The sequence below is a fragment of the Hamadaea tsunoensis DSM 44101 genome (assembly GCF_000428945.1).
Taxonomy (GTDB): domain Bacteria; phylum Actinomycetota; class Actinomycetes; order Mycobacteriales; family Micromonosporaceae; genus Hamadaea; species Hamadaea tsunoensis.
In genome coordinates this window covers 1-56,517 of the sequence record NZ_AUAX01000025.1, presented here as the reverse complement: position 1 = coordinate 56,517, position 56,517 = coordinate 1, and the positions used below count along the sequence as shown (strand labels likewise).

At 70.1% G+C, this 56,517-nt stretch carries 51 protein-coding genes, 1 tRNA gene and 1 other RNA gene; 26 read left to right on the top strand and 27 right to left on the bottom strand.

Features of this window, described 5'->3' with window-relative positions:
* Positions 1-58 precede the first annotated feature (58 nt).
* Genes G401_RS0130090 through G401_RS0130065 form a run of 6 tightly spaced genes read left to right on the top strand, consistent with a single transcriptional unit; the run spans position 59 to position 4,619 of the window.
* Complete coding sequence (locus G401_RS0130090; protein ID WP_157546569.1) at positions 59-766, top strand: hypothetical protein; 708 nt, start codon at positions 59-61, stop codon at positions 764-766.
* Entirely contained in the window at positions 763-1,131 is a 369-nt protein-coding gene (locus tag G401_RS0130085; RefSeq protein ID WP_027345408.1) for a hypothetical protein, read from the top strand. The genes G401_RS0130090 and G401_RS0130085 overlap by 4 nt, the downstream gene beginning before the upstream one ends.
* Entirely contained in the window at positions 1,128-1,385 is a 258-nt protein-coding gene (locus tag G401_RS49410; protein WP_034593594.1) for a hypothetical protein, read from the top strand. The genes G401_RS0130085 and G401_RS49410 overlap by 4 nt, the downstream gene beginning before the upstream one ends.
* The gene (locus G401_RS0130075; RefSeq protein ID WP_322787766.1) at positions 1,382-3,229 is read left to right on the top strand and encodes a replication initiator; all 1,848 of its coding nucleotides are present in this window, start codon (positions 1,382-1,384) and stop codon (positions 3,227-3,229) included. The genes G401_RS49410 and G401_RS0130075 overlap by 4 nt, the downstream gene beginning before the upstream one ends.
* The gene (locus G401_RS0130070) at positions 3,226-3,450 is read left to right on the top strand and encodes a helix-turn-helix domain-containing protein (RefSeq protein WP_027345406.1); all 225 of its coding nucleotides are present in this window, start codon (positions 3,226-3,228) and stop codon (positions 3,448-3,450) included. The genes G401_RS0130075 and G401_RS0130070 overlap by 4 nt, the downstream gene beginning before the upstream one ends.
* Positions 3,450-4,619 carry a tyrosine-type recombinase/integrase gene (locus tag G401_RS0130065; protein ID WP_027345405.1) on the top strand — a complete coding sequence of 390 codons (1,170 nt, stop codon included), beginning with the start codon at positions 3,450-3,452 and terminating at the stop codon, positions 4,617-4,619. The genes G401_RS0130070 and G401_RS0130065 overlap by 1 nt, the downstream gene beginning before the upstream one ends.
* A 90-nt stretch (positions 4,620-4,709) precedes the next feature.
* Here the strand turns inward: G401_RS0130065 and G401_RS0130060 are convergent.
* The 4 genes from G401_RS0130060 to G401_RS0130045 form a co-directional block, all read right to left on the bottom strand.
* A tRNA-Gly gene (locus G401_RS0130060) sits at positions 4,710-4,783 on the bottom strand.
* A 30-nt stretch (positions 4,784-4,813) separates the two neighbouring features.
* Positions 4,814-5,629: a hypothetical protein gene (locus G401_RS0130055; protein ID WP_027345404.1), complete on the bottom strand. Its 816-nt coding sequence runs from the start codon at positions 5,627-5,629 to the stop codon at positions 4,814-4,816.
* 83 nt (positions 5,630-5,712) lie between these two features.
* Entirely contained in the window at positions 5,713-6,921 is a 1,209-nt protein-coding gene (locus G401_RS0130050; RefSeq protein WP_027345403.1) for a DUF1015 family protein, read from the bottom strand.
* A 23-nt stretch (positions 6,922-6,944) separates the two neighbouring features.
* The gene (locus G401_RS0130045; protein WP_027345402.1) at positions 6,945-7,229 is read right to left on the bottom strand and encodes a hypothetical protein; all 285 of its coding nucleotides are present in this window, start codon (positions 7,227-7,229) and stop codon (positions 6,945-6,947) included.
* A 195-nt stretch (positions 7,230-7,424) separates the two neighbouring features.
* On the opposite strand from G401_RS0130045, the gene pepN reads away from it, so the two are divergent.
* On the top strand, positions 7,425-9,971 hold the full coding sequence (gene pepN, locus G401_RS0130040; RefSeq protein ID WP_027345401.1) for an aminopeptidase N: 2,547 nt from the start codon (positions 7,425-7,427) through the stop codon (positions 9,969-9,971).
* Between the two features lie 69 nt (positions 9,972-10,040).
* Here the strand turns inward: pepN and G401_RS0130035 are convergent, their stop codons facing one another.
* The gene (locus tag G401_RS0130035) at positions 10,041-10,433 is read right to left on the bottom strand and encodes a DUF5130 family protein (RefSeq protein ID WP_027345400.1); all 393 of its coding nucleotides are present in this window, start codon (positions 10,431-10,433) and stop codon (positions 10,041-10,043) included.
* Entirely contained in the window at positions 10,420-10,707 is a 288-nt protein-coding gene (ctaJ, locus tag G401_RS0130030) for an aa3-type cytochrome oxidase subunit CtaJ (RefSeq protein ID WP_027345399.1), read from the bottom strand. The genes G401_RS0130035 and ctaJ overlap by 14 nt, the downstream gene beginning before the upstream one ends.
* A gap of 158 nt (positions 10,708-10,865) precedes the next feature.
* Here ctaJ and G401_RS0130025 point away from each other — a divergent pair, with 158 nt between their 5' ends.
* Positions 10,866-11,402, top strand: coding sequence for a hypothetical protein (locus G401_RS0130025; RefSeq protein ID WP_027345398.1), 537 nt, complete (start codon positions 10,866-10,868; stop codon positions 11,400-11,402).
* A gap of 6 nt (positions 11,403-11,408) precedes the next feature.
* The gene (locus G401_RS49405) at positions 11,409-12,041 is read left to right on the top strand and encodes a class F sortase (protein ID WP_051367350.1); all 633 of its coding nucleotides are present in this window, start codon (positions 11,409-11,411) and stop codon (positions 12,039-12,041) included.
* A gap of 161 nt (positions 12,042-12,202) precedes the next feature.
* Here the strand turns inward: G401_RS49405 and G401_RS0130015 are convergent, their stop codons facing one another.
* On the bottom strand, positions 12,203-12,721 hold the full coding sequence (locus tag G401_RS0130015; protein ID WP_027345397.1) for an HNH endonuclease: 519 nt from the start codon (positions 12,719-12,721) through the stop codon (positions 12,203-12,205).
* A gap of 195 nt (positions 12,722-12,916) precedes the next feature.
* Here G401_RS0130015 and G401_RS49400 point away from each other — a divergent pair, with 195 nt between their 5' ends.
* The 4 genes from G401_RS49400 to G401_RS0129995 all read left to right on the top strand — a co-directional run bounded on the left by G401_RS49400 (position 12,917) and on the right by G401_RS0129995 (position 17,229).
* The gene (locus tag G401_RS49400) at positions 12,917-13,966 is read left to right on the top strand and encodes a mechanosensitive ion channel family protein (RefSeq protein WP_245601890.1); all 1,050 of its coding nucleotides are present in this window, start codon (positions 12,917-12,919) and stop codon (positions 13,964-13,966) included.
* A gap of 210 nt (positions 13,967-14,176) precedes the next feature.
* Complete coding sequence (locus G401_RS49395) at positions 14,177-15,529, top strand: MFS transporter (protein WP_169734271.1); 1,353 nt, start codon at positions 14,177-14,179, stop codon at positions 15,527-15,529.
* A 49-nt stretch (positions 15,530-15,578) separates the two neighbouring features.
* Positions 15,579-15,965, top strand: coding sequence for a globin (locus G401_RS0130000; protein WP_027345396.1), 387 nt, complete (start codon positions 15,579-15,581; stop codon positions 15,963-15,965).
* A 19-nt stretch (positions 15,966-15,984) separates the two neighbouring features.
* Positions 15,985-17,229 (top strand): WD40 repeat domain-containing protein, encoded by a 1,245-nt coding sequence (locus G401_RS0129995; protein ID WP_027345395.1) that lies wholly within the window; start codon positions 15,985-15,987, stop codon positions 17,227-17,229.
* A gap of 20 nt (positions 17,230-17,249) precedes the next feature.
* Here G401_RS0129995 and G401_RS55120 read toward each other — a convergent pair whose 3' ends face one another.
* The 5 genes from G401_RS55120 to ettA form a co-directional block, all read right to left on the bottom strand.
* Entirely contained in the window at positions 17,250-19,589 is a 2,340-nt protein-coding gene (locus tag G401_RS55120; RefSeq protein ID WP_084557775.1) for a CBM35 domain-containing protein, read from the bottom strand.
* A 346-nt stretch (positions 19,590-19,935) separates the two neighbouring features.
* Complete coding sequence (locus G401_RS0129985) at positions 19,936-20,517, bottom strand: type III secretion system chaperone family protein (protein WP_084557774.1); 582 nt, start codon at positions 20,515-20,517, stop codon at positions 19,936-19,938.
* A 172-nt stretch (positions 20,518-20,689) separates the two neighbouring features.
* Complete coding sequence (locus tag G401_RS0129980) at positions 20,690-21,289, bottom strand: hypothetical protein (RefSeq protein WP_027345392.1); 600 nt, start codon at positions 21,287-21,289, stop codon at positions 20,690-20,692.
* A complete protein-coding gene (locus G401_RS0129975; RefSeq protein ID WP_034593592.1) occupies positions 21,271-21,705 on the bottom strand; it encodes an acyl-CoA thioesterase in 435 nt (144 codons plus the stop codon). Before G401_RS0129975 ends, G401_RS0129980 begins: the two co-directional genes overlap by 19 nt.
* Positions 21,698-23,374, bottom strand: coding sequence for an energy-dependent translational throttle protein EttA (gene ettA / locus G401_RS0129970; RefSeq protein ID WP_027345390.1), 1,677 nt, complete (start codon positions 23,372-23,374; stop codon positions 21,698-21,700). Before ettA ends, G401_RS0129975 begins: the two co-directional genes overlap by 8 nt.
* 204 nt (positions 23,375-23,578) lie before the next feature.
* On the opposite strand from ettA, the gene panB reads away from it, so the two are divergent.
* The gene (gene panB / locus G401_RS0129965; protein ID WP_027345389.1) at positions 23,579-24,412 is read left to right on the top strand and encodes a 3-methyl-2-oxobutanoate hydroxymethyltransferase; all 834 of its coding nucleotides are present in this window, start codon (positions 23,579-23,581) and stop codon (positions 24,410-24,412) included.
* Between the two features lie 111 nt (positions 24,413-24,523).
* On the opposite strand, the gene npdG is transcribed toward panB, so the two are convergent.
* The 3 genes from npdG to G401_RS49390 all read right to left on the bottom strand — a co-directional run bounded on the left by npdG (position 24,524) and on the right by G401_RS49390 (position 27,372).
* The gene (npdG, locus tag G401_RS0129960; RefSeq protein WP_027345388.1) at positions 24,524-25,198 is read right to left on the bottom strand and encodes an NADPH-dependent F420 reductase; all 675 of its coding nucleotides are present in this window, start codon (positions 25,196-25,198) and stop codon (positions 24,524-24,526) included.
* Positions 25,199-25,233: 35 nt separating this feature from the next.
* Positions 25,234-26,619, bottom strand: coding sequence for an RNB domain-containing ribonuclease (locus G401_RS0129955; RefSeq protein WP_027345387.1), 1,386 nt, complete (start codon positions 26,617-26,619; stop codon positions 25,234-25,236).
* A gap of 66 nt (positions 26,620-26,685) precedes the next feature.
* Positions 26,686-27,372 (bottom strand): histone H1-like repetitive region-containing protein, encoded by a 687-nt coding sequence (locus G401_RS49390; RefSeq protein WP_034593590.1) that lies wholly within the window; start codon positions 27,370-27,372, stop codon positions 26,686-26,688.
* A 263-nt stretch (positions 27,373-27,635) separates the two neighbouring features.
* On the opposite strand from G401_RS49390, the gene G401_RS0129945 reads away from it, so the two are divergent.
* On the top strand, positions 27,636-27,986 hold the full coding sequence (locus tag G401_RS0129945; protein WP_027345386.1) for a YciI family protein: 351 nt from the start codon (positions 27,636-27,638) through the stop codon (positions 27,984-27,986).
* Positions 27,987-28,018: 32 nt separating this feature from the next.
* Here the strand turns inward: G401_RS0129945 and G401_RS0129940 are convergent, their stop codons facing one another.
* A complete protein-coding gene (locus G401_RS0129940) occupies positions 28,019-29,215 on the bottom strand; it encodes an RNA polymerase sigma factor (RefSeq protein WP_051367348.1) in 1,197 nt (398 codons plus the stop codon).
* Entirely contained in the window at positions 29,212-30,255 is a 1,044-nt protein-coding gene (locus G401_RS0129935) for a hypothetical protein (RefSeq protein ID WP_157546567.1), read from the bottom strand. The genes G401_RS0129940 and G401_RS0129935 overlap by 4 nt, the downstream gene beginning before the upstream one ends.
* A 229-nt stretch (positions 30,256-30,484) precedes the next feature.
* On the opposite strand from G401_RS0129935, the gene rnpB reads away from it, so the two are divergent.
* Positions 30,485-30,865, top strand: an RNA gene (rnpB, locus tag G401_RS53545) — RNase P RNA component class A.
* 709 nt (positions 30,866-31,574) lie between these two features.
* Positions 31,575-32,831: a glycoside hydrolase family 16 protein gene (locus G401_RS0129925; protein WP_157546564.1), complete on the top strand. Its 1,257-nt coding sequence runs from the start codon at positions 31,575-31,577 to the stop codon at positions 32,829-32,831.
* Positions 32,832-32,874: 43 nt separating this feature from the next.
* On the opposite strand, the gene G401_RS0129920 is transcribed toward G401_RS0129925, so the two are convergent.
* Together G401_RS0129920 and G401_RS0129915 are read right to left on the bottom strand one after the other, a co-directional pair.
* The gene (locus G401_RS0129920; RefSeq protein ID WP_157546561.1) at positions 32,875-34,080 is read right to left on the bottom strand and encodes a hypothetical protein; all 1,206 of its coding nucleotides are present in this window, start codon (positions 34,078-34,080) and stop codon (positions 32,875-32,877) included.
* A 168-nt stretch (positions 34,081-34,248) separates the two neighbouring features.
* The gene (locus G401_RS0129915; protein ID WP_034593589.1) at positions 34,249-36,900 is read right to left on the bottom strand and encodes a discoidin domain-containing protein; all 2,652 of its coding nucleotides are present in this window, start codon (positions 36,898-36,900) and stop codon (positions 34,249-34,251) included.
* 518 nt (positions 36,901-37,418) lie between these two features.
* On the opposite strand from G401_RS0129915, the gene G401_RS0129910 reads away from it, so the two are divergent.
* Complete coding sequence (locus tag G401_RS0129910; protein WP_027345380.1) at positions 37,419-37,925, top strand: GNAT family N-acetyltransferase; 507 nt, start codon at positions 37,419-37,421, stop codon at positions 37,923-37,925.
* Here the strand turns inward: G401_RS0129910 and G401_RS0129905 are convergent.
* Positions 37,917-38,855, bottom strand: a complete 939-nt coding sequence (locus tag G401_RS0129905; RefSeq protein ID WP_027345379.1) for a LysR family transcriptional regulator — start codon at positions 38,853-38,855, stop codon at positions 37,917-37,919. The two genes, G401_RS0129910 and G401_RS0129905, sit on opposite strands and share 9 nt — an antisense overlap.
* A 90-nt stretch (positions 38,856-38,945) precedes the next feature.
* Between G401_RS0129905 and G401_RS49380 the strand changes: the two genes are divergently transcribed.
* Together G401_RS49380 and G401_RS0129895 are read left to right on the top strand one after the other, a co-directional pair.
* A complete protein-coding gene (locus tag G401_RS49380) occupies positions 38,946-39,908 on the top strand; it encodes a DMT family transporter (protein ID WP_051367347.1) in 963 nt (320 codons plus the stop codon).
* 10 nt (positions 39,909-39,918) lie between these two features.
* The gene (locus G401_RS0129895; protein WP_034593587.1) at positions 39,919-40,314 is read left to right on the top strand and encodes a nuclear transport factor 2 family protein; all 396 of its coding nucleotides are present in this window, start codon (positions 39,919-39,921) and stop codon (positions 40,312-40,314) included.
* A gap of 160 nt (positions 40,315-40,474) precedes the next feature.
* Here G401_RS0129895 and G401_RS0129890 read toward each other — a convergent pair whose 3' ends face one another.
* Positions 40,475-44,614 (bottom strand): S8 family serine peptidase, encoded by a 4,140-nt coding sequence (locus G401_RS0129890; RefSeq protein WP_157546558.1) that lies wholly within the window; start codon positions 44,612-44,614, stop codon positions 40,475-40,477.
* A 92-nt stretch (positions 44,615-44,706) separates the two neighbouring features.
* On the opposite strand from G401_RS0129890, the gene G401_RS0129885 reads away from it, so the two are divergent.
* The 3 genes from G401_RS0129885 to G401_RS0129875 all read left to right on the top strand — a co-directional run bounded on the left by G401_RS0129885 (position 44,707) and on the right by G401_RS0129875 (position 46,752).
* Positions 44,707-45,660: a helix-turn-helix domain-containing protein gene (locus G401_RS0129885; RefSeq protein WP_027345376.1), complete on the top strand. Its 954-nt coding sequence runs from the start codon at positions 44,707-44,709 to the stop codon at positions 45,658-45,660.
* Positions 45,661-45,813: 153 nt separating this feature from the next.
* Complete coding sequence (locus G401_RS0129880) at positions 45,814-46,122, top strand: hypothetical protein (RefSeq protein ID WP_027345375.1); 309 nt, start codon at positions 45,814-45,816, stop codon at positions 46,120-46,122.
* Positions 46,123-46,146: 24 nt separating this feature from the next.
* Positions 46,147-46,752 carry an HAD family hydrolase gene (locus G401_RS0129875; protein WP_027345374.1) on the top strand — a complete coding sequence of 202 codons (606 nt, stop codon included), beginning with the start codon at positions 46,147-46,149 and terminating at the stop codon, positions 46,750-46,752.
* Between the two features lie 88 nt (positions 46,753-46,840).
* Here the strand turns inward: G401_RS0129875 and G401_RS49375 are convergent, their stop codons facing one another.
* The 3 genes from G401_RS49375 to G401_RS0129860 are packed head-to-tail and all read right to left on the bottom strand — an operon-like array spanning position 46,841 to position 49,216.
* A complete protein-coding gene (locus G401_RS49375) occupies positions 46,841-48,040 on the bottom strand; it encodes a low temperature requirement protein A (protein WP_051367346.1) in 1,200 nt (399 codons plus the stop codon).
* 20 nt (positions 48,041-48,060) lie between these two features.
* Positions 48,061-48,465 carry a hypothetical protein gene (locus tag G401_RS0129865; protein WP_051367345.1) on the bottom strand — a complete coding sequence of 135 codons (405 nt, stop codon included), beginning with the start codon at positions 48,463-48,465 and terminating at the stop codon, positions 48,061-48,063.
* A gap of 1 nt (position 48,466) precedes the next feature.
* Complete coding sequence (locus G401_RS0129860; RefSeq protein WP_027345372.1) at positions 48,467-49,216, bottom strand: TerC family protein; 750 nt, start codon at positions 49,214-49,216, stop codon at positions 48,467-48,469.
* Between the two features lie 158 nt (positions 49,217-49,374).
* On the opposite strand from G401_RS0129860, the gene G401_RS0129855 reads away from it, so the two are divergent.
* Positions 49,375-49,557 (top strand): hypothetical protein, encoded by a 183-nt coding sequence (locus G401_RS0129855; RefSeq protein WP_027345371.1) that lies wholly within the window; start codon positions 49,375-49,377, stop codon positions 49,555-49,557.
* Between the two features lie 49 nt (positions 49,558-49,606).
* Complete coding sequence (locus tag G401_RS0129850) at positions 49,607-50,140, top strand: methylated-DNA--[protein]-cysteine S-methyltransferase (RefSeq protein WP_027345370.1); 534 nt, start codon at positions 49,607-49,609, stop codon at positions 50,138-50,140.
* A 51-nt stretch (positions 50,141-50,191) separates the two neighbouring features.
* Here G401_RS0129850 and G401_RS49370 read toward each other — a convergent pair whose 3' ends face one another.
* From G401_RS49370 to G401_RS0129835, 3 genes are read right to left on the bottom strand one after another with little or no spacing between them, the layout of a single operon-like run.
* On the bottom strand, positions 50,192-51,412 hold the full coding sequence (locus G401_RS49370) for a sugar ABC transporter permease (protein WP_084557772.1): 1,221 nt from the start codon (positions 51,410-51,412) through the stop codon (positions 50,192-50,194).
* Positions 51,409-52,221, bottom strand: a complete 813-nt coding sequence (locus tag G401_RS0129840; protein WP_027345369.1) for an ATP-binding cassette domain-containing protein — start codon at positions 52,219-52,221, stop codon at positions 51,409-51,411. Before G401_RS0129840 ends, G401_RS49370 begins: the two co-directional genes overlap by 4 nt.
* On the bottom strand, positions 52,218-53,348 hold the full coding sequence (locus tag G401_RS0129835) for a sugar ABC transporter substrate-binding protein (RefSeq protein ID WP_027345368.1): 1,131 nt from the start codon (positions 53,346-53,348) through the stop codon (positions 52,218-52,220). Before G401_RS0129835 ends, G401_RS0129840 begins: the two co-directional genes overlap by 4 nt.
* Before the next feature lie 215 nt (positions 53,349-53,563).
* Here G401_RS0129835 and G401_RS0129830 point away from each other — a divergent pair, with 215 nt between their 5' ends.
* Positions 53,564-55,933, top strand: coding sequence for a SpoIIE family protein phosphatase (locus G401_RS0129830; protein WP_027345367.1), 2,370 nt, complete (start codon positions 53,564-53,566; stop codon positions 55,931-55,933).
* Positions 55,934-56,517 lie beyond the last annotated feature (584 nt).

The window sequence follows — 56,517 nt, the reverse complement described above, 5'->3', positions numbered from 1 at the left end:
GACGGGCGGCTACCCGTCGAGGCCAGGTGCATCGCAACCCTGTTGGAAGGAAACGACGATGCCTGTTCAGAGTACGCGTAAGCCTGCCCGTCGCACTGCTGCGCGGTCGATCGCCCATCAGACTCCGGCGGCCGGCACAGTCGTCGCTCCGCCCCGGTTGAACTTCGCCGGGTTCTGCTCGTACTGCGACACCCGGTGGTGTACCTCGACGAAGTGCGTCGAGCGCTACAACACGTCGTTCTGGGTGGTGTGCGGGGAGTGCAGTGGGACGGGTCTGGGTGAGTGGGGTGTGTGCTGCACCTTCGGGATGACCGAGGCGAAGTCGACCACCCCGGGCGCGGTCGGGGCGTTCGAGCCGCTGCCGGGCGACCTCGCGCCGGTCATCGCCTTGCCGACCCGCACCACTTCGGTGTCGACGTCGGGGCCGTTGGATCTGGCGTCGGTGTCGTTCGACGAGTGGTGGGCGGCGCTGTACGCGTCGGACAGTCCGCAGTCGGCGTGGGCGCCGATGACGGCGGAGGCGTTGACGGACCTGGCGGTGCAGACCATCACCCGCCTGGGCTACGACGTGATCTCCCAGACCGCCCTGCAGATCCGCGACGCGATCACCAACGGCCGGTGGGGGGCATGGGAAGCGCTGATGCCCTCGCGTGAGCGCCGCAACTCCGCCGACTTCCACGCCGATACCATCGCCCGGCTGATCGCCCAGGCCAGCAACGCATCCGGTCGGGCGTCGCTGGTGTGGGCGCAGGCGGTGGCCGCATGACCACCACCCCGACCCCGACCGTGACGGCCGACCTGACCCACGTCCTGGAGGACGGCGACGACATGCCGGGCTGTCTGCCCGACCTGTGGTGGGCGGCCCTGTACGCCTCGGACACCGACAACGCCGACTGGCCCACGATGACCCTCGACGAACTGATCATCGCCGTCGCCCGGACCATCGAACGGCACAGCGTGGAAACCCTCGCGTACCTCGCCGCTGACGCCCGGGAGGCGTTCGCCGGCGGCCGCTGGTTCGGCCAGACCGGCCCCAACCCACTCCGCGACCGCTGCCGCGAGGCCGTCGTCTACGGGCTGAGCATCTCCACGGCGGTCGCCCTGCGCCGCACGAAGGCGGTGCCCGCATGAGCCGCCTGGTCATGACCAACCCGTGCACCTACCGGCAAGCGCGCCTCGCGCGTGGCTGGGACCTCGAACACCTCGCCCTGCGGATGAAGTTCGTCGCGACCCTGCACGGCACGATCGTGCCCCCGGTCGGCCTGCTGGCGGTGTGGCTGTTCCTGTGGGAACACCAGCGCACCGAACTGCCCGCCTTCTACGACGACCTCCTCACCGCCACGTTCAAGCTCTACCGCCGACCCACTCCCCGGGTGGTCGCGTGACCCTGACCGCGACCCGCACACCCCCGGCCGCCGTCATCGCCCCGGCCGGGGGCACCACCCCACCCACCGACCCCACCCCGCCCACGCCTGGCCAGCGTCAAGGAATCCTTGACACTCCCGACGCGCCCCGGCCCGGATCACGGGCGGACCGGATGCGGCAGCCGCGTGCGCGTAAGGCGCTGCAGGACGTCGCCGAGCACTACGGCGTCTGTGTACGCCCGCTCGCCCTGCGCCGGACCGACAAGGTCACCGGTCTGACGGAGATCGTGGATATCCCTTGTGGGGCGCGGCTTTCGTCGAAGTGCAAGCCGTGCGCGGAGAAGAACCGGAAGCTGCGTCAGCGGCAGATCCGCGAAGGCTGGCACCTCACCGACGACCCCGAACCCCCCGTAGAGGCCCCAACCGATGAGGTGCGGGCGCTGCTGGAACTGCGGTGCGCGCTGGTCTTCGAGCGCCACGAGGCCGAGCGGATCTCGGACTGGAAGCAGGTCGCCGACCTCGACGCCGGGATCGTCGACCTCGACGAAGAACTGTCCACCCATCGGGTCCGGGGGAAGCTGCCCCGGCCGGCGGAGGAGGGCAAGTCGCGGAAGGCGCGTTCTACCCGCCGCCGCGAGGACGCCCCGGAGCTACCGCGGCTGCCGGTGTCGACGCGCACGACCGGGAAGGTGTACACGGGCAAGGACGGCCGCACCTACCAGCCGTCCACTCTGCTGACGATCACGCTCGGGTCGTACGGGCCGGTGCACACCGGTGCCCGGACCCGACGCGGCCACACCGTCCCCTGCACGTGCGGTGTGCTGCACGCCGACTGGGACGGACTCCTCGGTACGCCGATAGACCCGAACTCGTATGACTACCGGCGGGCGGCTGCTGATGCGGTGTTCTTCGCGGCCGGGCTGGATCGGCTGTGGCAGAACCTGCGCCGGGCGGCCGGGTACTCGGTCCAGTACGCCGGAGCCGTCGAACTCCAACGCCGCCTCACCCCGCATGCCCACTTCGCCATGCGCGGCACCATCCCCCGAGCCCTGCTGAAGCAGGTCGCAGCGGCCACGTACCACCAGGTGTGGTGGCCGCAGTTCGACACCGCCGTGTACAGCCTGCGCAAGCCACCCGTCTGGGACAGCGCGAGCGGCCGGTTCGTCGACCCCGTCACCCGCGAACCGCTCCAGACCTGGGCCGATGCCGTCGACGCGCTCGACGACGAGGGGGCGGAACCGGCGTACGTGCTGCGGCTCGGGACCGTCGACGCCCGGGGCATCCAGCACGGGACCAAGGACGCCGAGAAGGCCATCCGCTACGTGACGAAGTACGTGACGAAGGACCTGACCGAGCAGGCGGCCCCGTCGTCGGAACCGCAACGGGATCACTTCGACCGGCTGCACGCCGAGCTCGCGCTCATCCCGTGCTCGCCCAAGTGCGCGAACTGGCTGCTCTACGGCGTCGAACCCGAAGACCCGAAAGCCGGACTCGTCCCCGGACGCTGTTCCGGCAAGGTCCACCAGCGCAAAACCCTCGGCTTCACCGGACGCCGCGTCCTTATCTCCCGCCGGTGGTCGGGCAAGACCCTCGCCGACCTCCGCGCCGACAACCGCGCCTGGGTCCGTGAAGTCCTGGCCGGCGCCCTAGCCGACGACGAACAACCCGACACCCCGGCGACGGCGGGCCGGTACATGTTCGAGATCGCCCGGCCCACCGACCGCGACGTCGGCTCCCTGGAAAACCGGATCATGCGATCGATCTACCTCCGCCACACCTGGAAAGACCAGCTTGAGCAGGCACTACGACCACCGGGACCTGTTCCGGCAACCGAGATCAACAACGGGGAGAAAGGAACCCAGTGACCGACGACCACCTCATGACCAGCAAGGAACTCGCCACCTACCTCCGCCAAACGGAGCGGTTCGTCCGCCGCCTCGTCGCCGGACGCAAGATCGAGTACGTGAAGTCCGGCCGCGCCGTCCGCTTCACCCGCCAAGCCGTCGCCGACTACATCGAACGCAACCGCGTCCAGCCCACCAGCCGCGCCGAGCTTCGCCGCGCGATCCTGGAAGGGCTGGTCTGATGGCGAACAAGAAGGGCAAGCGCCAGTTTGGCAGCATCCGTCGTCGTGCGAGCGGCCGGTTTCAGGCTCGATACGTTGGGCCAGACGGGATTCAGCGTTCTGCGCCGCATACCTTCGCGACCGAGGCGCAGGCGCGAAAGTGGCTGACCCTCATGGAGTCGGAGATCATCAAGCAGACGTGGGAGGCGCCTGAGAAGACCGAGATCACCTTGTCCGTCTACGGGACGAGGTGGATCGCTGAGCGCAAGCTCGCGCCCCGGACTCGGGAGAACTATCAAGATCTGTTCCGGCTGTACATCAATCCGCACCTGGGGCACCTCACGCTCGATGGGGTACGTCCGTCGACGATCAGGACGTGGCGTCAGAAGCTCCTCGCGGCTGGGACGCCTGAGCCGCAAGCGGTTAAGGCGTATGTGCTGCTGCGCGCGATCTTCAATACAGCCATCAAGCCGGACAAGATCCTGCGCGAGAACCCTTGCCAGATCGACGGATACGACCGATACGAGACGCCGGAGCGTGTTCCGGCAACGCTTGATCAAGTCTTGGAGCTGGCCGAGCGGATGCCGTCGCGCTATCGGGCGCTGGTTCTGGTGGCGGCGTTCAGCAGCCTGCGTTGGGGCGAGTTGGCGGCGCTCCGTCGTCGGGACGTGGACCTGGCGGACGGCACGCTCCGGGTTCAGCGCAAGCTCGCCGCTCTGCGTACGGGTCCGGTGTTCGGGCCGCCGAAGTCCAAGGCCGGCAACCGGGTCGTCACGATCCCCACGATCGCGGTGGAACCGTTGCGGGAGCACATGGCGGAGTTCGTCGGGGCCGAGCTGGACGCGATCATCTTCACCGGTGACAAGGGCGCATATCTGCGGAGCGGCAACTTCCTGCGCACGGTGAAGTGGGCGAAGCTCCGGGCTGATCTCGGCTTGCCGGCCAACTTCACGTTCCACGATCTCCGGCACACGGGCAACGGCATGGCGTCGGCGTCCGGCGCCAACCTCCGGGAGTTGATGCGCCGGATGGGGCACTCGTCGACCCGGGCGGCGTTGATCTACCTTCACGGCTCGCCGGAGCGGGACCGGGAGATCGCTGAGGAGATGGATCGCAAAGCTCGTGAGGCCGAGGAGAGGAAGCGGCGGAAGGACGCCACCGAGGACGACGACGAGCCCGAGGCCAGCTAATGGCCCGCGAATGGCCCACGGGACCGCTTGAAGATCAGAATGAGAAAGGCCCAGGCTCGCGATCTTGCCGCTGGCCTGGGCTTTTCTTCGTGGAGCGGGCGATGAGAATCGAACTCACGTAATCAGTTTGGAAGACTGAGGCTCTACCATTGAGCTACGCCCGCGTACGCGCCCAACCCTCGGGCACGTGAGCGCTAGCTTACACGACGCCCCCGCCCTCGGAGCGAACCCTTAACCTCCTCGGCGAACCCCGCCGCGTCGTACCGGAGCCGGTCTTCGGTCACCTCGTGCAGGATCCATGGCTCCCCCACCGACTCCGGCACGGCTCCGGCCAGGGTGACGCCTACGCTCTCCTCCGGCCACGCCAGGGGTACGTCGTCGAACAGGCCGCAGAAGGGCCGGGGTACGCCGTGCGTCATGAGCGAGACGCGTACGCGTGATTCGAACTGCGTACGCGCCGCGGAGTCGCAGTATTCGGCCGCCGTGAGCAGTTTGCGCCAGCCGCGGTCGGGTTCGTGGTGCAGCGCGTACCGCTCGATGTCCGTGAGGCTCACCACACCGGTGCGGATCAGCGCGTCGAGGAGTGGGACGGACGCGGTGAGCGGGAACCAGAGTGCGAGGTCCCGGCAGGTACGCCCGATCGCCGTGTACGCGAGCCCGTCCGCGCTGGTGAGCACCTCGTCCGAGGGTGGCATCCCGAGGTGGACGTGTACGCCGTGGATCGGCCCGAACCGCCGGTCCGCCACGAGATCGATGTCGTCCCACGCCCCGGCCGGTACGCCGTGCAGGAAGGCGGCGGAGCGGCCGGCGAGGACGCAGCCGGGCGGCAGGATGTGGCGGTCGAGGGCGGCAAGGCGCAGCCCGTAGGTCACCTCGACGTCCGGGCCGGCCCAGATGCCGCGGTAGAGCCGCTGGTAGCCGGCCCGGCGCAGGCCGGATCGGCTGACCAGGCCGGCGCGGACGGCGTCGGGGCTGCGAAAGACGGTGTCGGAAAAGGGAATGCCGGCCATGCGGGAGAGGGTCCCAGCCGACCGGCATCGCCTTCACGTCATCAACTATCCGGAACTGTGGACAGCCGAGTTTTGTGGATAAGTCAGAGCTGCACCGCGACCAGGCCGGCCCGCGCCTTCGGGGTGAACCAGGTCGACTTGCGCGGGAGCTTCTGGCGGCCGAGGTTGACGGCCACGAAGTCGTCGACGGTCACCGGGGCGATGAGGATCGCCAGGGCGGCGCGGCCGGCGTCGACCTCGCCCGCGAGCCACTCGGCGGGATAGTCGCCGCCGACGTAGGTGATCTTCTTGTCGCCCGGTTCGAGGGCGAGGGCCTCGCCGAAGACCAGCCGCTCGACGAGTGCGTGGTCGAGATTCTCCACGTCCGGGACTCCGCTGGACGGCGGGAGCTTCACCAGCCAGTGAGCGCCCTGGCCCGCGTACACGTGGATGGTGCCGCGCGTGGCGGGGACGGTGACCGGGCCGTCGAGCGGGGTGACCACGGCGCCGGTCTTCTCCAGCGCGGCGACCAGGTCGCCGGCGGTCATCGGCAGGGTGTGGACCAGGCGGTTGTAGGGCTGGATCGCCACGGACGCGGGCGTGGTCACGACCGCGAGGAACCGCGGCAGGGCGCCGACCTGCGCCGCGAGCGACCGGTGGTTGCCGTCCGCGACGACCAGCTCGCCGCCGCCCGCCAGCTCCGCGAGGCTCGCGGCGAGCGGGGAGGTCGCGCTGATCGGCCAGATCTCATGGGTACGCCCAGCCGGGTCCACGTCGCTCGCGAACGCCTCGCCCAGCGTGGCGGTCGCGTCGGCGAGGGCCGCGTGCAGTTCGGCGCCGCGGGCGGTCTGCAGCAGCAGGACCGGGGAGAGCAGGTGGCCGATGGCCTGGAAGAGGGCGACGCGCTCGCGGACCTTGGCGAGGAAGACGTCCTCGTTGCGGATGACGAGGCCGGGCTCGTCGGCGCTGGTGGAGATCTGGTCGGTGTCGACCATCGACCACAGCCCGTACGCCGTGTCCCCGTCCGGCCCGGTGATCCTGTACGCGACCAGCACGTCCTGCGCCGAGGCGAGGGCACCGGCGGTCTGCAGGCCGGTCAGGCGCTCCGCGGCGGCGGGGAGCGCGTCGGCGAAGGGGGTGCCCACCGAGCCGGGCGCCAGGTGCGGCATCTCGATCGACAGGGCGCTGGCCGGGTTGGCCTCGATGATCGCGGTGATCTCCGCGTCGTCGGCGAACTCGTCGTAGTTCTGCGCGCCGGTGCGGCCGGCGGGCGTCGCGAGCCAGGCGTGAGGAATCGGGTGCACAACCGTCATGACGGAAACGTACCGGCGCCGGGTCAGGCCGGCGCGAGCGCCCCGGCGAGGTCTCGCCACGTGGGCAAACGCTCGGCCACGGGGATGGGCGCCGGCACCGGTACGGGGAACGGCGCGAGGGCCAGGCGGTGGCGGCCGGGGGCGCGTACGCCGGCCGCCGACACGGTCACCGGCGGCGCCACCAGGGCGGCCAGCTCGGGATCGGCCCACTGCCCGGCGGTCACGCCGACGCCGACGGCGCCGCTGCACGCGGCCACGTCGTCGGGATGGCTGGCAAGCGTCCAGGGCGTGGCGGTCGACTCGGCCATTTCCGGTTCCTCCTCGGCTCGGCCCGCGGGGGTGCGAGGGTTGATACGAGGGGTGCAACGAGTGGCGGAACGCGGGGAAATGGCCGACTAATAGACAGGTGACCCGGTGCTAAGGTCCAGTCACATCCCGGCACCTTACGGAATTATCGACATCAGTCAACTGAGCCATATCAAGGAGTGACCACCGTGGCAGGAGTGCGTAACCTCACCCAGACGGAGGCGGTCGAGAGGGCCCGCCTGCTGAAGGTGGGCTCGTACGACATCAGCATCGATCTCACCGACGGCTCCGGCAACCCCGGCGACGGCACCTTCCATTCGGTCACGCGAGTCACCTTCGACTGCTCCGAACCGGGCGCGCAGACCTTCATCGAGGTCGCCGCCCGCGCGATCCGCGGCGCGACGCTGAACGGCGCGCCGGTCGACGTCTCCGGCTGGGCCGACACGACGGGGCTGCCGCTCACCGGCCTGGCCGCGCACAACGTCCTGGTCGTCGACGCCGACTACGACTACTCCACGTCCGGCCAGGGCCTGCACCGCGCGGTCGACCCGGTCGACAAGGAGGTCTACCTCTACAGCCAGTTCGAGACGCAGGACGCCCAGAAGGTCTACGCCTGTTTCGACCAGCCCGACCTCAAGGCCACCTACACGTGGCACGTGACGGCGCCGCGGCACTGGAAGGTCGTCTCGAACTCCCCGGTCGCCTCGGTCGAGCAGGGTGAGCCGGGCGCGCAGATCGTCCACTTCGCGGAGTCGGCGACGATGAGCACGTACGTGACCGCGCTGTGCGCCGGGGCGTACCACGAGGTCCGCGACTCGCACGACGGCATCGACCTCGGCATCTTCTGCCGGGCGAGCATGGCGCAGTACCTGGACCCCGAGGAGATCTTCCTCATCACCAAGCAGGGCTTCGACTTCTTCCACGCGAAGTTCGGCGTGCGGTACCCGCTGCCCAAGTACGACCAGCTGATCGTGCCCGAGTTCAACGCCGGCGCGATGGAGAACTTCGGCTGCATCACCAACGCCGAGCAGTGGTTCATCTTCCGCTCCGCGGTCACCGACTACGAGTACGAGCAGCGGGCCAACACGATCCTGCACGAGATGGCCCACATGTGGTTCGGCGACCTGGTCACCATGCGCTGGTGGGACGACCTGTGGCTGAACGAGTCGTTCGCCGAGTGGGCGTCGCACTGGGCCAACACCGAGGGCACCCGGTTCACCGACGCCTGGACGACCTTCCTGTCGATCCGCAAGAACTGGGGCTACCGCCAGGACCAGATGTCCAGCACCCACCCCGTCTACAGCGAGATGCCCGACGTCGCGGCCGTGGAGGTCAACTTCGACGGCATCACGTACGCGAAGGGCGCGTCCGTCATCAAGCAGCTGGTGGCGTACGTCGGGATCGAACCGTTCACGCAGGGCCTGCGCAGCTACTTCGCCAAGCACGCGTGGGGCAACGCGACCTTCACCGACCTGCTGACCGAGCTCGAGGCGGCGTCCGGCCGGGAACTGACCGACTTCGCCGACCAGTGGCTGAAGACGGCCCAGGTCAACACCCTGACCCCGGTCGTCGAGATCGGCGAGGACGGCGCGTACGCGTCGGTCAAGGTGCTCCAGTCCGCCCCCGACAGCCACCCCGTGCTGCGTACGCACCGGATCGGGGTCGGCCTGTTCGACCTCGACGGCGACCGGCTGGTCCGCCGGGACGTGATCGAGGTGGACGTCACCGGTCCGGAGACCGAGATCACGGCGCTGGCCGGGGTCAAGGCGGCCGACGCCCTGGTGCTCAACGAGGGCGACCACTCCTACCTGAAGCTGCGTCTCGACGACCGTTCCATGGCGACGGTCGTACGCCACATCGGCGGCTTCGCCTCGTCGCTGACCCGGGCACTGTGCTGGGCCGCGGCCTGGGACATGGTGCGCGACGCCGAACTGGCCACCCGCGACTACCTCACCCAGGTGGTGTCGGGCCTGCCGACCGAGGACGACGTCAACCTCGTCACGGCGACGCTCAACCAGCTGCGCTCGGCCCTCACCTTCTACGCCGACCCGCAGTGGGCGCCGACCGGCTGGGCCCGGCTCGCGTCGACCGCCCGCGAGACGATGATCGCCGCCGAGCCGGGCAGCGGCTTCCAGCTGCTGTGGGCCCGGGCGTTCATCGGAGCCGCGCGCAGCGCCGACGAACTCGCCGAACTGCGCGGCTGGCTGGACGGCAAGGGCGTACCGGCCGGGCTGACGATCGCGGGCGAACTGCGCTGGCAGCTCGTGCAGGCGCTGGCGGCCAACGGCGTACTGAGCCGGGACGAGGTCGAGGACGAGCACGCGGCGGACCAGACGGCCAGCGGCGACAAGGAAGCCGCCACGGCGGTCACGCTGCTGCCCGATCCCGAGGCGAAGGCGGCCGCGTGGGCGGAGCTCACCGGTGACGAGGAGCCGGCCAACTGGCGGTCGCGCGCGCTGCTGCTGGGCTTCCAGCACCCGACGCAGGTCGAGCTGACCCAGCCGTACGCGCAGAAGTTCCTCGACGTCGCCGCCGAGATCTGGGCCAAGCGGGACAGCGAGCCGGCGCAGGAGTTCCTCGTGCTCGGCTACCCCGCGCTGCAGGTCAGTGACGAGATGGTGGCCGCCACCGAGGCGTGGCTCGCGCAGGACGGCCACCCGGCCCCGCTGCGCCGGCTCGTCGGCGAGGGCGTGGACTCCGTGGCCCGGGCGCTCAAGGCCCGCGCCTGCGACGCCGCCGCCTGATCGCGTACACGAGAAGGCCGCCCCGATCCGTCGGGGCGGCCTTCGTCGTCTGCGTCCGGTGCCCGCGGGTCAGGCGCGGCCGGCCAGGTTGACCAGCATGGCGATCCCGCTGATGAAACCGCCAGCCAGGTCGCCGCCGCCGAAGGCCGCCACCATCGAGAAGGCGGCGAGCTTGCAGTCGCGGTCGTGCAGGCGCTTGCGGGCCTGCTCACCGGTGACGATCTCCAGCTGACGCTGCTCGGGCGAGGCCGCGAGCAGCACGGAGTTGGCCGGGTCGACCAGCTCGCCGTGCAGCTTCTCGGCCGCTTCGCGGGCGGGCTCGGTGAGCTCGCCGCAGTAGATGCTGAAGTTCAGCCCGGTCGTCTGGTCGGCGAGCCGGAGGGCCTCGTCCAGGCGGAGCAGCTGACGCGTCGTGAAAGGACCGTCGTTGGCCTGCTCCACCTTCGCTTCACCAGCGGTCACTTGCGCCTCCCGTCACGCCCGGGGCGGAGACCGCCGCAGGCAGCGCCGCCTGCGGGGAACGGTGCTCGATCGCCGCACCGTGGGCGTCCTCCGCGTGGGTCCCCGCGGTTTCCCCGGACGCGGTGAACCAGACCGGGGCGAAGTCGTACGGCCGACCCGGCCGGTAGCGCCGGGTACGGCTCTTGCCACCGCTCGCGAAGACAATGCCCGCGATGATCGCGATCACCGCGAGGGGTGCCGCGACGTAAACAAGTACCGTCTCAGGAATAGACAAGATCAACGCCCCCAAGGCGTCGTTCCGACGTGGACCAGCTAACGCTAACGCTAACGACGATCCGCACAGGTCGCGGGGTCGATCCGAGTTTTCGCAATCACCTCATTGCCCGTGTTTCTCTGAGAGGATGACGACACGGACATAAGAGAGGAAATGCCATGAGGACTGCTCTGTCCCGGAGGGCCTGGTCGCGGGTCGCCGCCGTCGGCGCCGCCCTGCTCGCGGGGAGCGCGACGCTGCTGATCGGGCCCGCGCCCGCGCACGCCGAAACCGTCTTCATCGAAGTGAATCCCTCCACGATCCTCGCTGGATTCTCCGTCAGCCTGCGTGCGAGCTGCGGTTCCACGGTCAACCCGGCGAAGGCGACGTCGAGCGCCTTCGGCAGCGCCGCCGGATCGGTGATCCTCACGCCGGAGAACGGCTTCCTCATCGGCACCGGCACCATCCCCGCCAACACGGCGCCGCACGGGTACCCGGTCAAGCTCACCTGCGCGACGGGCGGCACCGCGACCACCACACTGTGGGTGATCAGCGCCACGTCGAAGCCGACCAAGGGCCCCAACACCGGCGGCGGCTACTTCGCGGACCACGGCAAGGGCGGCGGTACCGCGATGCTGGCCGGCGGCCTCGCCGCGGTCGGCGCGGGCGGCGTCCTCGCGGTCTGGGCGGCCCGCCGGCGCCGCGCCGTGGAGTAGACCGGCGTGCGGCCGAGGGCCGGGCGGTGGCCGGGTACGCTCGCCGCCGTCCTCGTCGTCGGTGGCATCTTCTGCGCCGGGCTGGGACTCGGCCAGGCCACCGGCAACATCCACCTGTCGTCCCTGTTCTCCGGATCCGGGAGCAAGCCGCCGCCCGGCAGGTTTCCGGTCCTCGGGCCCAGCCAGCCGACGCGGATCGTCATTCCCTCGATCGGCCTGCGCGCACCGGTGCACGGGGTCGGCCGGGATACCGACGGCTCGATCGCGGTGCCGGCGCTGGCCCTGCGCAACGAGGCCGGCTGGTTCCGGGAGGGGCCGACGCCGGGCCAGTACGGGCCGGCGATCCTGGTCGGGCACGTCGACACGAAGGACCATCCGGCCGTCTTCGCGCACATCGACGATCTCAAGGCGGGCGCCCGGATCGAGATCACGCGGCGGGACCGGCAGGTCGCGATCTTCGAGGTGAACTCGGTGGAGACCTTCTCGAAGGCGCAGCTGCCGGTCAAACGGGTGTACGACGACTACAGCCGCCCGGGGCTGCGGCTGATCACCTGCGGCGGGACGTGGGTCGGCGGTGAGCTCGGCTACGCCAGCAATGTGATCGTCTTCGCGTCGCTGGTCACGGTGCACAAGGCCTAGGGCCTGTCTCCCGGATCTCGTGGTCCGGTGGCGAGTCTCAGGCGGCGATTCGGCAAGCTTGATCTTCGTCGTCAGGCTGGTGGCCTGTCGGCGAAGACTCAAGCGCCGCCGATCGTCGTCTGAGGCCGCCAACGGGCCGCGAATGATCCGGGAGACAGGCCCTAGAGCGCGGGTGCGAGCCACTCCGCCCAGCGCGGGTCCGGTACGCGATGCCCCAGCACGCGCCACACGGCGCCCTTCGGGATCGAGGGCTGCACCGGCAGGCGCCAACCGAGCTCGTTCAGCGTCTTGTCGCCCTTGGTGTGGTTGCAGCGGGCGCAGGCCGCGACGACGTTCTCCCAGTGGTGGCCGCCGCCCTTGGACTTCGGCATCACGTGGTCGATCGTCTCGGCCGGGCCGGCGCAGTAGACGCAGCGGCCGCCGTCCCGAGCGAAGATCGCCCGCCGGGACAGCCCGACATGAGTGCGGTACGGGACGCGTACGAAGCGCTGCAGCCGGATGACCAGGGGCACGTTGAGCGCTCGCCGGGTGCTGTGCAGTACGCCTTCGCCGTCGGCGACGCAGACTGCCTTACCGGAGAGGACGAGGATCGCGGCTCGGCGTACCGAGACGACGCACAGGGGCTCGTAGGTGGCATTGAGAACCAGGGCGGAGGCCTTTGTGCGTCGTATGTCAGGCATCGCCGTCACCCTTCGCGCGTGCAGCCCTTCCCCGAACGGGGGTGTACCACCATCGTGACCGACAGATGTGGTAAACGCACGGTCTTTTTGGACATCAAGCGAAGAATTCACCAGCGTGTAGTGCAAAGCGCCCGAAATTCCGGAAAAGTCTGGCCGACTGGCGCAGCGGCGATTCGCCAGGTTAACTAGCTCTCCGTGATCGCCGCGCTCCTGCCCCTCGCGAACTTTCTCGCCGACGCGACCCCAGCTCCGGCACCGTCCAGGACCAACGTCTGCGACAACGACGCGGTCTGCGAGTGGCTGCAGAAGACGACGGGCTCGGCCGGCGTCGCGCAGAGCAGTCTCTGGGTCATCAAACCGGCCCGCATCCTGCTCATCATCGTGCTCGCGCTCATCGCCCGGGCGCTGATCAACCGGACGATCACCCGGCTGACCGACCGGGCCGGCGAGGGCAAGGTCCCCACGCTGCTGCGACCGCTGCGGGAGCGGCTGCCGAACGGGCTCACCGAGGCGACCAGCCTGTTCCCGGAGCGGCGGCGCCAGCGGGCGGCCGCGATCGGCTCGGTCCTGCGCAGTTTCGCGACGGTCGTCATCTTCTCCGTCGCGGGCCTGATGGTCCTCGGCGAGCTGGGCATCGATCTCACGCCCCTCGTCGCCGGCCTCGGCATCGTCGGCGCGGCCCTCGGCTTCGGCGCCCAGTCGCTGGTCAAGGACCTCATCGGCGGCCTGTTCATGCTGCTCGAGGACCAGTACGGCGTCGGGGACGTGGTCGACGTCGGCGACGTGACCGGCGTCGTGGAGGCGGTCGGGCTGCGTACGATCACGATCCGCGACATGAAGGGCGTCGTCTGGTACGTGCGCAACGGCGAGATCCTCCGCGTCGGCAACCACAGCCAGGGCAACTCGGTCGCGGTCATCGACATCCCGATCGGCTTCGCGCCGGTGGACGAGGCGGTCGCGGTCCTGCGGCAGGCGGCCGACGAGCTCGGCGCCGACCCCGAGTACGCCGACGACTTCCTGGACCTGCCCAAGGTCGCGGGCGTCGAGAACGTCACCATCGACGGCGTGGTCGTGCGGGTCACCGCCAAGACCACCAGTGACGCCAACGTACGCGTGGCCCGCGAGCTGCGCCGCCGCCTGACCGAGGCGCTGTTCCGCTCGGGCCTCGCCGTGTCGGTGCAGAACCTGCGGGCGGTCCGGGCCGCGCAGGGCCTGGACGCGACCGGGGAACTGGGCGCAGAATAAAGCGCGAAGTCGGCATTAACGGTCTTTGTCCGTTAATGCCGCACAGAAAGCCCGGACTCGCATCGACTTCCCCCGTGGGGACTAGCCAACCCTCGTCTATTCGGGCAGAATCGGGGCACGAAGCAAGACGGCAGGAACGTCGCATGTCGCCCGAATTGCGAAGCGGTGACCGACCCGTGCACCGTTGTCGCGAACTATGGAGGCTCCACGGTGTCCCGGATCACCCCCGAGGATGGCGCGAAGAGTGCACCCGGACCGGAAGAGCGGTCGGCCACGTACCGTGAGGTGCTGGCGAACGGCGAATACCGGACGATCTTCGGTGCGAGCCTTCTCTCCTGGGTCGGCGACTATTTCGCCAAAGCCGCGATCACCGCGCTGGTCTTCGCCGAGACCGGCTCCCCCGCCCTGTCGGCCGCCGCGTTCGCGCTGAGCTACGCGCCGTGGCTGATCGCGGGCCCGCTGCTGGCGACGCTGGCCGAACGCTACCGCTACCGCACGGTCATGATCACCTGTGATCTGGTCCGGATGACGCTGATCGCGCTGGTGGCCGTGCCGGGCATGCCGTTGTGGGCCATGCTCACGCTGCTCTTCCTGGCCTCGCTGGCCAGCCCGCCGGCGCAGGCGGCCAAGTCCGCGATGCTGCCGCAGATCCTGCCGGGCGACCAGCTGACCGTCGGCCTCGCCCTCAACCTGACTTCCGGCCAAGCGGCGCAGGTCGGCGGCTATCTGATCGGCGGCCTCGTGGCGGCGGTCAACCCGCGCGGCGCGCTGGCGTTCGACGCCGCCACCTTCGCGCTGAGCGCGCTGCTGCTGATCACCTGGGTCCAGAGCCGTCCGCCGGCCGGGTCGACCCGGCGCCACCTGCTGCGGGAGACCAGCGACGGGTTCCGGCTCGTCTTCGGCACCGCGACGCTGCGCTCGATCGCGCTCGTCGTCTTCGGCGCCTCCGTGTTCTCGACCGTGCCCGAGGGGCTCGGCGCCGCCTGGGCGGCCTGGCTGCATCCGGCGAACGCGTCCACGCAGGGCGTCTGGCAGGGCCTCATCATGATGGCCAACCCGGTCGGCCAGGTGGTCGGCGCCCTGCTGCTGACCCGCCTGTTCTCGCCCGCCCGGCGCCGCTCGCTGATCATCCCGTTCTCCCTCGCCGTCCCCGCGGTCCTCATCCCGTCGCTGCTGGAACCGCGCTTCGCGGTGGTCTGCCTGATGGCCTTCGCCACCGGCTTCTTCGTCAGCGGCATGGTCCCCACCAGCAATTCCCTTTTCGTACGCGTCCTGCCCGACGGTTACCGGGCGCGCGCGTTCGGGGTGATGCAGATGGGCGTACAGCTGACGCAGGGGATCGGGATCTTCGCGGCCGGACTGCTGGCCGACCGGATCGCGCTGCCCCTGGCCGTCGGGGTGTGGAGCGTCCTCGGTCTGCTCGTCATGATCTGCATCGCGCTGGCCTGGCCGAGCCGGGAGACCTTCGACCAGGCGCTGGCCGCCCGCTCGCCCGCCCAGCCGCCCGCGCAGCCCGCCGCCTCGCCCAGCCCTCGGGCCGGTGCGCTGAGCCAGGGCGCCTGACCGCCCGAGCGGCGGTGTCGATCTCCGCGACGGCTGGCAAGATGGAGGCGTGACGGTCAGCCTCTACGAACAGTTCGGCGGCGAGCCCACCTTCCGCAAGCTGGTGGACGTCTTCTACGCCGGTGTGGCCGACGATCCGCTGCTGCGCCCGATGTACCCGGAGGAGGACCTCGGGCCGGCGCGCGACCGGCTGACGAAGTTCCTCGTGCAGTACTGGGGCGGGCCGACGACGTACTCCGAGGAACGCGGGCACCCCCGCCTCCGGATACGGCACGCGCCCTTCGCGGTCGACGCGACCGCCCGCGACGCGTGGCTCGCGCACATGCACGACGCGGTGGACTCGCTCGACCTGTCCCCCGAACTGCGCCAGACTCTCTGGGACTATCTCGAGCGGGCTGCCTACTTCATGGTGAATACGGGAGATTCCGTCGCCTGAGGATGATCGTTAGGCAGGTATGCGCCGTAGCATCCTCGTCCTGACCGCCTTCCTCGCCGCCCTGTTCCTCGCCTCGCCCGCGACGGCCGCCCCGGCCCAGGGCCGGATCTCCGCCGACCCGGTCGACTGGACGCCGCACATCCTCGACGGGCAGGTCTGGGCCATGGCGCTCGTCGGGCGTACGGTCGTGGTCGGCGGGGACTTCGCCCAGGTCGCGTCGGCTGATCGGCGTACGCGGTTCGACCGGGACTACCTGATGGCGTTCAGCCTCGACACCGGTGCGGTGCAGGCGTTCCGCCCGGACGTCGACGGCCCGGTCCGGACCCTCGCCGCCGGCCCGGACGGCAGCGTCCTCGTCGGCGGCTTCTTCCAGCACGTCAACGGGGTCGCCATGCGGGGCCTGGTACGCCTCGACGTCGCCACCGGCCGCGTCTCGCCGGGTTTCCGCGCCTCGGTCGACGGCGACGTACGCGCGGTCGTCGTGCACGGTGGCCAGGCGTACGTGGGTGGCTGGTTCAGTCACGTCGACGGGGTCGCCCGCAAGGCGCTGGCGCGGGTGGACGCGCGTACCGGGGCGGTGGACACGGTCTTCGACGCGCGGCTGGACGCACCCGAGCTCGGCCGGACGAAGGTCGAGGACGTCGCGGTCAGTCCGGCCGGGGATCGCCTGGTCGTCATCGGCGCGCTGACCCGGGCCCTGGGCGCGCCGCGGGCCCAGCTCGTCATGCTCGACATCAGCCGGCCCCGGGTGGCGCTCGCGGACTGGCGCACGAACGCGTACAACCCGCGGTGCCGCAAGCAGTTCGACACCTACATGCGCGCCGTCGACTTCGCCCCGGACGGCCGCTACTTCGTCGTCGTCACCACCGGCCGGATGACCGCGCCCAACCTGCTCTGCGACACGGCCGCGCGGTTCGAGAGCTCGCCTGGCGTACACCGGCCGACCTGGGTCAACCACACCGGCGGCGACTCCCTGTACGCCGTGGCCGTCACCGGCTCGGCCGTCTACGTCGGCGGGCACCAGCGGTGGCTGGACAACCCGTACGGCGACGAGTCGGCTGGTTCCGGGGCGGTCTCCCGGCCGGGCATCTCCGCGATCGACCCGGTGACCGGCAAGGCGACCGCCTGGAACCCTACCCGTACGCGTGGCGAGGGCCTGCGCGCCTTCGTGGTGTGCCCGCAGGGCCTGCTGGTCGGCTCGGACACCGACCAGCTCGGCCACGAGTACCACGGAAGGATCGGCCTGTTCCCAGCCGTGCACTGAGAACAGGCCGATCCGTCGGATCACGGCACCCAGAAGTTCCCGGAGGCGACGATCATCACCTGGAGCTGGACACTCGTGTTGTAGTACTCCGACGAGCCGAACGACGTGCCGACCATGTGCGACCAGAGCGCGTCGAGCCACGCCTGGCTGCCGCTGTCGGTCATCGCCGCCACCGCGAACGGCGCCACGAAGCACGCGTCGTTGCCGGCGTCCAGGTTCGACCCGGACAGCGAGTACCCGTCCACGATGCTGTTCGGGTTGCCCGACACCTTCGACTTGATCCAGCTGTTCATCTTGCGGGCCGACGCCAGCGAGGCCGAGTTGCCGCTGGTGACCGCGTCGGCCCCGATACGCCACGGCGTACGGCAGGAGTTCCAGTAGTACTTGCCGTCGTTGGCGCTCTCCAGGATCTGGCCCGAGGGCGGCTTCGGCGTCGTGTTGGTGTTCTGCACGAAGTCCGGCAGCAGGCCCGTGCTCGCGGCGTACTGCGACTGCATGTTCGTGATGAGCGTCTGGTGCGCGGACCGGATGGTGTCCCACGTGGCGTCGCCCGTCGCGGTCTTGAACGCCCGCATGTGGTCGATCATGAAGTCGGACGGCCGGGTGACGTAGTGCAGCGAGTCGCTCGCGTCGCTCCAGTCGCCGAGCAGCAGCAGGTGGGTGGTGGAGTTGACCTCGCTCGCCTTGATGGCGTTGATGTGCTTGATGGCGAGCTGCTTGTAGTTGTAGGTGCCCGCGCTGCCCCACTGCTTGTCGGCGAGCAGGAGCCCGAACGCCACGTCCATGTCGCCGTCGGTCGCGGAGTCCGAACCGTTGACGCTCTTGCAGGAGGTGTCCTGCTCGGCCGCGAGCAGGTCGGCGTTGTTCACCGACGGGTGGGCGAGCATGTACTTGACCATGCCGTCGAAGATGGTCTTCGCGTTCGCGTCGGCCCCGGCCATCGTCGCCACGACGACCATGCCGTAGCCCTGGCCCTCCGCGACGTAAGGGTGGTCGGCGTCCGGCGAGATCGTCTCGTACCAGCCGTTGCCGCAGTTCTGCTTGACGAAGTTCGCCTTCCACTTGTTGTAGAGCGTCACCACGGCCGCGTCCAGGGAGGACTGCGAACCCGACGGCTTCAGCGTCCCCGCCGCGTACGCGAACTGGTGGCTGCCGAACGGCACGGCCGGACCGCCGCTGCTCGCACTCGTCGTGACGGTCACCGGCGAGGATGCCGCGCTCACGTTGCCCGCCGCGTCCCGGGCCTTCACCGTGAACGTGTACGCCGTGCCCGCGGCCAGCCCGCCGACGGTGGCCGACGTCCCGGACACGTTCGTCGCCAGGCTGGACCCGTTGTACACGTCATATCCGGTGACGCCGACGTTGTCGGTCGACGCCGTCCAGGCCAGGCTGACGCTGCTCGCCGTGACGGCCGTCGAGTGCACACTCCCCGGTACGCTCGGCGCCTGCGTGTCGCCGCCGCCACCGCCATCGGTCACGGAGAGCACGTCGACGTTCGGGCCGCCGTTGGCCGTGGTGGCCGTGGCCCGGACGGTGTTCGCCCCGGCGACCAGGCTCGCGGTGACCGCCTTGGTCGTCCAGGTGTCCCAGTCGGTCGTCGCGGGGAACGAGACCCCGGCCGCCACGACGGTTCCGTTGACCGTGATGTCCATCGGCCGGTCGACCGCGGTGCCGTTCGAGTAGCGGAACGTCAGGGTCTGCGTACCCGCGGCGGCGGCGTTCACCGACCACTGGATGTACGAGCCGGCGATGTTCGTGTAGTCCACGAAGCCCGTACCCGTGTAGCCGGTGTGGTTGGTGGCCACGGCCGCCTGCGACAGGGTCGCGTCCTCCGCCTGGTAGTCGCTCGCCGGAGCGGCCACGTCGACGTCCAGGTAATCCAGATTGGCCGGACCGTTGGCGGTGGTGGCGGTGACGCGTACGGTGTTCGTTCCGGCGGGCACGGCCACGGTGAAGGTCTTGTTCGCCCAGCTGTCCCAGTTCGTCGTGGACGGGAACGAGACGGCCGCCCCCACGACCGTCCCGTTCACCGTCACGTCGGCCGGCCGGTCGACGGTGGTCCCGTTCGAGTACCGGATCGTCAGGGTCGCGGTGCCCGCGCTCGCCGCGTTGACGGTCCACTGTGTATAGCTGCCGACGACGTTGTCGCCGTTGACGAAGCCGGTCCCGGAGAAGTTCAGGTGATTGGACTCCACCACTCCCTGCGAGATCGTGGCGCTCTCGGCCTCGTACCGCGTGCTGACTGAACTCCCTGCGGCTCGCGCAAGCGCTCCCCGGCTTGCCGCCGAGCCGGCCGATGCGGGCAGAACCGCACCGATCAGGCTCAGAACAGCGGCCGCGACGCCCCATCGGTATCTCATGCTGACCCCATCCCTACGGGGCGCCGGAACGAGGCGCGGCGTCCGGCACCGATCCAATGGTTAGACAGTTTGTCTAACCATTAAACAGATGTCAATGGCCGATCACAGAGGAAATGAGTCACGGCGAGCCGGGGCAGGACGCGGCGCGCGGGGCCCCACCCCGGCGTCAGAGCACTGAACGAACCGTCGGATGGGATACGCGTATCCTATAAATGATCTTGAATTTAAGATCGTGATCCGGGGACGGAAAGTGCCTCACCCGTGGCACGTGGGCGCGGGGATCGCCACGGGTGAGGCCTGAAACAAGCGGGACGGGGACGGTGCGTGGAGCGGGACACCGGAGGGACTAGATGAGCGCCGCCTCCGAGTGCAACCAGTCGACGAAGCTGACCGCCACCGACGCGCCGCACTCGACGAGCTCGACCAGGAGCGCGTCGTGGACGCCCGCGCCGAGGGGGACCTGGGTCTCGGCGTAGATCGGCAGCTGGCCGGTGTCGGTGGGGTCGCCGACGTAGGCCTTCGCGAAGCGGTTGAGGTGGTTCCATTCGTTGATCGCGCGGTACGCGCGGTCGGCGAAGTCCATCGGCACGGTCGCGTGTGGACGGGCCCGGATCACGAGGATCTCGTCCTCGGGTCCCTCCATTGTGTACAGCAGCGCGTGCCTCTCCCACATGGCGAGGAGATTGCCGTAGCCGTCGGACAGGTAGCGCACGTCCAGCAGATTGAGCGCGACCCCCACGCGGGCAAGCGTGACGGGTGCGACGGCCCCCTGCTGGGGCGGCATACCGAGCATCGACAGGTCGTCGGGCACGGCAAAGGTGTTGCGGTCCAGCCCGCCGCAGTCGGGCTGGGGTTTCTCTGAAGCCCCCGTGCTATGACGTTGTGAACGAGACGGCACAAACCATGACCCGACTGACCACCACGGCATTGCTCGCGCTCCTCTATGGATCCGAACGGTTACCTTGCGTGTGATCCCGAGGCTGAACGTTACCTGGAAGTACGAGTTATAGCAGCCCCCCAATCGCATCCCCGATCCGTTCGGTTCAGCGACGATCAGCTGTTCACCCGATAGACAGGCGATGGGCAGAATAACCCCGATATCAGAGCGGGCGCAAGGTCGGAGCGGAAGCGCGATACCACACCGCTCCCTCGCCCGTCGCGAGGCCCGTCCAGGGGCCGGCTACGCGTACCTCGACGGACTCGGCGCCTTCGAGCAATCCCGTACGCGTCAACGCCTGTACGAGCCGCAGGGAGACGGGCACGTTCCGGCCCTCGTGCGGACCGGGCCGGTCGACCTGGACGGTCACGGCGACGTGGTCGAGCAGGGCGTCGCGCAGGGCCCGGGATCCGACGGGTCGACCGTCCACACCGGACTCCATCGCTTCGCGCAGCGTACGCGCGGCCGCGGCGGCGATGTCCCGCACCACCGCGGCGGGGAGCACCTCGACGGCGTCGGAGGTGGCCGGCGGGAGCGCCCAGCGCCAGTCGCCGTCCCGGTTCGCCGGGCGGGCCGTACCCCCGGCCAGGTCCGCGGCGCTCACAGTCCGGTCGGCCGACACCGAACCCGCCACGGTACGCGTGGCCAGCACGCCCCACGGCAGCATCGACCACCAGGCCACCGCGTCGGGGCCGGCGGGACGCGTACGGACGAGGCTGGCGGGGTCGAGCCGCAGCAGCCGGGTCAGGAAGTCGTCGCCCATGGCCGCAGGAACTCCTGCTCGCTGTCGGTGAGCCGGCGGGGCCGCCCGTTGCGCAGGTCGAACGGCACGAGGATGGTACGCGCGCGGCTGGCGAGCACGTCGCCGTCGAACAGTTCGTAGCAGACCGTGAAGCGGGAGGTGCGCAGCTCCTCGACCCACAGCTCGATGCGGACGGGATCGCCGTAGTCGATCGGCCGGAGGTAGTCCACCTCGTGCCGCGACACGACGATCCCCTCCTCGAACGTCGTCAGCCCGGCGGCCCGGGCGCCCACGAACATCATCGCCACGCGCGCCTCCTCGTAGAGGGTGAGAAAGCGCGCGTTGTTGACGTGCCCGTAGGCGTCCAGGTCCGACCAGCGCAGGCCGCAGTGGTACACGAACCGCTTGGGCCTGCCCGTGGCCGCGAGGTCAGTCACGGGTGAGCTTGCGGTGGGTGACGCGGTGCGGCCGGGCCGCCTCGGCACCCATACGGTCGATCTTGTTCTTCTCGTACGCCTCGAAGTTGCCCTCGAACCAGAACCACTTCGCGTCGTCCTCGTCGTCGCCCTCCCAGGCGAGGATGTGGGTCGCGACGCGGTCGAGGAACATGCGGTCGTGGGAGATGACCACGGCGCAGCCGGGGAACTCCAGCAGCGCGTTCTCCAGGCTGGAGAGCGTCTCGACGTCGAGGTCGTTGGTCGGCTCGTCGAGCAGCAGGACGTTGCCGCCGATCTTCAGCGTCAGGGCCAGGTTGAGCCGGTTGCGCTCACCGCCGGACAGCACGTTGACCGGCTTCTGCTGGTCCGGGCCCCGGAAACCGAACGCGGCCACGTACGCCCGCGACGGCATCTCGACCTTGCCGACCATCAGGTGGTCGAGACCGTCGGAGACGACCTCCCACACCGTCTTGGCGGTGTCCAGGCCGGCCCGGTTCTGGTCCACATAGGACAACGATACCGTCTCGCCGACCTTGACCGAGCCGTTGTCCGGCTTCTCGATCCCGACGATCGTCTTGAACAGCGTCGTCTTGCCGACGCCGTTCGGGCCGATGATGCCGACGATGCCGTTGCGCGGCAGGGAGAACGACAGGCCGTCGATGAGCACCCGGTCGCCGAAGCCCTTCACGAGCTCCTTGGCCTCGATGACCGTGTTGCCCAGGCGCGGGCCCGGCGGGATCTGGATCTCGTCGAAGTCGAGCTTGCGGGTCTTCTCCGCCTCGGCGGCCATCTCCTCGTAGCGGTCCAGGCGGGCGCGCGACTTGGTCTGGCGGGCCTTGGCGTTGGAGCGCACCCACTCCAGCTCCTCGGAGAGGCGCTTCTTCATCTTCGCGTCCTTGCGGCCCTCGACCGCGAGACGCTGCGCCTTCTTCTCCAGGTACGTCGAGTAGTTGCCCTCGTACGGGTACGCGCGGCCGCGGTCGAGCTCCAGGATCCACTGGGCCACGTTGTCCAGGAAGTACCGGTCGTGGGTGATCGCGATGACCGTGCCCGGGTAGGCGGCGAGGTGCTGCTCCAGCCAGAGCACGCTCTCGGCGTCGAGGTGGTTGGTGGGCTCGTCGAGCAGCAGCAGGTCGGGCTGCTCCAGCAGCAGCTTGCAGAGCGCGACGCGGCGCTTCTCACCACCCGACAGCGGGCCCACGGGCGCGTCGGCGGGCGGGCAGCGCAGCGCGTCCATCGCCTGCTCGAGCTTGGAGTCCAGGTCCCAGGCGTCGGCGTGGTCGAGCTCCTCCTGCAGCTTGCCCATCTCGTTCATGAGCTCGTCGGAGTAGTCGGTCGCCATCAGCTCGGCGATCTCGTTGAACCGCGCCAGCTTGGCCTTGGTGCCCGCGACGGCCAGCTCGATGTTCTCCAGGACGGTCTTCGTCTCGTCGAGCTTCGGCTCCTGAGCGACCATGCCGACGGTGTAGCCGGGCATGAGCCGGGCCTCGCCGTTGCTGACCTGGTCCTGGCCGGCCATGATGCGCAGCAGGCTGGACTTACCGGCACCGTTCGGGCCGACCACGCCGATCTTGGCGCCGGGCAGGAAGTTCAGCGTGACATTGTCGAGAACGACCTTGTCGCCGTGCGCCTTGCGCGCCTTCTCCAGCACGTAGATGAACTGAGCCACGGTCGGGCCAACCCCCTGAGTAATGGATGAATTCCCCGCCAATCTTTCCACGCTGGCCGCGATACGCGTCGCCCGGGTATCCAGGCTCACCAGCCTGTGAAATGTTGCACGATCACTGACCGTCCCCATGCGCAAAGTGGGACGATCGACCCATCCGGGTACCGCATCAGCGCGGACTCGAGAGATGCAGGAATGGAGACAGCGATGTCCCAACCGTCCCTTTACGGCGGCCTCGCCGACGGAGTGAAACGCGTACGCACCCGCGACCTGGTACAGGCCAAGGAGCGCGGCGAGAAGTGGGCGATGCTCACGGCGTACGACCAGTACACGGCGGCGCTCTTCGACCAGGCCGGCATCCCGGCCCTGCTCGTCGGCGACTCGGCGGCCAACAACGTCTTCGGCTACGAGACCACCATCCCCGTCACGGCCGACGAACTGCTCCCCCTCGTCCGGGCCGTGGTCCGCGCCACCAAGCGCACGCTCGTCGTCGGCGACCTGCCGTTCGGCTCGTACGAGGAGGGCCCGACCCAGGCCCTGCGCACGGCCGTGCGGTTCATGAAGGAAGGCGGCTGTCACGCCGTCAAGCTCGAAGGCGGCGTACGCAGTGCCGCCGCCATCGAGGCGATCACGTCGGCCGGGATCCCCGTGATGGCCCACATCGGCTTCACCCCGCAGAGCGAGCACCAGCTCGGGGGGTACCGCGTACAGGGCCGGGGCGACGCGGCCGAGCGGGTCCTGGCCGACGCCCGGGCGGTCGCCGACGCGGGCGCGTTCTCGGTCGTCCTGGAGATGGTGCCGGGCGACGTGGCCAAGAACATCACGCACGAGCTGGCCATCCCGACGATCGGCATCGGCGCGGGCCCGGAGACGGACGCGCAGGTGCTCGTGTGGCAGGACATGGCCGGACTGCGGACCGGTCCGCTGCCCCGCTTCGTCAAGAAGTACGCCGACCTGCACACCGTGCTGACCGACGCCGTCCGCCAGTACGCCGACGAAGTCCGCACCGGCCAGTTCCCCACAGCAGAGAACACCTTCTGACCGCCGCTTTCATGATCCCGCTTGGATCAGGGAAATCACCCGAATCATGGGCCATGATTACGTGCGAAAACCTGATCCAAGCGGGATCATGCATGCCGCCGGCGGGCCCGGCTACACGTCGGTGATGCGGATTCCCGCGTGGGCCTTGTAGCGCTTGTTCATCGCGATCAGATTGGCGGTGAACGCCTCGATCTGGTGCGCGTTGCGCAGCCGGCCGGCGTACACGCCGCGCATGCCGTCGATCCGGCCGGCCAGCGCCTGGACCGCCTCGACCGCCTCCCGGTCCTCGCCGAGCACCAGGACGTCCAGGTCGATCCGGTCGACCGCGGGGTCCGCCAGCAGCGCCGCGCTGACGTGGTGGAACGCGGCGCACACCCGGGACTCGGGCAGGACCGCCGCCGCCTGCTGGGCCGCGCTGCCCTCCTCGACCGGGAGCGCGTACGGGCCCTGCTTGTCGAAGCCGAGCGGGTTGACGCAGTCGACCACGATCTTGCCCCGGAGCTGGTCGCGCAGCGATGCCAGCAACGTCCCGTGGCCCTCCCACGGCACGGCGACGATCACGATGTCGCTGGCCGCCGCGACCTCCTCGTTGGCCGCGCCGGCGACGGACGGGCCGATCTCGGCGGCGGCCGCGACCGCGCGCTCGGCCGACCGGGAGCCGACGAGGACCCGCTGGCCGCCGCGGGCCAGCCGGTACGCCAGCCCCCGCCCCTGGTCGCCGGTGCCGCCGAGGATGCCGACGGTCAGACCGGACACGTCGGGAAGACTGGTGAGGTCGAGTGCCATGCCTCGAACCCTACCGACGAGTCGCCCGTGGTTGATCAGGCCAGGGCGAACCTCACACGCCGCTTGACGGGATCGGCCTCGGTCAGCTTCGCCTGGATCCGGTCGCCGGGCTTCAGGTCGCCCGCGCACTTCGCGCGTACGGGCGGGGAATCCAGGGCGATCTGCGATTCGTCGATCACGGCGGCCGGGAAGACCTCGCCGATCCGCTTCTCCAGCAGCACGGCCTCGGCCAGGTCGATCGCGCCCCGGTCGGCGGCGTTCGCCACCCGGCCGGTCTCCGCCATCACTTCGGGCAGCTTGGGCAGCGACTCGCGGACGTGCGCGGGAACGGGCCGCCCGGCGAACAGGGCGAGGGCCGCCTCGGTCGCGTACCGGTCGGCCAGGCGGCGCAGCGGGGCCGTGACGTGCGCGTACGTGGCCGCGACGCCGCCGTGCTCCGACTGCTCGGGCGGCGTGCCGTCGAACGCCGTGTACCCGGCGCCGCGCAGCGTGTCCGCGGTGTGGTCGATGAACGCGGCGGCCCGCGGATTCTGCGGGTCCAGGCCCGCGATCACGCGGCCCACGCTCTTGCCCGCCGGCCACTCGATGCCCAGACCCGCCGCGGCCACCTTCAGCTTCTCGATCGCCTCCAGCGAGGGCGCGGGCATCGTGCGCAGCAGCCCCACTCCCCCGGCCAGCATGATCTTCGCCGCGGCCACGCCGGTCAGCAGCGAGATCTGCGCGTTCCACTCCTCCACCGGCAGCGGCGCGCGCAGCGTCAGCTCCCAGCCGTCCGCCGTCTCCTCCACGTCCTGCTCCGGCATGGGCAGGTTGATCGCGCCCCGGTCCAGGCCGCGCTCCACGAGCAGGCGCCCGATCTCCGGCAGCAACGCGATGGCGTCCGGCAGCGCGCCTCGATCACAATCCGCCTGTACGCCGGGATAAGCCAGCTGCGCCCGGCTGCGTACCCGGGCGCGCTCGACGCGTACAGCCTGGGTGTCGCCTTGCGGGGTGACGTCGATCGTCCACAGGACCGCCGCGCGGACCTGGTCGGGCAGCAGGCTCGCGGCGCCTTCACTGAGCTCGACCGGGTGCAGCGGGACGTTGCCGTCGGGCAGGTAGACGGTCTGGCCGCGGCGCCACGTCTCGGCCTCCAGCGGGCCGTCCGCCGGGACGGCCGCGTAGACGTCGGCGATGGCGTAGTAGACGCGGTAGCCGCCGTCCCGGCGTTCCAGGCAGACGGCCTGGTCGAGGTCCTTGGAGCCGGGCGGGTCGATGGTGACGAAGGGTATGTCGGTGCGGTCGAGATCGGGCAGCACCGGGTTACGGGCGCTCGCCTCGGCCTGCGCCTGCGCGTCGGCCGGGAAGTCGGCGGGCAGATGCAGTTCCGCGCGCAGCGCGGAGAAGTCCAGGGCGGATGCGAAAACGCGTCGGGTGACCACGGCACATTCCTACCAGTGCCGGGCACCCGACGCGTCCGCACACGCTGTCGGATTGCTGTAGCGGGTCTACATCCGCGAGGTGGCCTTGGCCATCGTGCGCGTGGCCGTCTTGCGGGCCGGCGCCTTCTTCGCCGCGGTCTTGCGCGCTGCCGGGGCCTTCTTGGCGACCGCCTTCTTCGCGGCGGTGGCCTTCGTCGCGCCGACCTTCTTGGCGGCGGTCTTCTTCGCCGCCGTCTTCTTCGCCGGCGTCGCCTTGGCGGTGGTGACCTTGCGCGCCGTGGTCTTCTTGGCCGCCACCGTCTTCTTGGCGGTGGTCTTCTTGGCGGTCGTCTTCTTCGCCGCCGTGGTCTTCTTGGCGGCCGCCTTCTTGGCGGTCGTCTTCTTCGCCGCCGTCCTGGTGGCGGGGGCCTTCTTGGCCGTCGTCTTCTTCGCCGGCGCCGTCTTCTTGGCCGCCGTACGCGTCGTGGCCTTCTTCGCCGCGGTCTTGCGAGCGGGGGTCGCCTTGGCCGTCGTGACCTTCCGAGCCGTCGTCTTCGCCGCGGCCGTGGTCTTCTTCGCCGCCACCGTCTTCTTGGCGGTGGTCTTCTTGGCGGTCGCCTTCTTCGCCGTCGTCTTCTTCGCGGCGGCCTTCTTGGCAGCCGTCTTCTTGGCCGCGGTCATCGTGCGGCCCGCCGGAGCCTTCTTCGCCGCCGTCTTCCGGGCAGCGGTGGTCTTCTTCGCCGCCGGTCGGGTGGCCTTGGTACCTTCGGCCATCGTCTCCTCCTCACGGATGTGTCCGACAGGCCCTCGCCCGATGCGGACGTCGCGCAACTTCGGTATCGGACCGATGTTGCTCAACGTCACTATGCATCGCAAATTACCCATGTGCGCGCATTTCGCGAGAAATTGAAGTCATAAATTCTTCGAGCGGTCATCGTGGACGGACTGTCGATTCGACGTACGCGCCAATCGTCACTCTGGAAAAGCGCTTGAGCCGGCGGCGATCGCGGGCCGGAACGTCGACAAGGGAGACAGTTGTGAAGTACGTGATGCTGATCTGCTGGCAGGGTGCCTGGCACGGCACGACCCCGGAAGCGCAGAAGGAGGGGTACGACGAGATCTGGGCGTACCTCGCCAAATGGGAGAAGGCCGGGAAGGTCGTGGACGGCGGGGCCGAACTCGACCTGCCGGGCACGGCGAAGACGGTACGCCGCACCGACAACGGCGTCACCGTGGTGGACGGCCCCTACATGGAGCTGAAGGAGTTCCTCGCCGGCTTCCTCATCCTCGAGGCGGACGACATCGACGAGGCGGTGGCGGTGGCGTCGGAATGGCCGGGCATCAAGTACGGCGAGTCGGTCGAGGTACGCCCGGTCATCCCGCACTGACCACGGCTTTCTTTCCTGCCGGGCCCGGTGTTTCAGGCGCCGGTCCCGGCGAGCCTGCGAGCGAGGAGTTCCCGTTCGGCGCTGTTGGTCGCGAGCGCGAGCGCCCGGCCGACCGCCGCCCGGGATTCCTCGTCACGGCCCACGGCTCGTAGCAGTTCACCCCGCGTCGCATGGAACAGCCGGTACGCGCCCAGCCGATCGGCCAGGGCGTCCACCTCTTCGAGCGCCACGGTGGCCGAGTTCGCGCGCCACGTCGCGACCGCTCTGTTCAGCAACACCACCGGATTTCCGGTCTGCGCGTACCAGATGTCGTGCAACGCCCGGATCTGCGGCCAGTCCGTCGTCTCGACGTCGGCCGCGGTCGCGTGCAGCACGGCGATCGCGGCCTGGGTCTGATACGGCCCCGGCGTTCCCTTGCGCAGTACGCGTTCCAGCCGCCGCTCCGCCTCGCGGATGCGCCCGTGGTCCCAGCCGCGCCGATCCTGCTCTTCCAATAGCACGAGGCGACCCGCGCGATCGAAGCGCTGCGCACTGCGCGCCTCGTGCACCTCGATGAGCACCGACAGCCCGACCACCTCGGCCTCGCCCGGCATCAGCTCGGCGAGTTCGGCGGCCAGATCACGCGCCTCGCCGGCCAGTTCCCGGCGCTGCGGACGGTCCGTGGAGGTCGTCAGGTAGCCCTCGTTGAAGACGGCGTACACGACGGCGAGGACCGCGTTCAGCCGCTGCGGCAACTCCTCCGGCTCCGGCGCCGCGAACCGTACGCCTTCGCGCCGCAGGCGGTGCTTCGCGCGGACGAGCCGCTGGGCCATGGTCGCGGTGGGCACCAGGAACGCCGCGCCGATCTCCTCGGCGGTCAGGTCCGCCACCGCGTTCAGCGTCAACGCGACCTGCAGCGGCTCGGCCAGCGCCGGATGGCAGCACGCGAACACGAGCGCCAGCCGGTCGTCCGGCACCGTCGCCGACGGCGCGGGCTCCTGCGCGAGCCGCGCCAGTTTCTCCCGCCCCGTCCGTTCCCGCCGCAGGATGTCCAGCGCGCGGTGCCATGCCGCGGTCATCAGCCAGCCCGCCGGATTGTCCGGCACACCGTCGTGCGGCCACGTCGCCGCGGCCTTCGCCGCCACGTCCGCCAGCGCCTCCTCGGCCAGGTCCAGGTCACCGAGCCGCCGCGCGAGCGTCGCCCGCAGCCCCGCCGCGTCGCGCCGCCACGCTTCCGCCAGCTCTCTCACCCCGCCATTGTGGCGCTCTCCCGCTGCTCGGCACCGCCCCGCGGTTCGCCGCCGTCACGCGCCACCGGAGGCTCGGCCGGCCGGCTCACGGCCGCGAGCGCCCATCCGCCCAGCGCGCAGAGCACCACCACACCGGCCCACAATTCCCTGGTCCAACCCATGCCATTCGCGTACGCGGTCCCCAGCAGTTGCCCGGACCAGACGAACACGGGTGCCGCGAAGCCGAACAGCAGCCACGGGTCCCGCCGCCACGGCACGATCCCGAGCAGAACGTCGGCCACCACGGCACCGACGACCGCACCGACGATGGGCGCCGGGTACGCGTACTCGCTGTTGGCTCCACCGCCGACGGCGACCGCGAAGACGACGACGGACAATGCGCCGCGCGGCGGCCGGGGCAGATGGCGGCGCATGAGCAGGATGGGAACGAGGATCGCGGCGGTGTCGAGCAGGTAACCGCCCACCCCGAAGATGACGTACGTGTCGTCGGTGTTGGGCACGAACGGCAGGCGTGCCCACGGCTGCCGGAAGACGTCGAGGTAGCTCATGAAGAACGCGGCCGCGGCACCCACGGCGGCGGCCGACAGCGCGATCGCGACCCGCGACCCGTTCACCCGCGCGGCCGCGACACCGGCCGACGAGAACAGCAGCATCCCGCCCACGAGCAGCACCAGATGCGTGGGGCTGAGCAGCGCGTCGACGCCCTTCTCGACACCGAAGAGGGTATGCCACAACATGTCCCCGGCGCCCCCGACGGCGAACGTCGCGACCCCCGCCAACCCCACCTTGTACGCCTTCGGCAACGCGTGCCACCAGGCCTGCGGCCCGCCCGCCCGGCCGCCGAGCCGAACCCCCAACACCACCAGGTACGCCGCGGTCACGACGAAACCGGAGTACAACACGGCATGCCAGGGGGTGAAGAAGGTCTCCAGCCCGCGTACGTTCACGTGCGCCCAGCCGTCGAGGTAGACGCCGCCGACGGTGATCAGGCTGAGAGCGGCGACGGCGACGTGGTCGCGGTCCTTGACCACTGTAGACATGCCCATATCGTAACCCGTATATCTCCCCCGCCGGGCGCCCCCAAGATCCCGCTTGGCGGCGGCCCGCCCAAGATCCCGCTTGGATCAGGGATATCACCCGAATCTTGGGCCATGATTACGTGGTTTTCCCTGATCCAAGCGGGATCTTGCGGTCCCACCGGCGGGCGCCGGCGGCGGGGTGGCCCGCGTCATAATTGATCATGGACTGCTAAGCTTGACCTGCGACGGACGAGTCGGCTGGGCGGTCGCGTCACCTTCGGGTGCCGAGGAACGTCCGGACTCCACAGGGCAGGGTGGTTGTCAACGGCAACCCGGGGCGACCCGCGGGACAGTGCCACAGAGAACAGACCGCCCGGGCCCCTCGGGGCTCGGGTAAGGGTGAAACGGTGGGGTAAGAGCCCACCAGCACCCCGGGTGACCGGGGTGGCTCGGTAAACCCCACCCGGAGCAAGGCCAAGAAGGGACCCTCGGGTCCTGCGCAGGCGTTCGAGGGCGGCCCGCCCGAGCCTGCGGGTAGGCCGCTGGAGCGTACCGGCAACGGTACGCCGAGATGGATGGCCGCCACGCCCGCGAGGGCGTACAGAATCCGGCGTACAGGCCGACTCGTCCGCCGCCCCACGGTTTTCAGGAAGTGCGCCGAGGTGCCCCACCCGCCTCGACGGGGTGACGACGGTATTCCGGGCCGGGCACGTGATACTGGAAGCCGTTCTCGTCGAGGGCGTTGTAGATCGTCAGCCAGCGCGGCCGCTAAGTCGAATCCCACAGCGACGCTGCCGTACGCGAAATCGCGCCGATCAGCCACCCATTCCAGCAGCTCGACCGCACGAAGCGGGCGACCGCACAGGTCCTCGACTTCAGGGAAGGGCGCGGGCCGCCAGGTCAGGTTGTCCCACGAATCCTCCATAGCGCGGGCGGGGTCGATCGTGTTCCAGGTGATGGAGAGGTCGTCCAACTTCTGGTGGTCGATCTCGACCTGCTCGGATCCGAAGTCCATCAGCACCGGCGCGTCCACGAACCAGGAGTCGTCCGCCAGATCCCACACCGCCCAGACGTGGCGGAGCGTCCGTGTGACGAGGGCCGCCAGTCGCTCGCCGTGCTCCTGTCTGACGGCATCGACGCCGTTGAGCCAGCGTGGTTCGTAGTCCTGGATGCCGTAGCGGATCATGAAGGCATTGTGCCGGAGCATGCCCCCAGCGGCATCTCCTTACTTCACGGCTTGAATTGACAACAGTATTTACAGAGGCATAACCTTCGATCGATCCGGCCCACCCGCCCTCATGACCCCCGGGCCGCGATCATCACGAAGGGAGCTTCCGCCCATGCCCCTGAAAGAGCTGAAAACCCTGCGCCGCAAGGCACTCTTCCTCGCCGCCGCGCCCTTGCTCGTGGCGACCCTCCTCACCACCCCCACGAGTACGCCGGCCTTCGCCGCGGTCGGCGGGCTGACCTGGTCCGACGACTTCAACGGGGCGGCCGGTTCGGCGCCCGACGGGTCGAAGTGGGCGTACGAGACCGGTGGCGGCGGCTGGGGCAACAACGAGCTGGAGTACTACACCACCAGCACGAGCAACGCCGCGCTCGACGGCAGCGGCAATCTGGTCATCACCGCCCGCGCGGGCAACCCCAGCGGCTATTCGTGCTGGTACGGGTCGTGTCAGTACACGTCGGCCCGGTTGAAGACGCAGGGCAAGTTCACGCAGACGTACGGCCGGTTCGAGTCGCGTATCAAGATTCCGCGCGGGCAGGGGCTGTGGCCGGCCTTCTGGATGCTCGGCGACAACATCGGCAGCGTCGGCTGGCCGCAGTCCGGCGAGGTCGACATCATGGAGAACGTCGGCAACGAGCCGGGCACCGTCCACGGCACCCTGCACGGGCCCGGCTACTCGGGCTGCTGTGGGCTGGGGCAGGCGTACACGCTGCCGAACGGGGCGGCCCTGGCGGACGGGTTCCACACGTACGCCGTCGACTGGGCGCCGGACTCGATCACGTTCTACATCGACGGCATCCAGTACGGCCGGCGTACGCCCGCGGACGCGAACGGCAACCAGTGGGTGTTCGACCACCCGTTCTTCATGCTGCTCAACGTGGCGGTCGGCGGTAACTGGCCCGGTTCGCCCAACGGGTCGACGACGTTCCCGCAGACGATGACCGTCGACTACGTCCACGTGTACGGCTGGGACACCGGCGGCGGCACGGGCGGCCACGCGATCACCGGGTACGGCGGCAAGTGCGTCGACATCTCGGGGGCCAGCACCGCCAACGGAGCCAAGGCGCAGCTGTGGACCTGCAACGGCACCGCCGCTCAGAGCTTCACGTTCAGCGGCGGCAACCTGCGCGTACTCGGGAAGTGCCTGGACGTGGCCTCGGGTGGCACGGCGAACGGGACGAAGGTGCAGCTGTGGGACTGTAACGGCAGCGGCGCGCAAGTGTGGCAGCACACGAGCATCAACGAGTACTACAACCCGCAGTCGGCCAAGTGCCTCGACGCCGCGGGCCCCAGTTCGGCGGACGGTACGCAGCTGCAGATCTGGGCGTGCGCGGGCAGCGCCAACCAGAAGTGGAGCCTGCCGGCCTGATGATGCGTTGATCGGGCGGGGAGACGGCCGTCCTCCCGCCCGGTCAGCTCACGGAGTCGCCGCGCAGGAATTCGACGTGGTGCAGGAGCCACGACACCGTGCGGTCCCCCGCCACCTCCGGTCTTCCGACAACCGCCAGCACGTGCGGCAGCACCGATCGCCACACCTCGTCCGCGGCGTCCGTGAGGTGGGCCCGCAACGCCGTCGCCGCCGAGGTCGCGCTTTCGCGGCGGCGGACGTCGGGGGCGGTGCGTACCAGGGACTGGATGAGCGGGTGGACGGTCACGGTCACGCCGTCGGTGCGGGCCAGGCCGAGGCGTACGGCCGGGTCCGGGTCCAGGTCGCCGAACACCGCCAGCGGGATCGGTTCGGGGCCGAGGAAGGACCACATCTCCAGGGCCCGGTAGGCGTCCGGCGCCGTCGCCCGCAGGTGCTGCGCCGACAGGCTCCACAGCGCGAGCATGATGTTGCCGGGAACGCGTACGAGCAGCGTCTGCAGGCGTACCAGGTAGGCGTGCGGGTCCGCGCGGGTCTCGGCGAGATACGCGCCCGCGAGCTCCAGCGCCAGCGGCAGGTCACCCACCGTCTCGGCCAGCGCCCCGGCTTCCTTGCGGCTGAGGTCCGCGCGCCTGCGCAGGAAGTCCGCCGGTTCTTCCAAGCCACCCAGGGTGTACGCGTTCCAGCCCGGCGCGGACGACGTCACGATGATCCGGCCGCCGGGCGGTAGCAGGTGCTCGATGTCGGCCGGGCCGCCCGCGTCGTCGAAGATCAGCAGCCACGGTCGATGGTCCGCCAGCGCCGCCACGACACCGTCGGCCGGTACGCCGAGCGCCACGGCCAGTTTCGCGTACTGGTCGGGGAGCAGTTCCGGGCGGGACGCGTGCAGCACACCGACGAACTGGAACTCGTGAGCGCTCCGGTACGCGTACTCGAAGGCAAGTGAGGACGTGCCGCTGCCCGGCGGCCCGGTGATCACCTTGGGCGGCGCGGCGAGCAGGTCTTCGCGGCCGGCGAAGTGCGGATCGCGCGGCGGGAGGCCGACCACCCGATCGCCGGCGCGCACGACGGCGGGCGGCGGCGGTGGTACGCGACGGCGCCGGACGGCGACCATGCCCAGCACGACGAGCAGCAGCGACGTGCCGGCCAGAGCGAGCAGGGCGGGCCGGCGGGCGACGGTGCCGGTGGCGAGGGCCGCGACGGAGCCGGCCCACAGCAGGGCCAGAACCACGGTCGCCACACGCCTCACCACGAAGGGAACCTAGCGCGTGGCCGAGATGCTGTCCCACCTCCGTCGATCATCAGACGATCCGCGACGACCATGTCGCACAGAGCGTCGGCGAGGATGGCGAAGGGGCGGCCGCGTGGGAGGCGGCCGCCCCTCTTGTTTCGTGGGAGCGGGTGGTACGGATCTACCGGTTCACGGGTAGTTGACCACGTTCACCGGTACCGTCGCGGTGCCCTGGGCGGGGCCGCCGGTGCTGTTGATGACGTGGGCGATCGAGCCCTTGCCACCGAGCGAGACGGTGAGGATGTCGTGGAACTTCACGTTGGCGTTGTTGGGCACCTCGAAGCCGTGCTCGGCGACGATGGTCGGGTCCGCGGTGAAGTTGCAGTAGCTGCCCAGACCCCACGCCTCGTGGCTGGTCACCGAGTCGGCGACCTTGTACGCGGCGTACCCGTTGGCCCCGGTCCGCCAGGCGGCCTGGGACGGCGGGTCGTAGGGCATCTCGTTCTGGAAGAAGATGGTCTTGCCACCCTGGCCGTTCCAGAGCACTTCGTAGTTCTGGTAGTGCTCCACGAAGAGGCCCAGCGCGGTCACGTTGTTGCCGTTGACGATGAGGCCGTTGGCCGCCGGGTTGGCGGTCCAGCCGACGCCCGCGCCATGGTCGGCGCGCCACGCCCAGATGTGGTCGATGATCGTGTTGTTGCTGTTCACGATCAGGCTGGTCGTGGCCGAGCCGGGGCCGGCGCCGCCGATCCGGAAGAAGACGTCCTGGATCGTCGTCGGGTCGGTCGCGTGGCTCGCGGACGAACCGGTCCCGCCGATCTGCAGCAGGTACGGCGAGTTGACCGTACCGGCGTCGAAGAGCAGGCCCGCGATCTTGACGCCGTCCACGTCGGCGACGCTCATCGCGTTCACGCCGTTGTCGGGGATGATCGTGGCGTACCCGAGTCCGAGGACGACGGTGTCGGGGCGCGTCACGTTCAGCGTCTGGTTGACGTGGTAGATGCCGGGCGTGAAGAGCAGGTTGAGGCCCTGCGCGAGCGCCTGGTTGATCCGTGCCGCGGAGTCGGTCGGCTGCGCGACGTAGAACTGCGACAGCGGGAGCGAACCGCCGGGCGTGTTGCCGCCCGCCCAGGTCGTGCCGGAGCTGTTCGTCTTCAGGGACGGAACCCACACCCGGTACGCGCCGGACGAGTCGACGTACAGGTAGGGCTTCTCCCGGACGACCGGAGTGGTGGCGAGCGTGGTGTAGACCGGGTTCGGGAAGCCCTGGGCAGGAGCTCCCTGTACGCCGGAGAACACCATGTTCCACACGCCGTTGGTCCAGCCGCCGATCTGGCTGTCGCGGGTGTACCACTGCTGCTGCGAGTACGGGCCGACGGTTCCGCTGACGCGGCTGTCGGCGATGTAGCCGCCGGACGCCCAGCCGTAGCCGTTCGGCGCCAGGTTGAGGTCACCGTGGACGTCGATACGCCGGAACGGTGCGGCCTGCGCGACCGCCCACCGGGTGAACCCGGCCGACGGCGTGATGGAGAAGTTCTCCGCGGAACGCCAGAAGTTCTGCGTCGCGTTGCCCTGGAACCAGCCCGCGTCGACGGTCACGTCGCCGTTGATCTGCACCTGGTCCGGGTTCTGGCCGAGGCCGGCGATCGACGTGTAGAAGCCGATCTGCGCGTTGAATCCGGAGTAGGTGCCGGGCTTGAACAGGATCTCGTAGCGCTGCGTGCCGAACTGGTTGGCCTCCTGCTGGGCGAAGATCTGGTCCACCTTCGCCTGGATCGTCGCGCCCGAGGTGCCGGGTTCGAAGACGATCACGTTCGGGCCGAGCGGTCCGCCGCCGGGCAGCGGGGAGGAGCTCGGTCCGGCACTCGGCGACGCCGACGGGGACACCGGCGTCGAGGGCGAGGAGGTCGGCGAGGTTCCCGTGTGGATGCCGAACTCCCAGAGCGAGTAGCCGTAGCCGGTCGAGCGGGCCGTGCCGTACACGCGTACGTAGCGGCCGGTGCCGGTCACGTTCAGGGTCTGGTTGCCGCCGGTGCTCGTCGTGGTCGAGTAGATCGAGGTCCACGTCGACGCGTTGTCGGACACCTGGATCTGGAAGGCCATCGCGTACGCCGTCTCCCAGTTCAGCAGCACCTGGCAGACGGACTGGGTCGAACCGAGGTCGACCTGGATCCACTGCGGGTCGCTGTACGCGCTCGACCAGCGGGTGCCGGTGTTGCCGTCGATCGCGCTGGACGCCGGCGTACCGGCGTTCTCGGTCGACGAGGCCGTCGCGGTCTTGCCCAGCGAGGCGTTGGCCGTGCCGCACCCGCCGGTGCCGCCGCCGATCGAGCCGTAGACCTGGAACTCCCACAGCGAGTACCCGTAGCCGGTCGCGCGGGCGGTGCCGTTCATCCGGACGTAGCGGCCCGAACCGGTCACGGTCAGCGTCTGCACGCCGCCCGTGCTCGTGGTCGTGCTGTAGATGTTCGTCCAGCTCGTGCCGTTGTCCGACACCTGGATCTGGTACGCGGTCGCGTACGCGGCCTCCCAGTTGAGGACCACCGAGCTGATGGTCGCCGACTGGCCGAGGTCGACCTGCAGCCACTGCGGGTCGCTGAACGCGCTCGACCAGCGCGTGCCGGTGTTGCCGTCGACCGCGTTGGCGGCCGCCGAGCCGGCGTTCTCCGTGGACGACGCGGTCGCGGTCTTGCCTTGGGACAGAAGGGTGTCGGCGGCGTGCGCCGGCATCGTGGTCACGACGATCGCCGAAACGGCCGCGAGCGCCATGGCCGCGAAGGCCGTGACGAGCGCGTGCCGGGGTCTGACGCCCCGACCGGGGCGCGCGGGGGTTGGGATCATGACATCTCCCTGGTTGGGGGACCGGGCACGCGGGATCACCGCCGAAGGACGGTCGGCGGCACCCGCGCGGGGGGATGAGCGGCTCCGGGACCCGCGCCGGCGGGTCCCGGAGGTAGTGCCAGGGAGCGCTCTCTCAGAAGAGAGTCGTCGCGCGTTCCGCGCGTGTCAAGGCCATGTTTCGCCGCCGTTTCGATCCGTCCATCATGGCCGGACTTTTCCATGTACGCTGGCCAGCGTATTTGTTGTTCGAGACACCATTCATCGCGGCGGCTGACGGAAATAAATGTTATCCGATCTTGGGCAAGCGCTCTCCCATGATCCCCCGTCGATACGCCCGTTTCCCCGGTGAAGCGCTCTCTGCACCCCGCGCGCCGCCCCCAAGATCCGGTTTGGATCACGGTTTTCCCCCGAATCTTGGGCCATGATTCGGGTGATTTCCCTGATCCAAACGGGATCAGGCAGGCCGGGCGGGCGGAAAAGCAGGTGGAAACGTCGGGAGCGGGTGGCAGGGTGAGGGCATGGAGATTCGGCTGGAACACTGGTCCGACGACGACTCCGCGCTGCTGCTGCGGACCAACGCCCCGGCGATGACCGAACACCTCGGCGGCCCGGAGAGCCCGGCGAAGCTGGCCGACCGGCACGCGAAGTACCTGGCGATGACCGACCCGGCCGAGGGCCTGTTCTTCCGCATCGTCGGCACCGGGCCGGACGGCGCCGAGGTGTCCGTCGGCAGCATCGGCTACTGGAGCCGGGACTGGCAGGGCGAGCGCGTCTACGAGTCCGGCTGGAAGGTCCTGCCGGAGTACCAGGGCCATGGCATCGCCACCGCCGCCGCCCGGCTGATCATCGGGCGTGCCCGCGACCAGCACCGGCACGCCACGTTGCACGCGTACCCGAGCCTGGACAATCCGGCCTCGAACGCGATCTGCCGCAAGGCCGGCTTCACCCTGGCCGGGCCGTGCGACTTCGAGTTCCCGCCCGGCAATCCGCTGCGCTGCAACGACTGGTACGCCGACCTAACGTGACGTCCTGATCAGCTCACGCAGGACGGCGTCGAGGGCGCGCGTACGCTCCAGGGCGATCTCGACCACCGCCCGGGTGGCCGCCGAGAGCTGGGCGTCCGGCCGGTGCACGAGGGCGAACTCCTCGTAGAGCCGCGGCCGCAGCGAGGTCCAGTGCAGCCCGGCCGGGGCCCGGTCACCCAGCTTGTGCAGGACCCCCCGCCAGGTCACGGTGTCGGCCAGCCCGCGCGCGGCGATGTCGAGAGCCGTCTCGGTGTCCTCGACCTCGACCCGCGTACGCAGCGTGTGCCCGGCCGCCTGGAGAAGGCGTACGAGCATGTGCCGGGTGGAGTCGACGTCCCGCCAGCTCAGCTCGGACAGGACCAGCTGGGCGGAGGCGAGGTCGGCGGCGGTGACGCGGCGGGCCACCCGCTCGGGGTCCGCGCTGACGTAGACGAGTTCGTCCCGCATCACCTTGGTGACGGCCATCTCGGCGTCGTCGACGGGCAGCGCGATCACGGCCGCCTCCAGCCGGCCCTTGCGCAGATGCTCCAGCACCTCGGCCGAGTTGCGCCCGGCGAACTCCACGCGTACGCCGGGGTGGCGGCCCAGCACGTCGGCGACCAGATCGGCACCGAGGTAGAACCGGGAGGTCGAGAAGATGCCGAACCGGACCGTCCCGGTGAGCACGTCGCGGACGGACGAGACGGCCCGGGCTCCTTCGTCCACGGTGGCCAGTGCCGCGGCCGCGTACGGCTGGAGCGTCAGGGCCTCCTCGGTCGGCACGAGACCCCGGCCGGCCCGGCGGAACAGGGGCGCGCCGAGGGCCTGTTCGAGCAGGCGTACCTGCTCGGAGATCGAGGGCTGCGCGTAACCGAGGTCCGCCGCGGCGGCCGTGAACGACCCGTGCTCGACCGTCGCGAGGAAGCACCGCAGCTGGTGCAGCGTGACCAATCCCGCCTCCCAAAGACCAAGGAATATCCTGGGGGTTCCGAAGGAAATAAAGGCTACCTCGATGGATTGCCCGGGGCCTACCGTCGACGCGTGAGCACCACCTCGCGTACGGGCGCCGTACTGTGCCTGCTGTCCGCCACCGGATTCGGCGTCTCGGCCCTGTTCGCCAAGCAGGCGTACGCGGCCGGTGTCACCGTGCCAGCCATGCTGACCTTGCGGTTCGTCATGGCCGCCGCCCTGTTCTGGGCGATCGTCGCCGTACGCCGGCCGAGGCTCCCGCGCGGCCGCACCCTGCTGATCTGCATCGGACTCGGCGGCATCGGGTACGCCCTCCAGGCCGGCTGCTACTTCGGCGCGCTGCAGTTCATCGACGGCTCGCTGACCGGCCTGCTGCTCTACCTCTACCCCGCCCTGGTGACCGGGCTGGCGATCGTGCTGCGCCGGGAGCGTCCGCAGCGGCGCGGGACGATCGCGCTGGCGAGTTCCGCGGCCGGCCTGCTGCTCGTCCTCGGCACCGGTGGCGGCGGCAAGCCCGTCGCGGTGATCGGCGTCCTGCTCGCGATCGGCGCCGCCGTCACGTACGCGCTCTATCTCACGGTCGCCGCCGCGGTCCCGGCCGACCTGGACGTGTTCGCCCTCTCGGCGGTCGTCTGCACCTCGGCGGCCGTCACCATGGAGACGGCCACCCTGGTCACCGGCACCGCCCAGGCGCCCGGGCGGCCGATCGGCTGGCTCTGGATCGCCCTGCTCGCTATCTTCTCGACCGTCGTGCCCATCGCCCTGATGCTCGCCGGCATGCGCCTCGTCGGCGCGCCCACGGCCTCGATCCTGTCCTGCTTCGAGCCCGCCGTCACGGTGCTCACCACGGCGGTCGTCTACGGCGAGCGGCTCACCCCCGGCCAGGCCGTCGGCGGCGCCGTGATCCTCGCGGCGGTGGTCATCCTCGCGGCACCCCGCCGGCGTACGTCCACAAAGGAGGAATCGCCGGCGGACGTCACCGTGGTCGACGCCGTCGTCGAAGAGCGCCCCCACATCATCCGATCGGCGACGTAATATCGGCCGTATGACCGAGCAGCAGCGCAACGTCGCCGTCGTCCATCGCTACCTGCGCGCGTTCATCACCAAGGATCTCAACGAACTCGCCGAGGTCGTCGCCGACGACGTCCTCATCTACGGGGCGGGCCAGGGCGTACAGGGAATCTCCTATGTGGAGCAGGCCGTGCTCTCGCCCGGCTTCACCGTCGTGGCGCAGGAGATCATCGAGATCTTCGCCGCCGGGGACCGGGTGGTGGTGGAGGTTGCCAACACCTACCGCCACGACGAGTCCGGGCGCACCACCGTGCAGAGCGCCTGCAAGATGTACCGGGTCGCGGACGGCAGGATCGTCCAGTTCTGGGGCGAGTCCGACTACTACGGCCTCCTCGTGGGCCTGGGACTCCTCGACCCCGTCCCCGCCTGACAGCCCGAAGCCCCATAACCCCGCAACGCGAAGATCCCGCAACGCGAAGATCCCGTTTGGATCAGGGAAATCACCCGAATCTTGGTCCAAGATTACGTGCGAATCCCTGATCCAAACGGGATCAAGAGCGAGCCCGCGGACCGGGCCCGAGAAGTGCGGGCTACCGGATGGCCGTCCGGTGGACACCGCCGTTCTCGGTGCCGACGAACAACCACTTTCCGTCGGGACTCGCCGCGAGCGAGGTGGCGTCCGGGTTCTGCAGCCCGGCCGAGATGTTCTCCCAGCTCCGGCCGCCGTCAGTGCTCCGCAGGACGCCCCGTCCGCCCTGTGGGAACCCGTACGCGCCGAACGCGTGCGTGGCCGCGTACAGGGTGGTGCCGGAGCGGATGACGTCCGAGACCCACACCTGACCCGCCCCGGAGTCACCGGTCCGGAAGGTACGCCCGCCGTCGGTGCTGTAGCGGATCTCGGTGCCGCCCGCGACGATCCGGGCACTGTCGGCGTACAGGGCGCTGACCGGGCCGGACAGGACCAAAGTGACGGTCACGCCGCCGTCGTCGGTCCGGTAGAGGCCGTCGGGCGAGCCCAGCCACATCCGCTTCGCGTCGTGCGGGTCGGCCGCGATCGCCGTGAAGACGGTGTTCTGGTAGAGGTTCTTCCAGGTCGCACCGCCGTCGGTGGTGGTCGCCAAGCCGATGCCGGACAGCCGCTCGAACCCGGCGACGATGTGCCGCGGGTCGCGTGGATCGACGAAGAGCGCGGTCGCCTTCTCGCCGCTGTGGCCGATCTGGTTCCACGTCACGCCGCCGTCGTCCGAGCGGTCGACGAAGAACTCGTCGAACGCTCCCGGGCGTACGCGCCAGGTCTGCTGCCCCACAACGGAAAGGAACTGGGCACCGAGCCCGATCCAGCCCTCGCCCTCGGCCGCCCCCCACTCCGGGGACGCCGCCGGCACCCGCGTCCGGTAGACGCCGCTGCCGGTGGCCGCCAGCAGCGAGTCGCCGGAGACGGCCAGGTCGTGGGCGGTGAGGCCCTGCACACCGTGGCGTACGCCGTCCGCGCCGAAGACGCCGTTGGTCATGGTGACGGCCTCGGTGCCGTCGGCGTACCGGTCGTAGTCGTAGAAGACCGCGGCCGACGAGGGCAGGGCGCGCTCCGTCCACTCACGACCTTCGTTCGCGCCGGCGTACCCGGTGCCGGAGTAGGTGCCGACGAACAGGGTGCCGCCGCTGATCCGCAGGGTGGACGCCCCGAACGGGAGGTCCTTCAGCGTCGACCACGCGCCGCCGTGCGAGCCGACCACGCCGACCTGCCCGACCAGCGCCGCGACGACCCCGTCGTCGGCCACCAGGTCGTAGATGAAGTGGCCGTCGCTGTCGTAGGCCGCCTGCGGCGCGCCGGGCGTGCCGGTCACGATCCCGGGCAGCTTCCAGACCTGGCTCGCGCCGCGCAGGTACAGGTCGTCACCGCCGATGGCGGCGCCGTAGACGTCGTCCGGCACGCCGGTCGCCCGCAGGCGCCACGTGTCGCCGCCGTCCGTGCTCACCTCCAGGCCCGCCGACGTCACCGCCGCCAACACCCGGGTACGCGTGTCGGCCACCAGCGTCGCGATGTAGTCCCGCGGCAGGTCCAGTGGCCGCCAGGTCCGGCCGCCGTCGTCGGTACGCAGGATCCGCCCGCCCGTGTACGGGTCGTTGACGGCGTACCACCAGCGGGCCGGGTCGTTGTGGTCGATGACGACCGTGCCGAGACCGGCCGCGGCCGCGACGGGCAGCCGGTTCAGCTGGGTCCACGTCCGCCCCTGGTCGGCGGTGACGAACGGGCCGGCCGTGTAGTCGGTCAGCATGACGCCCTGCCCGGCCTGGCTGGGCCCGGTCGTGAGCGCGCCGCCGGCCCCGATCGGACCGACGGGCTCCCAGCGGTTGTTGCGGACGTCGACCGGGGTCACGTCGAACCGGCCCGCTCCGGTCAGCAGCGTGCCCGCGGGCGTCCGGCCACGCACGTCCACCGCGTACGAGCCGGCCGCGCCGACGGTCAGCTCCGCCGCGTACGCGGTGCCGCCCTGAGCGGTCGGGGTCACGGTGAACGGCCGGCCGTGCTGCGGCTTGACGGTGACGACCGGGGCGGCCGTGAGCGCTGTCGGAGCGATCACCCACACCGTCGTGTGCCCGTCGCTCGGGTTCGGCGTCGACTGCACCACGAGCGGGCTGGCGACGAGCAGGTAGGGCACCCGGACGGCCGGACCCTGGGCGGGCGTGACGGTGATCAGTCCGCTGATCTCGGCGTACTCGGTGGGCGTCTTGGTACGCAACGAGACGGTGACCCGGACCGAGCCGCGGGCCGGGATGCTCACGTGGCCGGGCTTGACCGTGGCCGCGCCGCCGGCCCGCAGGTCGGCGGAGACGGCGCGGGCGGAGTCGTTCGTGAGCGTGACCGAGCGTGTGCCGCCCACGGTCGACCCGCCGAGATCGGCGAGGCCGAAGGAGACCGAGGCGGGTACGGCGGTGACCACTGCGCGCGCGGCGGCCGCGACGTCGAGCCGGCCCGAACCGCGATCGGTCTGCGAGCCGTCGACCGTCTTCGCCGTGCCGACCAGCGCGGACTTGACCAGCGCGGGCGCCTCGCCCGGGTGCAGCTGCCGCAGGAGCGCGGCGGCCCCGGCGACGTGCGGCGCGGCCATGGAGGTGCCCGAGAGCCGGTACTGGCCGGGCGCGAACAGGCTGGTCGGCACGGTCGACTTGATGTCGACGCCGGGCGCGACCAGGTCGGGCTTGAGGGTGAAGCGACCGGTCGGCCCGCGCGAGGAGAACGACGCGATGTCGTCGGTGCGGTCGACCCCCTCGATCCGTACGCGCAGCGCCGGGTCGGCGCTCAGCCGCGTCAGCTCGTCGAACTGGGTGTCGTCCACGCCGAGGACGACGAGACTGTCCATTCTGTACAGATCACCGGATCGCACCGCGGTCCGGGCGCTGGCCCGCTCCCCGTTCGCGGTGGCGGCCAGGACCGGCCCGCCGCCCCCGGGAGCACCGCCGAGGAGGGCGACCGCGCCCCGGCTCTCCAGATCCTGGGCGAGGTCGACATCGCTCTGCGACAGGGTGTCCAGGCCGGGCGCGATGTAGCCGGTCAGCATGGCGATCCTGCCGTGCAGGTCACCGGCCGCGGCCACCTCCTCCGGGCTGCCGTAGCCGATCGACACCACCGGCGCGGTGACGCCGCCGGCCGGGGCGTTCGCCGACAGCTGCCCGCGATAGGTCTGCAGCGTGATCGGCTTGCCCGTGGCCGTCCGCGCGTACGCGACGGGGTCGACCCGGCCGCTCGTCGAGGCGCCGACCGTGATCACGTCGTCGGCCGCTCCCGGCGCGCTGACGGTGCCCGTGCCGGGGCCGTCGTTGCCCGCCGACGCGACCACCACGACACCGGCCGCGCTGGCGGCGTTCGCGGCCTGGCTCAACGGGTCCGTCCCGTCGCCCGGCCCGCCCAGGCTCATGTTGATGACGTCGGCGCGATGCGGGTTCGCCGGGTCGATCGCGGCGTCGATGGCCGCGAGGATGTCCGAGGTGTCCCCCTCGCCGTTCTCGTTCATCACCTTGTACGCGAGCAGCGACACGTCCGGCGCGACGCCGGTGATGCCGTCCTGCGCAGACGCTTTTGCGCCGATGATGCCGGCGACGTGCGTACCGTGGCCGTTGTCGTCCATCGGATCGGCGTCGTCGTTGACGAAGTCGTAGCCGCCGACGACCTTGTGTCCCGCACCGAAGCCGGCGCCGAGATCCGGATGCGTGTAGTCCACACCGGTGTCGATGACCGCGACGGTCACGCCCTTGCCGGTCACGTGGGCACCGGCGGCGTCCTGCCGCTGCCAGACCTCGGGCGCGCCGATGAGCGGGACGCTGACGTCGGTCGCCGCGCGTACCGGCGCGTCGGGGTAGACCGCGGCCACGCCGGGCAGGCCGCGCAGGCGGTCGACCTCGGTGTCCGGCACGGTCAGCGCCACCGCGTCCACGGCCAGGGCGAACCCGCGCTCGTGTCCGATGTGCAGGCCGTTCTTCCGGCCGGCGGCCAGCACGTCCGCCTGGCGAGCCCGGCGGTTGCCGCGCAGGCTGTCGGCGGCCGAGCGGCTGTTCGGGGCGGCGGCCGTCCCGTCCGGGGCCAGCATGACGATCACGTGGCGCTCGGCGGCCGGGGTGGCGGAGGCGGCCGGCGTACCGGGGGTCAGGACGGCGGCGACCACCACGAGGGCGGCCGCGGCGCGGGCGGGTCTGCCGGAAGGAGAGAGGGATCGCAGAGGGGTGGATCTCATAGGCAAGTGGTCTAGTGGTCCCGCGGCGTCCCGGGCAAGAAGATCAGCTGGCCCATTGCTGCCGGTGGCACTTCTAGGCCAAGATCTCCGGCATGCCGGACCAGCCCGAACTGACCGCCGCCGGGGTCGATCCCTTCGACGAGCGGGTCTACCGCGCCCTGCTCACGACGCCCTCGGCCGCCCCCGCCGACCTGGCCGCGGACCTCGGCCACTCCCCCGACCGCGTCGCCCGCTCGCTCGACCGCCTGCGCGAGCACGGTCTCGTCGGGCGCCTCGCCGGTGTACGCCGTCGCTACGCGGCCATCGAGCCGCAGGCGGCCGTGACGGCGCTGGTCCGGACGCGTACGGCCGAGCTGGATCAGGTGCAGGCCGCGGCCGCGCGGCTGTCGGCGGTCTTCGCGTCGGCCCACGACACCGGCCGGGACCAGATCGAACTCGTCTCCGGCAGCGAGGCGCTGGGCCGCTGGTTCGTACGCCTGCAGCAGGAGGCCGAGCACGAGATCATCACCCTCGACCGCCCGCCGTACGCGCTCACGACCTCCAATCCGGTCGAGCAGACGGCGATGACGCGCGGTATCCAGTACCGGGCGATCTACGCGCCCGAGGCGCTGGAATGGCCCGGTGTGCTCGGCGACATCCGGGAACTGGTACGGCACGGGGAGCAGGCGCGCGTACTGCCGGGGTTGCGGATCAAGCTGGCGATCTCGGATCGGCGGCTGGCCCTGATGCCGCTGTCGCTGGACCTGACCGGCGTACGCGCCGCGGTCATCCGCCCCTCGACGCTCCTCGACGGGCTGGTCGACTTCTGGGAGATGTGCTGGAAGCAGGCGCTGCCGCTGGACGCGCCGGCCGCCGAGGAACTGTCCGAAGAGGACAGGACGTTACTGGCGCTGCTCGTCGGCGGGCTGAAGGACGAGGCGATCGCCCGCCAGCTCGGCTGGTCCGTCCGCACCATGCGGCGCCGGATGAGCCGGCTGCACGAGATGCTCGGGGCGGCCAACCGGTTCCAGGCCGGCGCCATCGCCGCCCGGCGCGGCTGGCTCTGACGGTCGCGGGGAAGTCGCCTGGTCGAGATGGGTGATCCGGTACGGAGGGCGGTACCTAGGCGTACGGAGCCCGTGAAGTTCCGTACTGGAACTGAGGTGGACGAGGCGGCGGAATTCCTACCGTGATGGCACACCACCGGGAGAGGAGCTCGAATGTCCCACTTCGCCGACGCCATCGCCCGCATGACCATCGACAAGGACTTCGCCCGCGACACCCGCCGGCAGCCCGAGAAGGTCGCCACCCTCTACGGCCTGACCGCCGAGGAAGCCCGCAAGCTGCGCGAACTCGCCGACGCCGCGGTCAGCGAACGCGTCGCCGCCCTGCGTACGCTGCTCGCCCAGCCCGCCGCCGTGCCCGTCGAGGGGCCGACGAACGGGCTGACCGGGCTGCCCACCCTCCTCACGATGCCGCTCACCCCGCTGCCGGCCGCCGGCGAAGGGTACGGCTCTCCTGCGGAGTGAGGCGTTGCCGCGTACGGTGTCCGCGTGACGATTCGCGCCGTGGTCTTCGACATCGGGGGCGTCCTGGAGATCACTCCGCCCCTCGGCACCGCAGCACGTTGGGAGCAGGCCTGGGGTCTGCCCGCCGGGGCGCTCGACGAGCGCCTCGGCCACCTCTGGCGGGCCGGCGAGGTCGGCGACATCACCTACAACGACGTGCTCGCCGGGATCGCCGACGCGTTCGGCAAGACACCGCAGCAGGTCGAGGCGTTCATGGCCGACGTGTGGACCGAGTACCTCGGCACGCCGAACACCGAGCTGATCGAGTACTTCGCCGGCCTGCGCGGGCGGTACAAGACCGGGATCATCAGCAACAGCTTCGTCGGCGCCCGGGAGCGCGAGGAAGAGATCTACAAGTTCCCGGAGATGACCGACGACATCGTCTACTCCCACGAGGTCGGCCTGACCAAGCCCGATCCCGGGATCTTCGAGCTGTCCTGCTACCGCCTCGGCGTACGCCCGGAGGAGGCGGTGTTCGTCGACGACGTCCCCGGCCACGTGACCGCCGCCCGCAACCTGGGCTGGCACGGCATCGTGCACGTGGACACGGCCCGGACCATCGCCGATCTGGAGATGCTGCTCGGCAGCTGAATCCAGGGCGGAGCTGTTTAGCGCGGGGGCCGTACGCCGTTCGCAAGGCGCGGCCCCCGCACCGGCCCCGCCGGACCTGTGAAGAATCCTATTCGATCACCTGGAGAGAACGTTTACGGACCCTCTCCAACGCGCCGACCTCGACCGCGGTGAGGACCGCCCAGGCGACCGCGGTGGCCGCCACGACCAGGGCCGGTAGCGCCACCCACAGGCTCAGGACCAGGCCGCCGACCGCGATGACCAGCTTGAGCGCGAGGAACATCCGCTGCGTCCGCAGCGGCACGCCGAGCTCTAGGCCGACCCCGTTCGAGACCGTCACGAAGCCCGCGATCAGCAGCGCCTGCGCGACACCGAACAGCGGCAGCGTCACCCGGTGGCCGTGTGCGGCGGCCTCGGCGGCCAGCTCGACGCCGACCCCGCTCGCCACGATCGCCACATAGACGATCAGGTGTCCGTAGCCGTAGAGGAAGCTGCGTACCTGCGCGGTGCGGCTCTGGCTGAGCACCCGCGAGATCGCCTCCTCGTCGAACGCCAGGAAGTAGATCCACCACATCGAGGCCGCGATCACGAAACCGCTCACCGCGACGGTCACCGCGCCCGGGCTCCACGACCCCTCGGTGATCCCGGTGACCGTGCTCCAGACCGCTTCACCCAGCACCACCAGCACGAACAACCCGAATCGCTCCGGCATGTGGGACACCTGCCGCGGCGCTTCGCGCATCTTCGCGTACGCGAGGGGGCCGGAGACCGTCGCGTTGGCCACCAGGGCGACGGCCCACACCGCGTACCGGCCCGGGACCGGGACGAGGATCGAGATCGCCCACAGGGCCGCGCCGATCCCGGATCCCGCCGTGTACCACCGGCAGAGTTCGGCTGCCCGTGGCTCCCGGGCGCCCGTCCACGCGTACATGACGGTGAGCAGGAGCAGGAGAACGGCGAAGATGGCGGCGAACCGCGCGGAGTGGGCCCTGATGTCGCCGTCGACGGTGACCGCGAGGATCGCGGCGCCGAGGGCCGCGACCAGCTGGGTCAGGCGTTGCAGCGGGCCGTCGTCGTCGAAGAGGTCGGCGAAGTAGGAGAAGCTGAGCCACAGCCACCAGACGGCGACGAACAGGCCCGCGAAGGCCAGGAAGCCGCGGACCGAGTGGTCGGTGTGCAGCAGCGCGCCGAGCCGGGCCACGGCGACGACGAAGACCAGGTCGCAGAAGAGTTCCAGCCAGGTCGCGCGGCGCAGGGGCTCCCAGTCGTGCAGCTTGGAGGCCCGCGGCGCGGTGGTCGTCTCGGTCACGCGCTCACATTAGGGCGTTCCTACGACACGATGCCGGCCGCGGTCTTGACCTTGGCGATGGCCGCCGCCTCCGTGTCCTTGACCCCTTCGGAGGCGCTCGCGACCTGGTCGCAGGCGGCCGCCAGCACCGACCGGTACGCGTCCACGTCCTGCGGCGCCTTGGCCTGCAGGATGCCGATCGCCTGCCCGACCTGGCCGAGCACGTTCGCCTCGACCTCCTGCATCGAGCCCTTCGGCATACCGGGCATGCCGCCGCCCTTGAACAGGCCCTGCAGGTCGGGCGGCGCGGCCGCGAGCGCCTTGGCGCCGGCCATGCTCTCCTTGAACATCGCGAAGAACCCGGGATCGGACGCCGAGACGAGCATCATCGCGCCGAAGGCGGCGTCGCGCAGCGTCTTGCGTTCCTCGTCGGTGTAATCGGTCACATCAGTCATCCTGCCCTTCGGGGCTCTCCCCCGTGACCCGTTCATGCAGTTCGACCGGCTTTGCCCGGCGTTTCGCGCGTACGCGCAGGTTGAGGATCTCGACCAGCAGCGAGAAGCCCATCGCGAAGTAGATGTAGCCCTTCGGGATCTTCAGGTGGAACCCGTCGAGCAGCAGTGTCAGGCCGATGAGCAGCAGGAACGACAGCGCGAGCATCTTGATGCTCGGATGGCGGTGCACGAACGCCGAGATCGGCCCGGACGCGACCAGCATGATGATCACCGAGACGACGATCGCCGCCGCCATCACCCAGACCTCGGAGACCATGCCGACGGCCGTGATGATCGAGTCCAGCGAGAAGACGACGTCGAGCAGCATGATCTGCACGAGGACGCCGCCGAACGTGACGCCGGTACGCCCGTTGGCGTGGCCCTCCTCGCCCTCCAGGCTGTCGTGGATCTCGTAGGTGCTCTTGGCCAGCAGGAACAGGCCGCCGAAGATGAGCACGAGATCCTGTCCGGAGAACTCGCGTCCCGCCACGGCGAACAGCGGCTCGGTGAGGCGTACGACCCAGGAGATCGCGCCCAGCAGGGCCAGCCTCGAGATCAGCGCCAGTCCGATGCCGAGCTTGCGGGCGCGGTCGCGCTGGTCGAGGGGCAGCTTCGCGGAGAGCACCGAGATGAAGACGATGTTGTCGATGCCGAGCACGATCTCCAGGGCGAGGAGCCCCAGAAAACCGATGATCAGCTCCATGTCGAGAATGTACCTTTTGATCCGCCAAGATCTGGTTTGGATCACGGTTTTCACCCGAATCTTGGGCCATGATTCGGGTGATTTCCCTGATCCAAACGGGATCTTGGCCGTGCGTCCGTTGGCGGGCGAACTCGAAGGACCCGTGCGAGCATGAGGGCATGGAATCCGAGCCTTGGTACTACTGCCTGAAGCACAATCGGGCCGAGCACGGCAAGGTCTGCCCCGGTGAGGACCGCCTCGGCCCGTTCCCGGACGAGGCCTCGGCCACCCGGGCGCTCCAGACGATCCGCGAACGCGAGGATCGCAAGGAAGCCGAGGATCGCGCCTGGTCGGGCGAGTGACCCCCGGACGGGATCGGTCATTGTCGGTGCCCCGGGGTACGGTCGCGGTATGTCTGGTGAGACCACCCGGCGGTTCGCCTGGTGCGAGGTGCCCACGCCCGTCGTCGATCTGACCCTGGCCACCTCGGACGAAGGCGTCGTCGCCGTGACCTTCGGCCGGCCCGGTCCGGCCCTGCGCGAGCTGAGCAAGCACGCGGCCGTCCAGCGCGGCGGGGCCGGCGACGAGCTGCTCACCGAGGCGGCCCGGCAGTTGACCGAATGGGGCGCCGGCGCCCGCAAGGAGTTCACCGTGCCGCTCGACTGGTCGCTGACCTCGGGTGTGCAGCGGACGGTGCTGCGGGTGCTGCACGACACCGTGCCCTACGGCGACAGCGTCAGCTACGGCGATCTCGCCGACCGGGCCGGCATCCCCGGCGGTGCCCGGCTCGTCGGGCAGATCATGGGCAGCAATCCGCTTCCGGTGATCGTCCCGTGCCACCGGGTGCTCGCGTCGGACGGGCTGGGCGGCTTCGGCGGGGGTGTCGAGACGAAACGCCGGATGCTGGTGCTGGAAGGCGTACTGACACCGTCGCTGTTCGACTGAGAACGCCGAAGGGGCGCCCCGGCCGGGACGCCCCTTCGCTGGTGTGACAGGTCAGCCGCGGCCGCTGGCACGCCGGCCCCGGCGCGAGACCGAGTCCAGGATGACCGCTGCCAGCAGGACCGCCGCCGTGATCATGTACCGGACGGACGAGTCCAGGTTGATCAGGAGCATGCCGGAGTTGATCGACCCGAGGACGATCGCACCGAGCAGCGCGCCCCAGGGACTGCCCCGGCCGCCGAAGAGGCTCACGCCGCCGATGACCGCGCCGGCGATCGCCATCAGCAGCACGTCGCTGCCGCCGGTGGTCTGCGTGGCCGAGAAGCCGCGCGCCACCAGGAGGACGCCGCCGAACGCCGCGAACGCGGAGCACAGCGTGAAGACGGAGATCTGGATCCAGCTGACGTTGATACCGGCCCGGCGGGCGGCCTCGATGTTGCCGCCGACCGCGAAGATGCTGCGGCCGTAACGCGTACGCCGCAGGACCAGGTCCAGGACCGCGACCAGGGCCACCAGGATGACCACGCCGATCGGTACGCCCTGCCACGCGTTCAGGACCGCGACCGAGACGACGACGATCGCGGCGAGGCCGATAATGCGTACCAGGTCGGAGACCAGGGACTGGGCGGGCAGTCCGGCCGACATCCTGCGGGCGCGGCCGAGCAGCACCGACGCGGCGTACAGCAGGACGACGATCGCCCCGATGATCCAGCCCATCGCCATGGTGAGCTTGTTGTTCATCAGGTCCGTGACGAACCCGGACGGCATGTTGATCGTGCCCTCGGTGCCCAGCAGGTAGAGCTGGAGGCCGAGCCAGCCGAGGTTGCCGGCCAGCGTCACCACGAACGCCGGTACGCCGAGCTTCGCGAAGATCGTGCCCTGGATGAAGCCGATGACCGCGCCGAGCAGGATGGCGGCGATCATCGCGGTGACGTCGGACCAGCCGTGCCGGACGGTGAGCACCGCCAGCGTGGCGGCGGACACGCCGGCGACCGAGCCGACCGACAGGTCGATCTCGCCGAGCAGCAGCACGAGCACGATGCCGACGCTGATGGTGCCGACGGCCGTGATCTGCAGGGCCAGGTTCGACAGGTTCTGGGCGGTCAGGAAGCGGTCGCTCAACGACTGGAAGACGATCCAGATGATGACCAGGCCGATGATGACCGGCCACGCGCCCAGCTCGCCACCGCGTACGCGGCGCTTGATGATCTCCCACGGCGAATGTGTGGCCTCTTCCGCGAGCGGGCCGGCGGCCGGCGTCGGTGTGGTGGTCATGCCTCGCCCTCCGCTTCGTCGACGTCGTCCGCAGCGCCCTCGGCGCGGGCCTTGCGGCGCGACACCGCGTTGTCGAGCGCGCCGGTGATGGCCTGCACGATCTCCTCCTGGCTGGTCTTGTCCGGGTCGAACTGGCCCGCGTTGCGCCCGAGGCGCAGCACCACGACCCGGTCCGCGACGGCCTTGACGTCGGCCAGGTTGTGGCTGATCAGGATCACGCCGAGACCGCGGTGCTTGAGCCGCTCGACGAGGTCGAGGACCTCCGCGGTCTGGGCGACGCCGAGGGCCGCGGTCGGCTCGTCCAGCAGCACGATCTTGGGCTCGCCGAGCAGCGAGCGGGAGATCGCGACCGACTGCCGCTGGCCACCCGACAGCCCCGCCACCGGTACGCGCACGCTCGGCAGGCGTACGGACAGGCTGGCGAGCAGCTCGCGGGACTTCTTCTCCATCGCGATCTCGTCGAGCACGATGCCGGACGTGGTCTCCTCGCGGCCGAGGAAGAGATTCGCGACCACGTCGAGGTTGTCGCAGAGCGCGAGGTCCTGGTAGACCGTCGCGATGCCGAGGGCGACCGCGTCGGCCGGCTTGCTCACGCCCACCGGTCGCCCCTGCCACCGGATCTCGCCGGCGTCGGCAGGACCGACACCGGCGATCACCTTGATGAGTGTGGACTTCCCGGCACCGTTGTCGCCGACGAGCGCGACCACTTCGCCGGGGTACACCTCCAGGGAGACGTCGGACAGAGCTTGCACCGCGCCATACCTTTTCGAGATGCCCGACAGAGCGAGCACCGGGCCGTCCGCGGTCATGAGATACCAGCCGCCTGGCACGCCGACGCGAACTGCGGAGTGCAGATCTGCGCGACGGTGTAGAAGCCGTCCTTGATCACGGTGTCCTTGATGTTGTCCTTCATCACGGCCACCGGGGTCAGCAGGACGGACGTGACGTCCACCGTGCCGTTGTTCTTCTTGACCGTCTCCTGGCCGGAGAAGGCCTTGCCGGTCGCGGCGGCGACCGCCATCTGGGCGGCCGTCTCGGCCTGCGGCTTGATCGCCTTGTAGACCGTCATGTACTGCTCACCGACGAGGATCCGCTGGATCGCGGCGAGCTCGGCGTCCTGACCGGTCACCGGCGGGTACGGCGCCGTGAAGCCGCCGCCCTTCAGGGCCGCGATCGCGCCGCCGGCCGTGCCGTCGTTGGCCGCGTACACGCCGATGATCTTGTCCTTGCCGAGGGCCGTGATGGCCTGCTCCATTTCCTGCTGGGCCTTGTCGGGCGACCAGTCAGGCGTGTCGTACTCCTTGCCGATGTTGACCTTGCCGTCGAGCACGGAGTGCGCGCCCGCCTTGAAGTCGGCGGCGTTCGGGTCGGTCGGCGAGCCGTTGATCATGACAATGTCGCCGCGCTTCGGGTCGGCGCCGTTCTTGCTCAGCGCGTCCAGCAGCGCCTGCCCCTGAACCTGGCCGACCTTCATGTTGTCGAAGGAGACGTAGTAGGAGATCGGGCCCTTGGCGAGCCGGTCGTACGCGACCACCGGCACGTTCTGGCTCTTGGCGTTGTTGACGATGCTCGCCGCGGCGGAGGCGTCGACGGCGTCCAGGATGAGTACCTTGGCTCCCTGGGTCAGCATCGCCTCTGCCTGGGACTGCTGCTTGGAGCTGTCCTGATCGGCGTTCTGGTAGAGCACCTCGCACTTCGGGCACAGCTCTTTGAGCTTGGACTCGATGTACGGCTTGTCGAAGGACTCATACCGCGCGGTCTTCGACTCGGGCAGAAGCAGACCGATCTTGAATCCGTTGTCGGTACTCTCACCGCCACCGGTCCCCGATGAGCTACCGCTGTTGTTGTTGTCGTTCGAACTGCTGCATGCGCCGGCGGCCAGCACGAGCGCCACGCCGCTCACGGCCAGCAGCCGTCGCCAGTGTGTGGTCATCATAGGGCGAGTTAATCGCATTTTGTCCGATAAAAGATTGATTTCAGGAAAAAGCGGCCCGTCGGCGGGCCGCGCGACCTGCCCATACGCTCATCACAGCCACCGTCACCCGTACGCGTGGGAGCGCTCATCCGCCGAAAGGCGCGTACCCGGGAAGCGGCCTATGATCGCGGGGGAACAACGTGAAGGGCGGTTCAGGCACACGTGACGGAGCGCAGGTGACGGAGAGTACGGCCGAGGACTGGGCCGCCCGGGTGCACCGGTTGGAGCAGGAAGTCGTCGGCATGCGCCGGGCCATGCGTACGCGCGGCCTCATCGAACAGGCCAAGGGGATCCTGGCCGAGCGCCTGCACGTCGACCCCGAGAAGGCGTTCGCGCAGCTCTCCGAGCGTTCCCAGAACACCAACACGCCGCTGGTCGACGTGGCCGCCGACATCATCAACACGATCTCGCCCGTGGACGGGCCGATCCCGCTCGCCCCGGCCCCGGCCGCACCGGCCCCGGTCGAGTCGCCCGAGTCCCTGGCCGACGAGCGGCAGCGGCCGCTGGCGGTGCTCACCGGCCTGGCCCAGCGCGGCAAGGTCAGCTGGCCGTTGCCGCGTACGCGGCTGCTCCGGCGGGGCATCGCGGCCATGAACGCGGCCGACGACGTGCCCGCGCTCGCCGCCGCCCTGCTCGGCGGGCTGTCCGCCGTCGAGGACACTCCGTCCGCGAGCGGCGCCGCCCTCTTCGCGACCGAGCCGAACGGCACGCTGCGGCTGCTGGGCGCGGCGGGCTGGTCCACCCAGCAGACGGCCGACGCGCGGCGCATCCCGTCGCTGATCGCCACCCCGATGAGCGAGGTCGCCCGCAGCGCCCATCCGGTACTGCTCGACGGGCTCGCCGAGCACGATCTCACCATCCTCGGTCCGGGGTCGGCCGTGGCCGCGTACCCGATCGTCACCGGGTCGCGGGTGGTCGGCGTACTGCTGTTCAGCTGGCCGGACCCGCGCGAATTCGGCCCGCTGGACCGCGACTACCTCGATCGGCTGGCGAAGGCCGCAGGGCGCGTGCTCAGTCGCGTGTGGACGATCGCCGTGGCCGGCTCCCCCGCCGCCCTCACCGGCGACCTGTCCTGGGTCAGCCGCGTCATCGAGGGCACCTTCGGCATGACCCAGCTGCTCGTCCCGATCCGCGACGCCAGCGGCACGGTCGTCGACTTCACCATCGGCGCCATGAGCCCGGCCGCGCTCGTCGACCACCCCCACGCCCTCGGCCGGCGCCTGCTCGACGTGTACCCCAGCCTCGTGACCAACGGCGTCTTCGAGGCGTACGCGCAGGCGCTCGCGTCCGGGCAGCCCTGGGAGCGCGGCGGCCAGCCCGAGCAGGTGGAGATCGCCGGGGTCTGGCAGCGGGTGGTGAAGACCCGGCGGGCCACCCCGATCGGCGGCGCGCTCATCTGCTCCTGGCAGCGCCTCGACGAGTACTCCCGGCTCGAACAGCAGGTCGTCGGCATGGAGCAGCTCGGCCGCTTCGGCTGGTGCGAGTGGGACTCCGCCACCAAGCGCATGTGGTGGTCCCCCGGCCTCTACGAACTGCTCGGCCGCGATCCGAAGAAGGGGCCGCTGTCGCGTACCGCCCTGGTCGAGGTGGCCGAACCGGAGTACCGGCCCGCCCTCGCCGACGCGCTGCGCCGGGCCGCCCACGGCGGGCAGAGCACCGTGGACGTCGACGTACGCCGCAGCAACGGCTCCCTGACCCGGCTGCGCATCCTCGCCGCGCCCGACACGTCGGCGGTCGAGGACGGCGATCGCGCTCCCGTCCGGCTGGTCGCCCAGGACATCTCCGACCTGCGGCTCCTCGACGACCAGCTCCGGCGTTCCCAGGCCCAGGCCTCCGCCCAGCGCGTACGCCTGGCCGCCGAACACGAGCTGACCCGCGAGCTGATGGACCTGGTCTACCCGGCGCGGTCGTTCGCGCAGAGCGTGCCCGGCCTGAAGGTGGTCGGCCGGCACTACGCCGCCGACACGGCCGGGCCGCTGCGCGGCGACTTCTGCGACGTGCACGTCCTGCCCGGCGACGACCTGCTCGTGGCGATCGGCGACATGTTCGGCTCGGGCATGACGGCGGCCGCCGGCGTCGCCCGCCTGCTGCCGGCACTACCCCCGCTCGGCATCGCCGGCCTGCCGCCCGAGGAGATCCTCACCATCCTCAACGCGGAACTCCACCGCACGCCGGAACCACCGCTCGCCAGCGTCGGACTGGCCCGGATCGATCACACCACCCGCATGATGACCTGGGCCCTCGCGGGACACCTGCCGCCCATCCTGGTCCGCAAGGGAGTCGCCACACCGCTCAAGGCGCCCGGCGGCCCGGTCCTCGGGCTCATCCCGGAGGCGCTGTTCACCAGCGGTTCGGCACAGCTGGAACCGGGCGACATGGTCGTCTTCTACACCGACGGCGTGCTGGACCGGCGAGCCGCCGATCCCGTCAAGAACCTGGGCAACCGGCTGGGGCGGCTGGTCCGGGCCGGGGAGCCGGAGTCGGTCTTCGAGCTGCCGACATCGGAGCGTACCGACGAGGCTTGCCTGGTGGCGGTCTCCCTCTAGATCATTCTTGTCCCGGGTTCGTCGATCTCACTTCCGCTCCTCCCGCGGGAGACCGTTCCGCCCCTATCGCTCCGCTCCGGGGCCTCCACTGCCAGGTTTCCGGGGCGACGCATCATCCACCGTCGCCCGGTCACCGTTCACCCCCAACCCCCACCCGGCCTTTGTCCCGACTGTCCGACTTGCGTCCGTCGCGGTCGACGATCGTCAGGATCGGGGCCGCCGTCCGACCTGGCTGGTCCTGGCTTTGTCGCGACTGTCCGATATGGGTGCTGGGGCGGCGGTCGGTGGGGTGATCGTTTACGGCTGTGGTGTGGAAACGGCCACCCGATGCATGATCGTTTACGGTTCTGGAGCGCGCTGACCGGGTTCTGTTACACCTGACGCGTCATTGATCATGCAGATCGGGCCGGATTTACACCTCGGCCGTAAACGATCAAGGAATCAGCGCACTGCGCCCATCTGACGGAAGATCGTTCCCGCATCACGGGCAACGGCCGGGGACAGGACGGCGTGGACGTGATCCACAGCGGCTGAGATGTCAAAACGCACCCCATCTCCAAGATCCACAACGGTCGGGATGCAGG

What these genes read in the sequence shown, in the direction of transcription:
- G401_RS0130090 (WP_157546569.1), top strand. Translation starts at nt 59, where the DNA reads ATGCCTGTTCAGAGTACGCGTAAGCCTGCCCGTCGCACTGCTGCGCGG.
- G401_RS0130085 (WP_027345408.1), top strand. Translation starts at nt 763, where the DNA reads ATGACCACCACCCCGACCCCGACCGTGACGGCCGACCTGACCCACGTC.
- G401_RS49410 (WP_034593594.1), top strand. Translation starts at nt 1,128, where the DNA reads ATGAGCCGCCTGGTCATGACCAACCCGTGCACCTACCGGCAAGCGCGC.
- G401_RS0130065 (WP_027345405.1), top strand. Translation starts at nt 3,450, where the DNA reads ATGGCGAACAAGAAGGGCAAGCGCCAGTTTGGCAGCATCCGTCGTCGT.
- G401_RS0130055 (WP_027345404.1), bottom strand. Translation starts at nt 5,629, where the DNA reads ATGGCCGGCATTCCCTTTTCCGACACCGTCTTTCGCAGCCCCGACGCC.
- G401_RS0130050 (WP_027345403.1), bottom strand. Translation starts at nt 6,921, where the DNA reads ATGACGGTTGTGCACCCGATTCCTCACGCCTGGCTCGCGACGCCCGCC.
- G401_RS0130045 (WP_027345402.1), bottom strand. Translation starts at nt 7,229, where the DNA reads ATGGCCGAGTCGACCGCCACGCCCTGGACGCTTGCCAGCCATCCCGAC.
- G401_RS0130025 (WP_027345398.1), top strand. Translation starts at nt 10,866, where the DNA reads ATGAGGACTGCTCTGTCCCGGAGGGCCTGGTCGCGGGTCGCCGCCGTC.
- G401_RS0130015 (WP_027345397.1), bottom strand. Translation starts at nt 12,721, where the DNA reads ATGCCTGACATACGACGCACAAAGGCCTCCGCCCTGGTTCTCAATGCC.
- G401_RS0129995 (WP_027345395.1), top strand. Translation starts at nt 15,985, where the DNA reads ATGCGCCGTAGCATCCTCGTCCTGACCGCCTTCCTCGCCGCCCTGTTC.
- G401_RS55120 (WP_084557775.1), bottom strand. Translation starts at nt 19,589, where the DNA reads ATGAGATACCGATGGGGCGTCGCGGCCGCTGTTCTGAGCCTGATCGGT.
- G401_RS0129985 (WP_084557774.1), bottom strand. Translation starts at nt 20,517, where the DNA reads ATGCCGTGGTGGTCAGTCGGGTCATGGTTTGTGCCGTCTCGTTCACAA.
- G401_RS0129980 (WP_027345392.1), bottom strand. Translation starts at nt 21,289, where the DNA reads ATGGGCGACGACTTCCTGACCCGGCTGCTGCGGCTCGACCCCGCCAGC.
- panB (WP_027345389.1), top strand. Translation starts at nt 23,579, where the DNA reads ATGTCCCAACCGTCCCTTTACGGCGGCCTCGCCGACGGAGTGAAACGC.
- npdG (WP_027345388.1), bottom strand. Translation starts at nt 25,198, where the DNA reads ATGGCACTCGACCTCACCAGTCTTCCCGACGTGTCCGGTCTGACCGTC.
- G401_RS49390 (WP_034593590.1), bottom strand. Translation starts at nt 27,372, where the DNA reads ATGGCCGAAGGTACCAAGGCCACCCGACCGGCGGCGAAGAAGACCACC.
- G401_RS0129935 (WP_157546567.1), bottom strand. Translation starts at nt 30,255, where the DNA reads ATGTCTACAGTGGTCAAGGACCGCGACCACGTCGCCGTCGCCGCTCTC.
- G401_RS0129925 (WP_157546564.1), top strand. Translation starts at nt 31,575, where the DNA reads ATGCCCCTGAAAGAGCTGAAAACCCTGCGCCGCAAGGCACTCTTCCTC.
- G401_RS0129915 (WP_034593589.1), bottom strand. Translation starts at nt 36,900, where the DNA reads ATGATCCCAACCCCCGCGCGCCCCGGTCGGGGCGTCAGACCCCGGCAC.
- G401_RS0129910 (WP_027345380.1), top strand. Translation starts at nt 37,419, where the DNA reads ATGGAGATTCGGCTGGAACACTGGTCCGACGACGACTCCGCGCTGCTG.
- G401_RS0129895 (WP_034593587.1), top strand. Translation starts at nt 39,919, where the DNA reads ATGACCGAGCAGCAGCGCAACGTCGCCGTCGTCCATCGCTACCTGCGC.
- G401_RS0129890 (WP_157546558.1), bottom strand. Translation starts at nt 44,614, where the DNA reads ATGAGATCCACCCCTCTGCGATCCCTCTCTCCTTCCGGCAGACCCGCC.
- G401_RS0129885 (WP_027345376.1), top strand. Translation starts at nt 44,707, where the DNA reads ATGCCGGACCAGCCCGAACTGACCGCCGCCGGGGTCGATCCCTTCGAC.
- G401_RS0129880 (WP_027345375.1), top strand. Translation starts at nt 45,814, where the DNA reads ATGTCCCACTTCGCCGACGCCATCGCCCGCATGACCATCGACAAGGAC.
- G401_RS0129860 (WP_027345372.1), bottom strand. Translation starts at nt 49,216, where the DNA reads ATGGAGCTGATCATCGGTTTTCTGGGGCTCCTCGCCCTGGAGATCGTG.
- G401_RS0129855 (WP_027345371.1), top strand. Translation starts at nt 49,375, where the DNA reads ATGGAATCCGAGCCTTGGTACTACTGCCTGAAGCACAATCGGGCCGAG.
- G401_RS0129850 (WP_027345370.1), top strand. Translation starts at nt 49,607, where the DNA reads ATGTCTGGTGAGACCACCCGGCGGTTCGCCTGGTGCGAGGTGCCCACG.
- G401_RS49370 (WP_084557772.1), bottom strand. Translation starts at nt 51,412, where the DNA reads ATGACCACCACACCGACGCCGGCCGCCGGCCCGCTCGCGGAAGAGGCC.
- G401_RS0129840 (WP_027345369.1), bottom strand. Translation starts at nt 52,221, where the DNA reads ATGACCGCGGACGGCCCGGTGCTCGCTCTGTCGGGCATCTCGAAAAGG.
- G401_RS0129835 (WP_027345368.1), bottom strand. Translation starts at nt 53,348, where the DNA reads ATGATGACCACACACTGGCGACGGCTGCTGGCCGTGAGCGGCGTGGCG.